This is a genomic window from Ectothiorhodospira shaposhnikovii (genome assembly GCF_047222355.1).
GTDB lineage: Bacteria > Pseudomonadota > Gammaproteobacteria > Ectothiorhodospirales > Ectothiorhodospiraceae > Ectothiorhodospira.
The window spans coordinates 2415164-2472834 of the sequence record NZ_CP178333.1; the positions used below are offsets into that span (position 1 = coordinate 2415164).

A 57671-nucleotide genomic window follows, 5' to 3' on the forward strand; every position below is an offset into this window, starting at 1 on the left:
CGCCCGCTGGATCAGACCGGTCTCGATGACGGCCCATTCCTTGCTCTCCAGCACCATGGGCACCGGGTCCAGGGGCCAGGGCCGCTCCGCCCCCCGGGGATCGGAATAAACGTTGTAAGTGACCCCGCTCTCTCGCAGCAGACGCCCGATATCCGCAGCCCGTTCCGCCAGCCCCTCCGGCCCCAACTGCACCAGCGCCCCCATGATCGGCTCCCATTGCGGACGCAGGACACCCTCGGGGGTGAGCAGTTCGTCAAAACGGTTCCCGGACAGGGCATATTCCGGGGCCAGCAGCGACAGGGGCGTGGGGGTGGACATGAGACGGGCCGGGCGAAGGCCCGGTCAGGCAGCCCTGTCCAGGCTGAACCAGGTGTCGGCGATCATGTCGTGCAATTCGTTCATCTCCTGCTGCAGCTGGTCGATGAAGCGGTGCAGCTCATCCGCCTCCAGGAGCTTGTCCACATTGGCTTCCATCACATGACGCCGGACCTGAATCGCCAGTCGCAACGGTGTCTCGTTGCGAGGCAGGTTGGTCAGGCTGATTTCCACCTCGCCCAGGGCATGGGCCACGGCACGGGGAAACTCACGGTCCTGGAAGATGTATTTAAGCACATCCTCGCCGTTCACACGTCGCCGCACATGCTGGCGATACATCTGGAAGGCGCTGAGGGACTTGAGGATGTTCACCCACAACAGGCTCTCGAACTGGGCCATGGCGGCCTCGTCCTGGGGATCATTGCTCAAAAGCCCCATGGCGCCCACATCCAGCAGGCGGGTGGTCATGTCCGCCCGCTCCAGATTGCGGCCGGCGCGGATGAAGTCATAGGCGGCGTCATGGCTCATGGTGCCCGCCAGCATGCCGGTCAGCTGCTGGCAGTGGCTGATCACCTTGACCAGATATTGATAGCGCCCCCGTTTGCTCATCCCCGTGTCCAGGGCGGAGTCGGCGTGATGATACAGCTCGTTCACCGTCTCCCAGACCTCGCTGGGGACCAGATCCCGGGTGGTGCGCACGTTTTCCCGGGCCGCCCGCAGGGCATTGAGAATGGACCCCGGGTTATCGTCGTCCGCCAGCAGGAACTTCACCACGTTGCGCTCGTCGTACTTGCGGTAATTCTTCTCGTAGATCGATTCATTGCCGGTGATGGACACCATGCCCCGCCAGGACAGGCGCACGCTGCGCGGCATGTCCAGGGCCAGATGATTGAAGGCCGTGACCATGCGCGCGGTATTCTCCGCCCGCTCGATGTAACGGGCCATCCAGTAAAGACGTTCGGCAACACGTGAAAGCATGGTGTCAGGCCTGCAGGTTGGTAAAAAGCGGGTTCAATCCGTGTCCGTATCCACGATCCAGGTGTCCTTGCTCCCCCCGCCCTGGGAGGAGTTGACCACCAGGGAGCCCTTGCGCAGGGCCACCCGGGTCAGACCGCCGGCGGTCACATCGGTGCGCACCCCCTGCAGGATAAAGGGACGCAGGTCCAGATGCCGGGGTTCGAGGCGGCCATCGCACAGGGTGGGCGAGGTGGACAACTTCAGGGTGGGTTGGGCAATGTAGTTGCGCGGATCCTTGCGGATCAGCTCGGCGAACTCCTGGCGCTGCTTGCGGGTGGCATGGGGACCGACGATCATGCCGTAGCCACCGGACTCGTTGGCGGGCTTGACCACCAAATGCTCCAGGTTGGCCAGCACGTACTCCCGCTCCTTGGGGTCCATGCACAGATGGGTGGGCACGTTGGGAATGATCGGGTCCTGATCCAGATAGTAGCGGATCATCTTGGGCACGAAGGCATAGACCACCTTGTCGTCCGCCACGCCGGCACCGGGGGCGTTCACCAGGGCCACGTTGCCCTTGCGCCAGGCCCGCATCAGCCCCCTCACCCCCAGCATGGAATCGGGATTGAAGGCCTCCGGGTCCAGAAACAGGTCATCGATCCGACGATAGATCACGTCCACCCGCTCCAGGCCCGCCACCGTGCGCATGTAGACACAGTCATCATCCCCCACCATCAGGTCGGATCCCTCCACCAGTTCCGCCCCCATGCGCTGGGCCAGATAGGCATGCTCGAAATAGGCGGAGTTGTAGATGCCCGGCGTCAGCACCACCACCTCCGGATAATCCAGCGGGCGCGGTGAGAGGGCCGCCAGCATGTCGAAGAGCTGGGAGGGGTACTCATCCACCGGGCGGATGCTGTAGTTGTCGAACAACTCGGGAAAGACCCGCTTGGTGACCTGACGGTTTTCCAGCATGTAGGACACCCCCGACGGTACCCGCAGGTTGTCCTCCAGCACGTAGAAGGTGCCGTCGGCATCCCGCACCAGGTCGGAACCGCAAATATGGGCCCAGACACCATGGGTGGGCTGGATGCCGATGCACTGCTCGCGAAAGTTTTTGGACTTGGCCAGGATCGACTTGGGGAAGACCTTGTCCTTGATGATGCGCTGCTCGTTGTAGAGATCGTTGATGAACAGGTTCAGGGCGGTGAGGCGTTGAGCCAGTCCCGCTTCCACCCGGGCCCATTCGTGGCGGGAGATGATGCGGGGAATGATGTCGAAGGGCCAAGCCCGGTCGATATTGCCGCCTTCGGTGTAGACCGTGAAGGTAATCCCCATTTCCACAATGGCGTGCTCGGCCGCCGCCTTGCGTTCGTGCAGCTCTTCATCGCTCAGGGAGCGCAGATAATTGGTCAGGGTGAGCGCGGCCTCGCGGGCCTGACCCGGGGCGGCGATGAGTTCATCATAGAATCCGGCCGGGTCGTAGGACTTCCAGTCGATGGTCATGGGGTGTTCCGTGGTTCCAGAATGGGACCCGCTGGTGACGGGCGTGCTTCAGCCGGGTTGGTCGGCGGCGGCCTTGACCGCGACCGTCTCCCCGCCCTGCAACGGCACCGGCGCATCGCTGCTGCGGTAATGGACCAGCTTCCAGTAACCGAACAGGTTGGTCTTGTGTACCGCCACGCGATGTAGATCCGGCCACTCCGGCAGGCTGTCCAGTTCCATGTCGGGACGAAAACCCATGAGGCGGGACAGCGGACGCAACATCTGCTCCAGCCGCCGCAGGAAGGGATGGCGGGAGGCAAAATGGTTGATCACCACCACATCCCCGCCGGGCACGCAGACCCGCCGCATCTCCGCCATCAGTTTGTCAGGATTGGGCACCACCGAGGCCACGTACATGGCCACCACCCCGTCAAAGCTGTTGTCCGGAAACGCCAGCGCCTCCGCGTCCATCTCCAACAAGGCCTCCACCTGGGGCAGCGCCCCGTCCCGGGCCCGTTCCCGGGCCAGCTGCAGCATGTCGGGGCTGATGTCGATGCCGACCACACGGGCATCCTGGCGATATTCCGGCAACGACAGACCGGTGCCGACGCCCACTTCCAGAATGCGTTGACCGGGGCCATTGTTGACCAGATGCACGGCCATGCGGCGGCCCCCGGCGAAGATCGGCCCGAACACCCGGTCGTAGTAGCGAGCATAGCGGCGGTAGGCACTGCGGATCGAGGAGAGGTCCATGGGGTCTGATCACAATTGGAGTGTTAGGCTGTTTTAACGAGTCGAGACGACAGATTCAAGTCGGGATACCATCTACCTCTCCTCATCGGGATGGGGACATCCGGATATGAGAGGGAACGAAGCAAAGCAGTAACATGACGCTGTTGAACCACGATGACACACGCCAAGGATTCCGGACCGATGCTGATCGACGGTGACTTTCGCCCCGCCTGGTGGTTGCCGGGTGCCCACCTGCAGACCCTGGCCCCCACCCTGATGCGGCGGCGGCCGCCGATCCCCCTGCGACGGCAACGGCTGGAGCTGCCCGATGGTGACTTCATCGATCTTGACTGGGCCCCGGAACAGCCCGGCCCCCGGGTGATCCTGTTCCACGGACTGGAGGGCTCAAGTCGCTCCCCCTACGCCGGGGGACTCATGCGACGGCTGCACGACCAGGGATTTCAGGCCCTGACCATGCACTTCAGGGGCTGCAGCGGCGAACCCAATCGTCTGCCCCGCAGCTATTTTGCCGGTGATACCGGAGACATGGCCTGGCTGGTGGATCATCTGCTGCGGCAGGAACCGACACGGCCGGTGGCCGCCATCGGCGTCTCCCTGGGCGGCAATGCCCTGCTCAAATGGCTGGGGGAAACCGGCCCGGACAACCCGCTGGCCGCCGCCGTCGCCATCTCCGTTCCCTTCGATCTTGACCGCTCGGCGCGACGCATGGAGCAGGGCCTGTCCCGATTTTATCAATGGTATCTGGTGGGGCGACTGAAGCGCTCGGCCCTGAGAAAGTGCCGGCTCATGCCCATGCCCCTGGACTGCGCCGCCCTGCCCCGACTGAGGACTTTCCGGGAGTTCGACGATGCCGTCACCGCCCCCCTGCACGGCTTCGCCGACGTGGATGATTACTACACCCGCTGCAGTTCCCGACCCTATCTGCGCGGCATCCGGTGCCCGACCCTGATCCTGCATGCCCGTGATGATCCGTTCATGACACCGGAGACGGTTCCCACCCCCGATGAACTGTCCCCGAGCATCCGCCTGGAACTGAGCCGGGCCGGCGGGCATGTGGGTTTCGTCGAAGGCGTGGGACGTTACTGGCCGGAGCGGCGGATTGGAGACTGGCTTGGAGACATCTTTTCGAGCACGCAGGATCAGAACGGCGTTACAACATTAACACCCCGAGGCCCCACAAGGAGAACAATTGATGCTTCAAACCTTGATCGACTTTAACAATTGGCTCAATGGGATCGTCTGGGGCCCTCCCTTCATGATTCTGCTGGTGGGCACCGGTCTCTATCTCACCTTCCGCCTGGGTTTTTTCCAGTTCACCCATCTGCGTTTTGCCTGGCAACGCACCTTTGCCACCCTGTTCCGTAGAAAATCCGACCAGGACAAGGGCGCCATCACCCCGTTCCAGGCCGTGTCCTCGGCCATGGCGGCCACCATCGGCGTCGGCAACATCGCCGGCGTGGCCACCGCCATCGCCCTCGGGGGGCCGGGGGCCGTCTTCTGGATGTGGATGGTGGCCCTGGTGGGCATGGCCACCAAGCTGGCCGAGGCCACGCTGGGCCTGAAATATCGACGCGTGGACGATGACGGCCGGGTCTCCGGCGGCGTCTTCTATTACATCGAGAACGGCCTGGGCAAACGCTGGAAATGGCTGGCCATGGTCTACGCCATCCTGGCGGGACTGGCCGCCTTCGGCATCGGCAACATGGTACAGGCCAACACCATGGCCCATGCCATGGAAACCGGACTGGGCATCCCCAACTGGGTCACCGGCATCGGCGTCATGCTTCTGGTGGGCGCCGTCACCCTGGGGGGTATCAAGCGCATCGCGGTGACCGCGGAGCGCATCGTGCCCACGATGGCCCTGATCTATGTGATCGGCGCCGTCGGCATCCTGATCAGCTATTACGACCAGATCCCCGGTGCCTTCGCACAGATCATCAGCGGCGCCTTCACCCCAGCCTCGGCCATCGGTGGTTTTGCCGGCGCCACGGTGGCCGGCGCCATCCGCTACGGCATTGCCCGCGGCATCTTTTCCAACGAGGCCGGTCTGGGCTCCGCTTCCATCGTCCACGCCCAGGCCCGCAACAAGCCCTTTGCCCAGGGCCTGTGGGGCATGTGGGAAGTATTCATCGACACCCTGGTGATCTGCACCATGACCGCCCTGGTGATCCTGGTGACCGGGGTGATACAGACCGGCCAGACCGGGGCCGAACTCACCACCAGCGCGTTCTCCCTCGGCCTGCCCGGCCTGGGTGGCTGGGTGGTGCTGTGCGCCATCGTGCTGTTTTCCTACACCACCATGCTGACCTGGAACTTCTACGGGGAAAAGAGCTGGGAATATGCCTTCGGCAAACGGGTCATCCTGCCTTACCGCATCATTTTCATAGGGGTGCTGTATCTAGGTGCCATCGGGGGCCTGACCACGGTCTGGGATATCTCGGACACCCTCAACGGCCTGATGGCGGCGCCCAACCTGATCGCCCTCCTCCTGCTGGCGGGAGTGCTTGCCAAGGAGAAGGTGCAATACCTCAAGGAGCAGAAGGAGGTAATGCGCAAGGAGAAAGAGAACGGGCAGGATGACAAGGAAGGCCCCGGCTGAAGCCGCAAGCCCCCTGCCCTTCACCCCTCTCCCCCTTGGGGAGAGGGGTTTTTATCCTTACTGACGCTCGATGGGGGCGTCCTCGCTGCGGCCGTAGGCAAAGATGCCCAAGCCCACGATCATGACCCCTAGGTAGGGAGACAGCTGCCACAGCACCCCGAACATGCCCAGTTCCGGGGGTACCCTGGGCAGGGCGTAGAAGATGCCGGCCAGGCCGGCGAGAAAGACCAGGATTCCAATACCGATACGCACGACATAGACCCTCTTGTTCCGATGGCGCCCGTCACCCTAACAGATTCGGCCCCGGCCATCCTTGCGCTGCCGCATGGCTTTGGCAGGCAAATCGGTGCATGCTGGAGATGAAGCCTCCCTCCCTCAAAGAAAAAGGCCTGCCATGAGACTCCCGCACCCACGTCTTCCCCTCACGCTGCCGCCGATGCTCTGTCTGCTGGCGGCCATGGCCTTCACACCGGCCACGGCGAATGAAACCGAAGCCACGCTCCCCGTCTTCACCCTCGAACAGGTGGCGGAGCACCACAGTCCGGATGACTGCTGGATGGCCATTCACGGCAAGGTCTATGACCTCACCCCCTACGTGCCGAATCATCCCGGACCGGCAGGCATGATGCTGGTCTGGTGCGGGCAGGAGAGCACCGAGGCCTGGGAAACCAAGAGCTACGGCGAACCTCACAGCAGTCTCGCGGCACGTCTGCTCCAGCGCTATCTCATCGGCACCCTGGAAGAAACCGACTAGAGAACTTGGGCTTTGCGCCGGGGTCTGAAAGCTCACACCCATCCGGAGCCCCGCCATGCGTCGATTTTTTCTGACCGCCCTGCTGATCACCCTGCCCTGGGGTCCCGGCCTCCTTGCCCGGGAGGCGCCTGGCTATGGCGATCTGTTTGACCATGAACTGCGGCGCCTGCACTCCAGCGAGGTGGTCAACCTGCGGGAGCGGTTCGCCGGGCACCCCCTGCTGATCGTGAACACCGCCAGTCATTGCGGTTTCACCGGACAGTTTTCCGCTCTGGAGGCCATGCATCGCAAGTATGCGGACCAGGGGCTGAAGGTGGTGGGATTTCCGTCCAACGACTTTCGTCAGGAAGCGGATGATGAAGCGGACACGGCCCGGGTCTGCTTTCAGAACTTCGGCGTGAGTTTCGACATGTTCGCCCCCATCAGCGTGCGGGGTGACACGGCCCACCCCATCTTCCAGGAACTGGCACGGCAAAGCCGGGCGCCGAGATGGAATTTCTACAAGTACCTGGTGGACCGGGAGGGACAGGTGGTGGCCACCTTCTCCAGCATGGTGTCGCCGGATTCCCGGCGTTTTGAGGCGGCGGTGGAAAGACTGCTGCGGGAATAAAAGACAAAAAAAAGCCCCTCTCCCCTTGATCAGGGAGAGGGGCTTTGGGGACTTATCAGGAAGCCTCGTTGACCGCCTTCATGCTCAGGCGGATGCGGCCCTGCTTGTCCACTTCCAGGACCTTGACCTTGACGGTCTCGCCTTCCTTGACACGCTCGGAAACGCTTTCCACGCGCTCTTCGGAAATCTGGGAGATATGCACCAGACCGTCACGACCGGGGAGGATGGTGACGAAGGCGCCGAAGTCCATGATCTTGGCCACGCGACCTTCGTAGATCCGGCCCACTTCCACGTCGGCGGTGATCTCTTCGATCCGACGACGGGCTTCTTCACCGGCTTCCTTGTCCACGGAGGCAATCTTGACCACACCGCTGTCATCAATGTCGATGGTGGCGCCGGTCTCTTCGGTCAGGGCACGGATGGTGGCGCCACCCTTGCCGATCACGTCGCGGATCTTCTCCGGATTGATGCGCAGGGTGATGAAGCGCGGTGCATAGGCGGACATCTCAACCCGCGGCGTGCTGATGACCTTGTTCATCTCGCCCAGGATGTGCAGGCGACCTTCGCGGGCCTGGGCCAGGGCGGTCTCCATGATGTCACGGGTGATGCCGTCGATCTTGATGTCCATCTGCAGGGCGGTGACGCCCTCTTCCGTGCCGGCCACCTTGAAGTCCATGTCACCCAGGTGATCTTCATCACCCAGGATGTCGGTCAGCACCGCAAAGCGGTCACCGTCCTTGATCAGGCCCATGGCCACACCGGCCACCGGCGCCTTCAGGGGCACGCCGGCATCCATCAGGGCCAGGCTGGTACCGCAGACGGAAGCCATGGAGCTGGAACCGTTGGATTCGGTGATCTCGGACACCACGCGCAGCACATAGGGGAAGTCACCTTCCGCCGGCATCACGCCCTGCACGCCCCGCTTGGCCAGACGGCCATGGCCGATCTCACGGCGCTTGGGCGAGCCCACCATGCCGGTTTCACCGGTGCAGTAGGGCGGGAAGTTGTAGTGCAGCATGAAACGTTCGCGACGCTCACCCTCGATGGCATCGATGATCTGGGAATCCCGATCCGTGCCCAGGGTGGCGGTGACGATGGCCTGGGTCTCGCCACGGGTGAACAGGGCGGAACCGTGGGTACGGGGCAGCACGCCGACGCGCACGTCGATGGGACGCACGGTGCGGGTGTCGCGGCCGTCGATACGGGGCTGGCCGTCCAGGATGCGATCGCGCACGATGCGCTTTTCCAGACCGTGGAAGATCTCCTTGACCTCTTCGGCCAAGGGGGAACCTTCCTCGCCATCGGCAAGGCGGGCCACCACGGCTTCGCGGACCTCGGCGATACGCTGGGTGCGTTCCTGCTTTTCGGCCACCTGGTAGGCGGCGGTCAGGTCGGCATGACAGGCTTCGGCCACGCGGGTACGCAGATCGGTGTTGTCCTGCGCGGGCTGCCAGTCCCAGGCCGGCTTGCCGGCTTCGGCGGCCAGTTCCTGGATGGCCTGGATCGCCACCTGCATCTGCTCGTGACCGTAGATCACGGCACCCAGCATGACCTCCTCGGAGAGCATGGCGGCTTCGGATTCCACCATGATCACGGCGTTGGCCGTACCGGCCACCACCAAATCCAGGGCAGATTCCTTGAGCTGGGACAGGTCGGGGTTGAGGACATACTGACCCTCCACATAACCCACCCGGGCGGCGCCGATGGGACCGGCGAACGGCAGGCCGGACAGGGCCACCGCGGCGGAGGCGCCCAGCAGGGCCGGGATGTCCGGATCCACTTCCGGATTCAGGGACATCACCGTGGCCACCACCTGGACTTCATTGGTGAAGCCCTTGGGGAACAGCGGGCGCAGGGGGCGATCGATCAGGCGGGAGGTCAGGGTCTCCTTTTCGGAGGGACGACCTTCACGCTTGAAGAACCCACCCGGGATGCGGCCGGCGGCATAGGTCCGTTCCTGATAGTTCACGGTCAGGGGGAAGAAATCCCGGCCCGGCACTGCCTCCTTGCGACCGACGGCCGTGACCAGCACCACAGTGCCGGCCACATTGACCATGACGGCACCGGAGGCCTGACGGGCGATTTCGCCGGTTTCGAGGGTAACGGTATGCTGACCGTACTGGAACGACTTGCTTATTGACGGCACGTTGAATCCCGGTTTTGACTGGTTCTTGTTCGAAGGCTCCGGCCGAGACTCAGCGGCGCAGGCCGAGGCTGCTCACCAGCTCCTGGTAGCGTTCCTGATCCTTGCCCTTGAGGTAGTCCAGCAGCTTGCGGCGCTGGTTGACCATCTTCAGGAGACCGCGGCGGGAGTGGTGATCCTTCTTGTGCTTGGCAAAGTGGTCCATCAGGTGCTGGATGCGTGCGGACAGCAGGGCCACCTGGACTTCCGGGGAACCGGTGTCGGAAGAACCGCGCTGGTACTTTTCCACGATACCGGACTTGATTTCACTGCTAAGGGACATGCTCTAAGACTCCTGGGATTGATCCCGGCACCCTCTTGGCCGGAATCGTTACATTCGTTGAAGGCCCGCGATTCTATCACGCGCCCCCTGTTTGGAACAGGGCTTTACCCTGAATTGGAAGGGATCATCAGCCGCTTGGGCGCCACCTTGCCGTCGTCCTGAAGCTCACCAATGCCCATGAAGCGATCACCGGGACCATAGACCCGCAACCAGCCGGTACGGGCAAGGCCCGGCACGAACACCGCCTGACCCTGGGCGAGATAGAAGGCGCTGTCCGCATCCAGGCGAACTTCGGGCCAGTGCCTCAGGGCCTCGTCGGCCGGATGCAATACCGCATCCAGGGCCTCGGGACCCTGCTCGGCCAGGGCTTCAATCTGCTCCAGCGTCACCATCTTGGGGGCCTCGAAGGGCGTCAGCCCCACCCGCCGCAGTTCGATCACGTGAGCCCCGCACCCCAGCGCCCGACCAATATCTTCCACCAGCGTGCGGATATAGGTCCCCTTGGAACAGGATACGTCCAGGGTCAGGGTATCCGCGGTCCGGGCCAGGCAATGCAATTGATGGATGGTCACCGGGCGCGGCGCCCGTTCCACTTCCCGCCCCTTGCGAGCCAGATCATAAAGCCTCTGGCCCTGATGCTTGAGCGCGGAATACATGGGGGGAACCTGCTCGATGGGACCCCGGAACCGGTCAAGGACGGCCTCGATGCGAGCATCGTCCAGTTCAGGTACCGGAAGGGTCTCGATCACCTCCCCTTCCGCGTCCGCCGTGGTGGTGGTCACCCCCAGGCGGCAGACGGTGCGGTACTGCTTGTCCGCGTCCAGCAGGAAGGCGGACACCTTGGTCGCCTCGCCGAAGCACAGGGGCAGAAGACCGGTGGCCAGCGGGTCCAGGCTGCCGGTATGCCCGGCCTTTTTTGCCTTGAACAGATACTTGACCCGCTGCAAGGCCTGGTTGGAGGTGTATCCCACCGGCTTGTCCAGCAGGATCAGGCCGTGCACGTCACGGCGCTGGATTCTTGGCTTGCTCATGAAGGGTCGTCGGTATCATCCCGATGGCGGGCCTTGTCTTCGGCCACGGCCCGATCGATCAGCGCGGAGATGCGGGCACCTTCGCGCTGGGTGTCGTCATAGTGGAAATGCAGCTCGGGCACGGAGCGGATGCGCATGCGCCGCCCCAGTTCCCGGCGCAGAAAGCCGGCCGCCTTGCGCAGACCCTCGGAGGTCACCTTGATGGCCTCGTCATCCCCGAGCACGGTGAAGAAGACCTTGGCATGGGCCAGGTCCCGGCTCACCTCCACTCCGGCGATGGTGAGCATCCCCACCCGGGGGTCCTTGAGCTCCTCGCGCACCAGCTCGGCCAGCTCCCGCTGGATCTGATCTCCCACGCGCTGGGCGCGGGAATATTCTCTAGGCATTTCGCAACCTCTCCGGGCCGTGGTGTATCAGGGACGGACGATCACAGCGTCCGCGCCACTTCCACCCGCTGATAGACCTCGATCTGGTCGCCGGGCTTCACATCATTGTAGTTCTTCACCGCGATGCCGCACTCGGTGCCGGTCCGGACCTCATTGACGTCGTCCTTGAAGCGACGCAGGGACTCCAGCTCACCCTCGTAGATGACCACGTTGTCACGCAGCACACGGATGGGGTTGCCGCGACGCACCGCACCCTCGATGACCAGACAGCCCGCCACCGCACCGAACTGGGACGACTTGAACACATCTCGCACCTGGGCCAGACCCACGATTTCCTCCCGCAGCTCGGGAGAGAGCAGACCGGTCAGGGCTTGCTTGACGTCGTCGATGGCCTCGTAGATCACGCTGTAGTAGCGCAGATCCACTTCCTGCTCCGCCACCGCCTTGCGGGCACCGGAATCGGCACGCACGTTGAAGCCGATGATGATGGCATTGGAGGCCTTGGCCAGGTTGACGTCGGACTCGGTGATCCCGCCCACGCCGGCGGCCACGATCTTCACCTTGACCTCGTCGGTGGACAGCTTCTCCAGGGAGTCGCGCAGCGCCTCGGCGGAACCCTGCACATCGGCCTTGAGCAGGATGTTGACCACCGAAGCGGCGCCCTCCTGCATCTGGCTGAACAGATTCTCCAGCTTGGCGGCCTGCTGGGTGGCCAGCTTGGACTCGCGGAACTTGCCCTGACGGAACAGGGCCACTTCGCGGGCCTTGCGCTCGTCGGCCACCACCAGCATGTCGTCACCGGCATTGGGCACACCGGACAGACCCAGCACTTCCACCGGGATGGAGGGACCGGCCGTCTTTTCGGGCTTGCCGTTCTCGTCGAACATGGCACGCACGCGGCCGAACTCCTGACCGGCCAGGATCACGTCACCCTTGTTCAGGGTACCGGCCTGCACCAGCACGGTGGCCACGGGGCCACGACCCTTGTCCAGACGGGATTCGATGACCACGCCCCGGGCCGGACCTTCCTTCGGCGCCTTGAGTTCCATCAACTCGGCCTGCAGATGGATGGCTTCCAGCAGACGCTCCATGCCGTCACCGGTCTTGGCGGAGACATGAACGAACTGGGTTTCACCACCCCATTCCTCGGAAATCACGTTGTGCTGGGACAGCTCGTTCTTCACCCGGTCCGGATCCGCCTCGGGCTTGTCGATCTTGTTGACCGCCACCACCATGGGCACTTCACCGGCCTGGGCATGCTGAATCGCCTCCAGGGTCTGGGGCATGACGCCGTCGTCGGCGGCCACCACCAGCACCACCACGTCGGTGACCTTGGCACCGCGGGCACGCATGGCGGTAAAGGCCGCGTGGCCGGGCGTATCCAGGAAGGTCACCCCGGTACTCTTCTTGAAGGGGACGTGGTAGGCACCGATGTGCTGGGTAATGCCGCCCGCCTCGCCCGAGGCCACCTTGGTGCGACGGATGTAGTCCAGCAGCGAGGTCTTGCCGTGGTCCACGTGACCCATGACGGTGACCACGGGAGGACGCGGCAGGGCTTCGCCCATCTCCTCGGTCTCCAGGGCCAGTTCCTCGCCCACTTCGGCCTCCTGCATGGGCTTGGCGACGTGTCCCATCTCCTCCACCACCAGGGTGGCGGTATCCTGGTCGATGGACTGGTTGATGGTGGCCATCACACCCATGCCCATCAGGGTCTTGATCAGTTCGGGCGCCTTGATGGCCATCTTCTGGGCCAGTTCGCCCACCGTCAGCATCTCGGGGATGCTGACCTCGCGCACCACCGGCGCGGTGGGGCGCTCGAAACCATGCTTGCCGGTCGGAGCCGCGGCGGAGCCGGCGCGTCCTGCCTTGCCCTTGCCACGACGACCACGCTTGTCGCTGGCCACGTGCAGTTCTTCCCGCTTGGACTTGCCGACCTCTTCGCGCTCCTTGCCACGGCGACGACGACGGGGATTGTCCGATGCCGGTGCCGCGGGGGTTGCCGCAGGAGACGCGGGGCCGGGGGCTGCCGCAGCGGCCGCCGCGGCAGCGGCGGCGCGCTCCAGGGCCTCCTTGCGAGCGGCCTCCTCGACGGCCTGGCGTGTCTGTAGCTCCGCTTCACGGCGGGCCATGGCCTCGGCTTCCCTGATCATTTCCAGCTCACGGGCCTTGAGGGCTTCCGCCGCCTTGCGCTCGGCCTCTTCGGCGGCGCGACGTTCCTCCTCGGCGCGGCGCAGCTCCGCTTCGGCGGCAGCCCGCTCGGCTTCCCTGGCCTGGATTTCCAGCTCTTCGGGGGTCGGCTGGGGCTGCGGCGGTGCCGGCGGCACCTCTTCCGCCACGGCCGGCGCAGCGACAGGCGACGCCGCATCATCAACGAGGGGCTTGACCACGGGAGACGGCGGTTGCGGTGCCTCGGCAATGTTCTCCATCGCCGGAGACTCGGAGGCTTCCTCAACCACCGCGGCCTCGGTCTCACCCTGCTTCACATAGGTGCGGCGCTTGCGCACTTCCACGCTCACGGTCTTGGCACGCCCCTGGGCGCTGGTCACCTTGAGTTCCGTGGTGCTCTTGCGCCGCAGCGTAATGCGCCGGGACTGGCCGGCTTCTGACGTCTTGCCGTGAACCTTGCGCAGATGCTCCAGGAGCTGCAACTTCTGCTCCTCGGTGACGGTCTGATCGGGATCCGCAACGGGCACTCCCGCCTCGGACAACTGCTCCAGCAGTCGTTCCACGGGCGTCCCCACTACTTCGGACAATTGTTTCACCGTAACGTCGGTCATGTGCCGTTACCTCCGATCTGAATGCTTCCGCGAACCCTGGCCGCGACCCGGGGTCGCGGGGCGTGCGCACGGCTGGCGCACGCCGGTCCAACTGTCTTATGCGTCTTTTGGCTGGTCCGCAAACCAGGGGGCACGGGCAGCCATGATCAGGCCGGCGGCCTGATCGGCATCGATCTGTGCCAATTCCACCAGGTCATCCACCGACTGTTCCGCCAGGTCTTCCATGGTGCAGACACCACGGGATGCCAGCCGGTAGGCCAGTTCACGATCCATGCCGTCCATTTCCAGAAGATCCTGCGCCGGCTCGCCCGTGGTCACCTTTTCTTCGGTGGCAATGGCCCGGGTCAGCAGGGCATCACGGGCCCGGCGTCTGAGTTCCTCGACCATGTCCTCGTCGAACTCCTCGATCTGCATGATCTCCGCCGTGGGCACGTAGGCCACTTCATCGATGCTGGAAAAGCCTTCCTGCACCAGAATGGCGGCCACTTCCTCGTCCACGTCCAGACTGGCCATGAACATCTGCTGCAGTTCGGCGGATTCGCTCTCGCTCTTTTCCACGGCCTGCTTTTCGCTCATGACATTGAGTTCCCAGCCGGTCAGCTGGGAGGCCAGGCGGACATTCTGCCCGCCGCGGCCGATGGCCTGGGAAAGCTTTTCTTCCGCCACGGCGATATCCATGACCCGGTTGTCCTCGTCCACCACGATGGACAGGACCTCGGCCGGAGACATGGCGTTGATAACGAACTGCGCGGGGTTGTCATCCCAGAGAATGATATCAATACGTTCGCCGGCCAGCTCATTGGACACGGACTGCACCCGCGAACCACGCATGCCCACGCAGGCGCCCACCGGGTCAAGCCGGGGATCCAGGGAGCGTACCGCGATCTTGGCGCGCATCCCCGGATCACGGGCCGCGCCCATGATCTCGATGAGACCCTGCCCCACTTCCGGCACCTCCAGCTTGAACAACTCCACCAGAAACTCGGGGGCGGTCCGGCTGACGAACAACTGGGGACCACGGGCCTCGGTGCGGACATCCTTGAGATAGCCGCGCAGGCGGTCGTTGGGGCGCACGGACTCACGGGCGATCATCTCATCCCGGGGGATGAAGGCCTCGGCATTGCCCCCCAGGTCCAGGAACACACCGTTGCGCTCGGAGCGCTTGACCACGCCCATCACCAGCTCGCCGACACGGCTCTGGAACTCGTCCACCACCTTGGCGCGCTCGGCCTCGCGCACCTTCTGCACGATCACCTGCTTGGCGGTCTGGGCGGCAATGCGGCCGAACTCCACCGACTCGATGGGCATCTCGACGTAGTCACCCACCTGGACATCGGGGTTCTTCTGAATGGCGTAGGAGTACAGGATCTGCCGATCCGGGGATTCGAACTCGGGGTCTTCGTCATCCACCACCAGCCAGCGGCGAAAGCTCTCGTAATCCCCGGTGTCCCGGTGGATGCTGACGCGCACGTCAATGTCGCCGCCGTGTTTCTTGCGCGTGGCGGAAGCCAGCGCAGCCTCGATCGCCTCGAAGATCACGGCCTTCTCGACGCCTTTCTCGTTGGAGACGGCGTCCACCACCAGCAAGATTTCTTTGTTCATCAGTACGTCTCCAAAGGACTGTCCCGCTGGGCCGGGATACAGCCCCCGCCGGACAGGACACGGATTGTCTAGAATTTGGGCACCAGGCGGGCCCGGGAGATGGCTTCCAGGGGCAGTCGCACGGGATTGCCCTCCACCTCCAGGATCACCGCGGCCTCCTCGACACCGGCGATCCGGCCACGGTAGTTGCGCTGTCCCTCGACCGGCCAGTTCAGACGCGCCCGAACGTCCTCGCCCTGGTAGCGGCGGAACTGTTCCGGGGTAAACAGCGGCCTGTCCATCCCCGGGGATGACACCTCAAGCCGGTAGGGCACGGGGATGGGATCTTCCACGTCCAGAACACCGCTGACCTGGTCACTGACCGCGGCGCAGTCATCCAGGTTGATGCCGTCGGGACCATCGATGAAGATACGCAGCAACGCACTGTTGCGCTGCACGCGGTATTCCAGCCCCCAGAGCTCGAAACCGAGTCCGGCAACGACGGGAGCAATCAACTGCTTCAGTTCCTGGGCGTCGTGACTCACGCACTCTCCACAAACAAAAAATGGGCCTGCGGCCCATTCAAGAATACTTGCCGGCCCGGCACCGCACCGGATGCCACCCTGCCATCCCGCCCTGTCGGACGATCGACGACATTACTGGCCAGCTAACAAAAAAACCCCCTCGGGGGCCTTGAACAAACAGTCACTCAAGACTCAATCCGGACCAAGCACCGGAACCATGACAGGGATCAACCTACCGGATTCATCGTGCTTGGCGCCGCCAACGGCCCGGACCCTTGATCTAAAGGCGACGCGATCAGGGATACGTATCCTAACGCACTTACACGCACCACGTAAAGGGCTATCGGCTGCGCCACAACGCCCAGGCCGCCAGACAGAATACCAGCAGATAGCCCGCCAACGCGGCATTGGCAAAGGAAATTCCCAGCCACTGCGGACCCATCTCATCACACAGGCCCGTGGCCAGGAACAGGGTGGGCACCTGCTGCCCCAACCCTTCCACCAGACGCTCGATCAGACCCATCTCGGGCCCCACGCAGGAAAATCCGAGATCCGGCGGCTGGCGTTCAAGCCAGCTCTGGTAGCCCGCCACCCCCATGCCCATGCTGGCCACGACCAGCACCAGCAGACCGGGAATCACCCCGGCCAGGGATGCCCCGAACACCACGCCGGCCAGTGCCAACACCGCCAGCACCATGAACAGCAGGCGCTGGAAGATGCACAGGTGACAGGGATGCAGACTGAACCACTCGGTCAGACCGATGCTCAGCGCCGCGGACGTCGCCGAAAACAGGGCAATCAGCAACCAGATGGGACGAACCGCAGGTGCGTACATGCATGTCTCCCGTAGACGGGCCATGACCCTTGCTTGAACTTGCGGCACATGATGACCGAATCGGCGGACGGGGAAAAGGGGCGTGCCGGACACGGCACACCCCATGGAACCAAGAAGTCGCCATGGCACCAAAGACTCATGTGAGCACTGACCGTCGCACTGATCATCCACCAACCCCCATGGGATGCCTGATGACCATGCCCACCCGGCAACTGCCAATGCTCTGTCTGCTGCTGTGGCTCCTCCCGGGCCTGGCCATGGCCCAGACCGACACCGGTCCCGTGCATCGCGACCACATCGAGGTGGAACTGATCGCGGCCACCACCAGCGTGCAACCGGGAAGCACCCTGCATGCAGGGCTGCGACTGCTCCCCGACCCCGGCTGGCATACCTACTGGAAGAACCCCGGTGATTCGGGGCTACCCACTCGCATCCACTGGACCCTGCCGGAAGGCATCCAGGCCTCCGGCATAGACTGGCCCTACCCCGAAGCCATTCCGTTCGCCCACCTGATCAACTACGGTTATGAGGGCGAACACCTGTTGCCGGTGACGTTGCAGATACCGGACACCCTTGAAGCCGGTGACCGTGTTGTCCTGCAGGCCAAGGCCGAATGGTTGGTCTGCGAGGAAATCTGCATCCCGGGAGACGCCCGTCTTCAGCTCAGCCTGCCGGTGGAGATGTCACCCCCGGCCAGAAATGAACACACCGCGCCGTTGTTCGAGTGGGCGGAGCAACGCCGTCCAGGACCGGTCGACTGGCCGGCCCGCTTCACCACCGAAGGCGGCCGGCTCAATGTCCTGATCGGACCGGATCAGTTCCTGCTTCAGGAACCGCGGCGCTGGGCGGTGTTCGTCGCCGAAGACAACCTGGTGGACCATTCCCGGCCGGCTGACATCCACATCAATAACGACCAAATCAGGGTGACCCAGCCACTGTCCCCCTTTGCCGCCGAAGTTCCGGACGCCCTGCGTCTGGTGCTGGTGGATATCGACAATGCCAGGGCCTACGCACTGAGCGCCGCGGGAGAGACATTCACCACTGATGCCAACGAGGCCCCCCATCCCCTCCCCGACCACCAAACCGGCTGGCTGGTCGCCCTGCTGCTGGCCCTGGTCGGCGGGATGCTGCTGAACCTCATGCCCTGCGTCTTTCCCGTACTGTCCATCAAGGCCATGAGCCTGGTGGCCGGGACCGGACATGACCAGCGCCTCCATGGCCTGGCCTATACCGCCGGCGTGGTACTGAGCTTTGCCGTGCTGGCCGCCCTGCTGCTGGGCCTGAGGGCGAGCGGTGAGGCCATCGGCTGGGGTTTCCAGCTGCAATCCCCCCTCTTCGTGGGTGTCCTTGTCTACCTGCTGTTTGCCCTGGGCCTTTCCCTGTCCGGGGTATTTGATTTCGGCACCCGCATCATGGGCCTGGGCCAGGGGCTGACCCGGCATTCCGGCCTGAGCGGATCCTTTTACACAGGGATACTGGCCTGCGTGGTCGCCAGTCCCTGCACCGCACCCTTCATGGGCACCGCACTGGGCGTGGCGGTACTGATGCCCTGGCCCATGGCCATGGGGATCTTCCTGGCCCTGGGCGTGGGACTGGCCCTGCCGATGCTGGCGTTGAGCTTCAGCCCCCGCCTGGCCAGGGCCATGCCGCGACCGGGCCCCTGGATGGAAACCTTCAAGCAGGCCATGGCCTTTCCCCTCTATCTGGCCGTGGTCTGGCTGCTCTGGGTACTGGCCCGCCAGACCGACGCCAACGCCCTGGCCGTGATCCTGACCGGCATGGTGCTGCTGGCCTTCGCCCTGTGGCTCGTCGGCAGGCCCGCCGGGGGCACCGGCACACGCCTGCTGCGGCATGCCCTGGTGGGCCTGGGCCTGGGTCTGGCCGCCATGGCCCTCATCACCGTCGCGCAAATCGAGGCTGAACCGAGGGTTCAGGCCGAAGCCCACTGGGAGCCCTGGAGTGCCGACCGGCTGGAGGCCCTGCGTGCCGATCCGCAACGGGCCGTTCTGGTCAACATGACCGCCGACTGGTGCGTCACCTGCCTGGTGAACGAGCGGGTGGCCCTGAACACGGAGACCGTCCGTGAGGCCCTGAATACGCATCAGGTCAGCTATCTCAAGGGGGACTGGACACGGCGTGACCCGGCCATCACCGCCTATCTGGCGGAGCATGGACGAAACGGCGTCCCCCTCTATGTGCTCTACCCCCGGGAAGGCGGCGACCCACAATTGCTGCCCCAGGTCCTGACGCCCGCGCTGGTGGTCCAGGCCCTGGAATCACTGTGAGGATCGGAACCGGCCCGAAACCGGCTCCATCCCGTTTCTGCCAACATGATGAGGAGATAAACCATGAAACATCCGAGCTTCCGTCTGCTGCTGGCCATAGCCCTGCTGCTGGGGCTGACCATCCCGGCCTTCGCCGCGCCCCGGGTGGGGGAACCGGCACCGGATTTCAGCGTGGTGGATACCGCCGGCAATACCCACAGCCTGGCCGACTACCGAGGCCAGATGGTGGTGCTGGAATGGACCAATCACGAATGCCCCTTCGTCATCAAGCACTACCAGCCGGGCAACATGCAGAACCAGCAGCGGCTGGCCCGGGAGACGCATGACGCAGTCTGGCTAACCGTCATTTCCTCGAAACCCGGCTCCCAGGGGCATGTGTCGGCGGCCCGGGCCGATGAGCTGACCCAAAGCCGGGAGGCGTATCCCTCGGCGGTACTCCTGGATGAATCCGGCGACATGGGCCGGGCCTATGACGCCCGCGTCACCCCGCACATGTACATCATCGACGCGGAAGGCATCCTGCGTTACATGGGCGGCATCGACTCCAACCCCAGCAGCAACCCGGAAGACATTCCGGAGGCCACCCAGTACGTGGTGGCGGCACTGGAAGATCTGGCGGCCGGTCGCGACGTGGCACAGCCTGTCACCCGCCCCTACGGCTGCACCATCAAGTACTGAAACCACCCCCGGACCCTTCCAGGCCGCCCGCTCACGCGGGGGCCTGGAACTTGACGCATGGGCCAGCATCCGGATACTGAAAAACAAGCCCATGCGCCGATTTTCGACATGGTTGAACATCTCCCCATCAGAACCCGGGCCCTGCTGCTCGGGGCAGGCCTGCTGTTTGCCGCCGGTGCCATGCTGGGCCTGGTGCTGCCCATCCGCGCCGAACTGGAGGGCTTCCCCACCGCCCTGATCGGCCTCATCGGCAGTGCCTTTGCCGCCGGCTACGTGGCCGGCTGTCTGTACGTGCCGCGCCTGGTGGCCAAAGTCGGTCATATCCGGGTATTCGGGGTGATGGCGGCGCTGGTGGCGATGACCGCCCTGATCAATGTCCTCTACGTTTCGCCCCTGGCGTGGATTCTGGTCCGCGCCATGACCGGTTTCGCCTTTGCCGGCGCCACCATGATCATCGAAAGCTGGCTCAGCGAGAGCGCCAGCAGCGAGACCCGAGGACGGGTCTTTGCCCGCTACATGGTGGTCAACCTGGCCAGCTCGGTGCTCGGCCAGCTGGCGGTGATGCTCTATCAGCCGGGCGGCTTCGAACCCTTCGTGATCGTGGCGATCCTGGCCTGCCTGGCCCTGATCCCCACCGCCCTGAGCTCCAGCCGGGCACCGGCACCGCTGCACGAGGTCAAGCTGGACTTCAAGCGGCTCATCCGGGTGTCTCCCATTGCCGTGGTGGCCTGTTTCGGCGTCGGCCTGGCCAACGGGGCCTTCGGCACCCTGGCGCCGGTCTATGCCAACAGCATCGGCCTGCCGGTCTGGGCCGTCGCCCTGCTGGTGGCCGGCGCCATCGTCGGCGGGGCTCTCATGCAGGTGCCGATCGGCCGCCTTTCCGACCGACTGGACCGGCGCTGGGTGGTGGTGGGCATCGCCCTGGCCGGGGCAGGCATGTCCTTCCTGCTCTACAGCCTGGAGCTTCGTGAACCGGCCCATGTGATCCTGATGGTGGCCTTGCTGGGGGGCGCCATGCACACCATCTATCCGGTGGCCGTGGCCCATGCCAACGACCGGGCGGCGGAAGGCAATTTCGTCGCGGTATCCAGCGGGCTGCTGCTGATCTTCGGCGCCGGCGCCACCCTGGGTCCGGCGGTGGCGGCGCCCTTGATGCAATGGGGCGAACCGGGCTGGCTGTTCCTGTTCCTGGTCTTCATTTATTCCGGCATGGCCGTACATGCCGTATGGCGAACCCGTGTCCAGCCGCCGGTGGAGGAAGTACGCCATACCTTCGTCGGCCTGGAGGCCATCCAGGGCGCCACCCAGGAAACCATGCATCTGGATCCCCGGGCCGAGGAACCGGGCGAGGAGGCAACGCGGTCGTCGTGAGATGGGTGCGGGCGGCTATCCCACGGCGCCCTCCCGCCTCATCCAGCCCAGTATGAAATCCCGGATACCCGTCACGTCATTGAGGGGCAGCACGGGCAAATCGGTCTGCAGCGACGCCGGCTCGTCCGTGGCCACGGCGATGATGTCCGGATCCCGGGGGTAGCGGGCGGGTTTGCCCAGGGAGGGACGAAACAGTTCCAGCTTGGGGAAGGCTTCCGCCTTGAACCCCTCCACCAGAATCAGATCGGTGCGGGACGCATCCAGGCGCCCGATCAGTGCCCACAGATCCGGCTCCCGAGGCTCGGACTGCTCCACCATCAGGGCAAACCGTTGAGTGGAGGCAATGAGCATCTGCTCGGCACCGGCCTTGCGTAGTGCGTGGCTGTCCTTGCCCGGTTGATCCACATCGAAACTGTGATGGGCATGCTTGATGACCGCAATCCGGATGCCCCGCTCCCGCAGCAGGGGAATCAACTGCACCAGCAGGGTCGTCTTTCCGGTACCGCTCCAGGCGGCAAAACCCAGGATGGGTGGGGTATCCGTCATGCGCTGCTCTCCTTTTCCGATCGCTCACCGCCCTGAAGGACGGTGCTTCCCATTTAAGGGATAGCGGGTTTGACCAGTTGCCTGCCCGGGGCAGGCTGCGGCTTATTCGGAATCTCCCACGCAGATGCGGTTACGCCCCCCGGATTTGGCCTGATAGAGCCGCTTGTCGGCGGCAATCAGCAGTTCCTGCAGGTTCGTATCCGGCCTGTGCTGACAGATGCCGATACTGACCGTGACCGGCCGGGGAACCGGGAATCGATGGGCGGCGATGGCGGCCCGGATCTTCTCGGCAATGACCATTGCCGCGGCCTGATCCGTTTCCGGAAACAGGATGAGAAACTCCTCGCCCCCCCACCGCGCTACACTGTCGGTGGCGCGAACCATGCCGCGCACCAGGGCCGCCAGTTCCTGAATCACGAGATCGCCCACATGATGGCCATGGGTGTCGTTGATCTGCTTGAAATGGTCGATATCGAAGAGCATCAGTACGAAGGTGCCCTGATAGCGACAGACCCGCGAATATTCCTGCTCCAGCTGTTCGTTCATCTTGCGACGATTCATCAGACCGGTCATGGAGTCGGTCTGGGACAGCCGCTCCAGCAGCGCATTATTGCGCTGAAGTTCCTGATTCTTGTGATACAGGGCATGTTCCGTCACCGCCTCGATGGCCTGCGAAATGGTGCCGATCTCGTTTTTCAACTCTGCCAGCGGCACTGACTTTCGCGTCTGGCCCAAGGCCTTGCCATCGACCACATCCCGAACCCGCTGCTCCAGCAGACGCAACGGCCCCACGATATGGGCACTCAGGTTTCGCGCCATGAAGGCAGACAGCAACAACGCGATACACAGCACCACGGCCACGCTTTGCAGGATGCGCCACATGATGGGCAACAGGACTTCCCGCTTCTCCACCATGGTGACCACGGTCCAGTTCAGGGGCTCTTCATGAATGAACTGCACCATCCAGGTCCTTTGATCCACTTCCAGGAAGCGCTGACCGCTTCCCTCCCCCACCATCGGAGCCAGGCTGTCCCAACCGGCAAACCGGGTACCAATCAAGCCATCCTGCGCATGAAACAGTATCCTGCCCTCATGATCCAGCACCAGGTTGCGGGCAGTGGTGAAGGAGGGATCGCGGGCGCCGATGACCTCCATCACCGCATCCACCAAAGCATCAATTGCCACCACGCCGCGTAGCCCGCCATCCTCGTCCAGCAATACCTGACTGAACGACACCAGCCACTCGTCCGACTTGATTTCACGGTAAGGGATGCCGCCCGACAATGCCGGGCCCGCTCGCACCCCCGCCTCATACCAGGGGCGGACACGGGGATCGAATCCGGGAGGCGGCACATAATCATTGATGACCAAACGGCCGTCCTCGTAGGCGGCGAAGATGAAGTGTATGGTCGGATTGGCATCCTGCAGCACACGGAACAGTTCCAGGAGCCGCGACTCATCACGGTAGTCCGTATCCATGGCCTCACGGACGAAATCCTTGGCGGCCAGATACTGCACGACGGACCGCAACGGTTGCACATAGCCGCGAATATGGTGAGCGGCAGCCAGGTTCTTGTTGCGAATCACCGCCTGGGCCGAGTCGAGGCCACTGTGATAGAGCACGACCGAGACCAGGGAGCCCAGCAGGATCACCATGGCCAACGTCAGCAAGAGCAGTTTTCCGAACAGCGTCTTCTGGAGGCTCATGCCGCCGGTATCTCTGCTTTGGCTGGTTGCCCCCGGATTGTGGGGGAACGTGGAAGGAAGGTATGCCGCGGGCGCCATGCCGGCGACCGGATCCCGCTCATCTTACCAAACCGCGCCGGCCCGACGCCGCCACTCATCCCCGCCAGCCCCGCCGTTACTCCTCCTCACCAGCTCCGCCGTCACTCATCTTGGCCAGCCCCCGTCGTCACTCCCGCGAAAGCGGGAGCCCAGGGAGCCACCGCCACTGGATTCCCGCTTTCGCGGGAATGACGGGCTGGATAGCTCCTGCATCACACTTCCGGAATACCGCTTTTGCGGGGATGCCACACCCGGAACCTCCCTGGGCCTTCAGATGAGACCGCTGATCAATGAGGGCAGGTCTACGACTGCCTGACCACCAGGGTGGAGGCAATCATGTCATGGAGACCTTGCTTGCGCCGGGTAAAGGCGATCATCAGATAGCCGATGAACAGCAAAAGCGCCGAAAGGATCTTGGACCAGTAGCGTCCATTGGCACGGCCAAAGCCGATCCGGTTGCCGTCCATGTCCGTCACCCGCAAACCCAGCATCCGCTTGCCGGGGGTGGATTGCCATTTCGAGGACTCGAACACCGTGTAGTAAAACCAACCGAGCAATAAGGAAAGCAGATTGCCCATGCCTTCCGCAACCAGGTTGATTTCCTGCCCCGTGGCACCGCTTGCGGCCATGGATGCCCCCAGGGCAAAGCCCAGCGGAACCGCCACCACGACGGTGATCAGGGTCAGGATGATCATGTCGATCACGAACGCCAGCAGGCGATACCAGAATCCGGCATCCCTGAGCGATGCCGAGACAGACGTGACAGCGGCGCCCGTTCCCGCCGCCATGCCGGCCGCCATCGGCTGCGTGCCGAGGGACACCCCGCAACCGGAGCAGAAACGTGCTGAATCATCGTTATTGTGGCCACATTGCGCGCAGTACATGGTGACGCTCCCTGTATCGTCGAAGCCGGCTAGAACAAGGATTGTACCTCGCTCAATCTCTGCCTGCCGGGTTGATCAGCGAATCAACGACAGCCACCCGGCCAGGGCCAGCAGCGTGACCAACAGTACCGGCGGCGTGATCAGGATGCCGATCCTGAAATACTGCCCCCAGGTGATCTTGATGCCGCGCCGTGCCAGCACATGCAGCCACAACAGGGTGGCCAGACTGCCGATGGGGGTGATCTTCGGCCCCAGGTCGGAACCGATGATGTTGGCATAGATCATTGCCTCCTTGACCACGCCGGACACATTGGCCTCGTCGATGGACAGGGCCACCACCATCACCCCGGGCATGTTGTTCATGATGGAGGAAAAGAAGGCGGCGATGAAGCCGGTCCCCACCGCCGCCGCCGTCACGCCATACTGGCCGATCCAGTCCAGGGCGATAGCGATGTCCGCCGTCAACCCGGCATTGCGCAGGCCGTAGACCACCAGGTACATGCCCACGGAGAAGATCACGATCTGCCAGGGGGCGCTGACGAAGACCCGGCGGGTGGAAATCACATGTCCCCGGGCGGCCACCGCCAGCAGGATGGCGGCACCCAGACCCACCATGGCGGAAATGGGCACGCCCATGGGCTCGATCACCAGAAAGCAGAACAGCAGCAAGGCCAGCACGCCCCAGCCCGCCTTGAACACGGCCGGGTCCTTGATGGCCTGTTCAGGCCTGCGCAAGCCATCCAGGCTGTAGGTGCGGGGGATCTGTTTGCGGAAGAACAGATACAGGATACCCAACGAGGCGGTCACCGAGACGGCGTTGACCGCCATCATCACGGCGGCGTACTCGCGGAAGTTGATGCCGAAGAAATCCGCCGAGACGATGTTCACCAGGTTGGAGGTGACCAGGGGCAGACTGGCGGTGTCGGCGATGAAGCCCGCGGCAATGACGAAGGCGAAGGCCGCCCCGGCGGTGAAGCCCAGGGCCAGGAGCATCTCCAGCACGATGGGGGTGAGCATGAGGGCGGCGCCGTCGTTGGCGAACATGGCGGCCACCACCGCGCCCAGCAGGATGATGAAACCGTACAAGCGCAGGCCGCTCCCCTTGCCCCAGCGGGCCACGTGCAGGGCCGCCCATTCAAAGAAACCGGCCTCGTCCAGGATCAGGGAGATGATGATGATGAACACGAAGGTGAGCGTGGCGTTCCAGACGATATCCACCACAATGGGTACGTCGGAAAACTGCACCACCCCCGTGGCCAGGGCCAGGGCCGCGCCGCCCAGGGCACTCCAGCCGATGCCCAGCCCCTTGGGCTGCCAGATGACAAGGGTGATGGTGACGATGAAGATCGTCAGGGCGGTCAACAACATGGAGGCGTCCTGTGGTCGGGTTCGGTGGTTGCGGGTTCAGGTATCGGCACGAAACGGATTGCAGCAGCCGGGGTCATCCGCCAGGCACTTGAGCAGATCAAAGCGGGACACGATGCCCACCAGTCGTCCCTCCACCACCACCGGCAGCGCCTGGATACCGTGGTTGATGAACAACCGGGCGGCCACGCTCATGTCATCTTCCGGTTGCAGAGTGAGTAGCTGTCGGGTCATCACCTCGCCCGCGGTCCGACCGCCGATGCGGTTGGGGTCGTCGCTGGAGGCATCCCCCAGGGGAGAACGGTACAGGGACTCCTTCCACCAGGCCGTCCGCGGTTCCACCCGCTCATCCGCCATGCGGTGAGTCAGGTCGCCGGTGGTGATGATGCCCACCAGCACATCGCCCTCATCCACCACGGGCAGGCCGTTGATGCGGTGCTTCACCAGCAGGCGGGCCACCCGCTGAATGGGGGTATCCGGTCTGACGCTGAGCGGGTCCGGCGTCATCAGATCCTGTATATGCATGGTTGTCTCCTCGGTCCGGAAGGCGGGCCATTCAATGATATTGAACATGATTTCCCGCCCGCCCGACTCACAAGCCCGTCACGGACCACACAATATACCCCCACCCATATATTCACAAGAGCGCATATTCATTCACTCACCGGAACATGCCCGGCCACCCGAGGGGATGACCACCAGGCCCATGCAGACACGGCGGGAGATCCGGGCCGGCTGGAAGCCTTATCGCGCGGTGATGAAATCGTGAGAGGCTGAAATGCAAGAAGCCCGCATCGGGATGACCGATACGGGCTTCTTGTCTTAATGTGGTAGCGGGGGCAGGATTCGAACCTGCGACCTTCGGGTTATGAGCCCGACGAGCTGCCAGACTGCTCCACCCCGCAACTGAGGCTGTGTATACTAATGACCTTTCCCGGATAATGCAAGGGTTTCATCTCACTTTTTTGCAACTCATGCACCACGGTGGATCAGGTGCCGGCGCAGATCATGTCGATAGATGAATCCGGGCATGGCGAACACGGCAAACATGGACAGGGTGATGGCATAGAACTGCCAGCCCTGGACATGGATCGTGCCGGTGACCAGGCGCTCCAGCCCGAGGCCGATGGCCACCACTAAAGCGTAGAGTATACCCCACTCCAGGAAACGAATGAAGGCCGGCTTGTCGCCCCCACGGGGCGTCATGACGAACAGGACCCGCTCATTGAGCCACGGGAGGTTGGCCGCCACCAGGGCGATCAGAAGATAGAGCCAAACAGAAACCTGCAAAAGATCCATATTCTCCTCCCCTATCGGACTGCCGCGGTAAGAGACATCAGGATACCGGGAAAGATCCCCAGTCCCAGCATCAGCAGGCCATTGACCGACAGCACCACATTGACATCCATGCCCCGGGACAACTCGGTCCGGTCTTCCGGCTTATCGAAGTACATGAACTTGATGATGCGCAGGTAGTAGAAGGCGCCGATCACCGACATCAACACGGCGAACACGGCCACCCAGATGAAGCCCACCTGCACCACGGCCTGAAGCACCGCCAGCTTGGCATAGAAGCCCAGGGTGGGCGGCAGACCCGCCATGGCGGCCATGAGCAGCAGCATGATGAAAGCAAACCAGGGGCTACGCTCATTCAGGCCACGGAAATCCTGAATGTTATCCGCCTCGAAGCCCTGGCGGGACAGATACAGCACCATGCCGAAGCCGCCGGCCGCCATCAGGGCATAGGCGATCACGTAGAACAAGGCCGCCGCGTTCCCCTCCGTTGTCCCGGCCATGATGGCCAACAGCACGAAGCCGACATGGGAAATGGTGGAGTAGGCAAACATGCGCTTGATGTTGGTCTGGGCGATGGCCACCACGTTGCCCACCGCCAGGGAAAGCACCGCCAGGATCAGCAGCATGCCCTGCCAATCCGCATGCAGCGGCCCCATGCCGTCCACCAGCAGGCGCATGATGATGGCCAGACCGGCGATCTTGGGTGCCGTGCTGATGAACAAGGTCACCGGGGTGGGGGCGCCGTGGTACACATCCGGCAACCACATGTGGAAGGGCACCGCCCCCAGCTTGAAGGCCAGGGCCACCACGACGAAGGCCAGGGCGAATACCAGGGCCATGTTGAATTCACCGGAGGCCGTGAGGATGCCCGCCGTCACGCCGGCGATATCCAGGGTGCCCGTGATGCCGTAGAGCATGGACATGCCGTAGAGCAGCACGCCCGATGCAATGGAGCCCAGCACGAAATACTTCATGGCGGACTCGGCCGCCTGGGTGGAATCCCGATTGAAGGCCACCAGGGCATAGAGGCACAAAGACAGCAACTCAAGACCCAGGTAGAGGGTAAGCAGGCTGTTGGCCGAGATCATCACCATCATGCCCAGTACGCCGAACAGCCCCAGGACATAGAACTCACCCCGGTAAAGATCCCGGGTCATCAGATAAGGCCGGGCGTACAGGAAGACCACCGCCGAGATCAGCAACACCACCGATTTGAGCAGGTCCGACATGGGATCGGCCACGAAGGTACCGGACATGGTGATACGCACCTCCGGGGCGGCCAGCCACACGGTCAACACCAGGGCGCCCAGCACGGAGAACTGGGTCAGTCCGTAGGTGATGTCCCGACGGGCCTGGGGGATGAAAAGATCCGCCACCAGGATGAAGCAGGCCATGCCCAGCAGGAAAAGCTCGGGAATGACGGGGATGAAATCCGGAATCTCAAAGGTCATATCGGCATCCAGGAGAGCTTAGAGCTTGGAAACGGCGATATGCCGCACCAGGTTGTCCACGGTGGCGTCCAGCACATCCAGCAAGGGCGCCGGCCAGACCCCCAGAAGGAGCACGGCAAAGGCCAGCACGCCCAGCACCCAGAACTCACGCCGGTTCACATCCGTCAGTTTGGCCACGTTGTCATTGGCCACCTCGCCGTAGACCACCCGCTTCACCAGCCACAGGGTATAGGCCGCGGCCAGGATCAGGGTGGTGGCGGCCAGCAGGGCAATCCAGAAGTCGGCGCGGAAGGCGGCCAGGATCACCATGAACTCGCCCACGAACCCCGAGGTACCCGGCAGTCCCGTGTTGGCCATGGCAAACAGGACGAAGAAGGCGGCGAACCAGGGCATGGTGTTGGCCACGCCGCCGTAATCGGCGATCCGGCGGCTGTGCATGCGGTCATAGAGCACCCCCACGCAGAGGAACATGGCCGCGGAGATCAGACCGTGGGAGATCATCTGCACCATGCCGCCGCTGATCCCCAGGGCAGCCCCCTGCCAGGAACCGGTGTTGTTGTAGATCATGAAGACGATGAAGAAGCCCAGGGTCACGAAACCCATATGGGCGATGGACGAGTAGGCGATCAGCTTCTTCATGTCCTGCTGCATCAGGGCCACCAAGCCGATGTAGACCACGGCGATCAGGGACAGGGTGACCATCAGCCAGTCCAGGGCCATGGCCGCGTCCGGGGCAATCGGCAGGGAGAAGCGCAGGAAGCCGTAGCCGCCGATCTTGAGCATGATCGCCGCCAGGATCACCGACCCCCCGGTGGGTGCCTCCACGTGGGCATCCGGCAACCAGGTATGGACCGGGAACATGGGAATCTTCACCCCGAAGGCCAGCAGCATGCCCAGGAAGATCAGCATCTGGGCGGTCATGCCCAGGGGCAGATGGTGGAAGTCCAGGATGGCGAAGCTGCCGGACTGGGTGTACAGATAGATCAGGCCGATGAGCAGGAACACCGAGCCCAGGAAAGTGTAGAGGAAGAACTTGAGGGTGGCGTAGATCCGGTTGGGGCCGCCCCAGATGCCGATCACCAGGAACATGGGGATCAGCATGGCCTCGAAGAAGACGTAGAACAGCACCGCGTCCAGGGCCGAGAAGACCCCGTTCATCAGGCCCTCCATGATCAGGAAGGCAGCCAGGTACTGGGACACCCGATGCTGTATCACTTCCCAGGCGGCAATGACCACCAGCACCGTGATGAAGGTGGTGAGCAGGATCAGCGGCATGGAGATCCCGTCCACGCCCAGGTGGTAATGGATGTTGAAGGTGCTGATCCAGGGGATCATCTCCACGAATTGCATCTCGTGGGTGCCGCGGTCGAACTGGGTGAACAGCGGGATGCTCACCAGGAAGGTCAGCACCGCGAAGGCCAGGCCCACGCGCCGGGATGCCTCGGGCATCCGGTCACCCATGGTCAGGACGATCAGGCCGCCGAGAATCGGCGTCCATATCACAAGAGAGAGCAGTGGCCAGTCAGCGAACATTATTTCTTCCCAGTGGAATCCTGCGTTGATCCTGTCGTTGCACCCAGCACGACCGCGCTAGAAGGCAAACGCCATGATGAGCACCAGCAGACCGATGATCATGGCGAAGGCGTAGTGATACACATAGCCCGTCTGCACATGACGCACCTGCCGGGACAACCAGCCCACCGTCCTGGCACTGCCGTTGACGATGGCCGTATCGATCACCAGCGTGTCACCAAAGCGCCACAACCACTGCCCCAGGCGCTGGGTCCCCTTGGCGAACACCGCCTCATTGAACTGGTCGAAGCCATAGCTCCGGTTGAGCAGATCGTAGGCCCAGGGCGCACGACGGCGGGCGCTGTCGGCAATGTCCGGGCGCTTCATGTAGACGTACCAGGCCGTGGCCAGACCCGCCATCGCCAGCCAGAAGGGCGGCATCGCCAGGCCGTGGGCGATGAAGCCCGTGACGCCGGTGTAGCCCTCGCCCAGACGGGCCAGTACATCCCGGGTCTCGTCCACATGGATCACGCCGGCAAAGAAATCGCCGAACAGCATGGGACCGACGAAGTAACCCGCCAGCACCGAGGGAATCGCCAGCAGGATCAGGGGCACGGTGACCACCCAGGGTGACTCCTTCGGATCTCCCTTCAGGCCGTGACCGTGGCCCTCATGGTCGTGTCCGTGATCGTGGTCGGTGCCGGGTGCCGCATGGCGGAAACGCTCCTCGCCGTGGAACACCAGGAAGAACATGCGGAAGGTGTACAGGGCGGTAACGAACACCCCCAGCAATATCAGCACGTAGGCAATACCCGCTCCCGGAATCTCCGACAGTGACACGGCCTCGATGATGCCGTCCTTGGAGAAGAAGCCGGCGAATCCGGGGAAGCCGATCAGGGCCAGGGAGCCGATCAGGGCGGTGGCATAGGTGATGGGCATGTACTTGCGCAGCCCGCCCATGCGACGGATGTCCTGCTCATGATGCATGGCCATGATCACCGAACCGGCGGCCAGGAACAGAAGGGCCTTGAAGAAGGCATGGGTCATGAGGTGGAAGATGCCCGCCGCATAGGCGGAGGCGCCCAGGGCCACCGTCATGTAACCGAGCTGGGACAGGGTGGAATAGGCCACCACCCGCTTGATGTCGTTCTGCACCAGCCCCACCAGCCCCATGAAGAAGGCGGTGACGGCACCGATGATAAGCACGAAGCTCAGGGCGGTCACGGAGAATTCGTACAGGGGCGACATGCGCGCCACCATGAAGATCCCCGCCGTCACCATGGTGGCGGCGTGGATCAGGGCCGAGATGGGGGTGGGGCCTTCCATGGAGTCGGGCAGCCACACATGCAGGGGCACCTGGGCCGACTTGGCCATGGCACCGATGAACAGCAGGATGCAGGCCACGGTCAGCAGGGACCATTCGGTGCCCGGCAGGACACTGATGCCGGCCTGGGACATGCCTTCGGCCTGACCGAAGACGGTGGCGTAGTCCAGGCTGCCGGTGTAGAAGACGATGGCGGCAATCCCGAGCACGAAGGCAAAGTCCCCCACCCGGTTGACGATGAAGGCCTTGAGGTTGGCATGGATGGCGGTGGGCCGCTTGAACCAGAAGCCGATGAGCAGGTAGGACACCAGGCCCACGGCCTCCCAGCCGAAGAACAGCTGCATGAAGTTGTTGGCCATCACCAGCATCAGCATGGAGAAGGTGAACAGGGAAATCAGGGCAAAGAAGCGCTGATAGCCCGGGTCCTCATGCATGTAGCCGATGGTGTAGATGTGCACCATCAGGGAGACGAAGGTCACCACCAGCATCATCAGGGCGGTGAGGTTGTCGATCAGGAACCCCACCTCGAAGCGGATGCCGTCACTGACCAGCCAGGTGTAGACGGTCTCGTTGTAGACCTCGGCCCCGCCGATCACGTGGTGCCAGAACACCACCAGCGAGAGCAGGAAGGAGACGGCCACCCCGGCGATGGTGGCGGTATGCGCCCCGGTCCGCCCGAGCTGCTGGCCGAACAGACCGGCGGCGATGGCCCCGAACAGGGGGGCGAGTACGATGAGCAGATAGATAGTATCCATGCCCTACCCCTTCATCTCGTCCAGATCCTGGACGTTGATGGTCTGTCGATTACGGAACACCAGCACCAGAATGGCCAGGCCGATGGCCGCCTCCGCCGCTGCCACGGTGAGGATGAAGAACACGAAGATCTGCCCCGCCAGATCCCCCAGGTAATGGGAGAAGGCAATGAAGTTCATGTTCACCGCCAGCAACATGAGCTCGATGCACATGAGCAGGAGGATCAGGTTTTTCCTGTTCAGGAAGATCCCGGTGACGCTCAGCGCGAACAGGATCGCCCCAAGGATGAGGTAATGCGACAGAGGAATCATGCTTGGTCCCGTTTTTGGCCCAGCGCAGGTCTCGCCACGGCGCCCGCTTGGGTGTTTTCGTTCAGCCCTGTAGATTCAGTCCTGAAATCCGCCCGCCATGCCGATCCGGCCATGACAACAGGATCCAGGGTCCATCGGCCCATGTGACGCTACTTCTTTTCCGCTTCCATCTTGATCAGGCGCACGCGGTCCTTGCGCTGCACCTTGATCTGTTCCGCCGGATCCATGTAGAGGCTATCGGGCCGGCGCCGCAACGTCAGCACGATGGCCGCGATGATGGCCACCAGCAGGATCACGGCAGCGATCTCGAAGGGATACACGTACTCGGTATAGAGCAACTGGCCGATGGCCTCGGTATTGCTGTAGTCCGCATCGGCGCGGCCCGGAGATTCCACCTGGAACACCCTGGCCCCCACCACCATGGCCATCACCACCATCATGCCCACCGCCACCACCAGTCCCACCGGCAGCAACCTGACAAACCCCTCCCTGACCCGGGCCACGTTGATGTCCAGCATCATGACCACGAACAGGAACAACACCATCACCGCCCCCACATAGACCAGTACCAGCAGGATGCCGAGGAACTCCGCCTCCAGCATGATCCAGTGGGCGGCGCTGGTGAAAAAGGCCAGCACCAGGAACAGGGCCGCATGCACCGGGTTGCGCACCGTGATCATGGCCACGGCCGAACCCACCAGGATGGCGGAGAAGAAGTAGAACAGAAACTGTTCGAAACTCATGAAAGGCAGTCCCCCTGATCAGCGGTAGGGCGCATCGACGGCACGGGCGGCGGCAATCTGCGCCTCGTACTTGTCACCGATGGCCAGCAGCTTGTCCTTGGTCATGATCTGCTCGCCACGGTTTTCGAAGTGGTAGTGCATGATGTGGGTCTCGACGATGGAATCCACCGGGCAGGCCTCCTCGCAGAAGCCGCAGAAGATGCACTTGAACAGATCGATGTCGTAACGGCTGGTCCGGCGGGTGCCGTCATCCCGCTCTTCCGACTCGATGGTGATGGCCAGCGCCGGACACACCGCCTCGCACAGCTTGCAGGCGATGCAGCGCTCTTCCCCGTTGGGATAGCGGCGCAGGGCATGCAGGCCGCGAAAACGGGGCGAGATCGGCGTGGTCTCGTCCGGATACTGGACGGTGATCTTGCGGGCAAAGAAGTGCCGACCGGTGAGCTTCATGCCCAACAGCAGCTCCCACAGCAGGAAGGTCTTGAAGAACTGGCGAATCGCCGTGCTCATGATGAAAGCCTCCCTTATGCGAACCAGGGACCGATGCCTAGGGCAAAGGCCACGCCCAGGACAAACAGCCACACGATGGTCACGGGAATCAGCACCTTCCAGCCCAGCCGCATGATGTGGTCATAGCGGTAGCGCGGGAAGGTGGCGCGGAACCAGAGGAAACAGAACAGGAAGAAGGCCGTCTTGATCAGCAGCCAGTGAATACCGCTGTCCAGCAGCCAGCCGATCACCGGCAGGGCAAAGGCGCTCTCGGGCAGGATGCCCTCAAAGGGCGACAGCCAGCCCCCCAGGAACAGCAGGGCAGTCAGCGCCGAGATCAGGATCATGTTGGCGTATTCGGCCAGGAAGAAGATGGCAAAGGCCATGCCGGAGTATTCCACATGGAAACCGGCCACGATCTCCGACTCCCCTTCCGCCACGTCGAAGGGCGCGCGGTTGGTCTCCGCCACCCCGGAGATCAGGTAGACCAGGAACAGGGGGAACAGGGGCAGCAGGAACCAGTGATAGACACTGCCCTGCTGCGACATGACGATCTCACCCAGATTCAGGCTGCCGGCGGCCATCACCACGCCCACCAGGGCAAACCCCATGGCGATCTCGTAGGACACGATCTGGGCGGCGGATCGCATCCCCCCCAGCAGGGCGTAGCGGGAGTTGGAGGCCCAGCCGGCGATGATGATGCCGTAGACACCCACCGAACTCAGGGCCAGCAGATACAGCAGGCCGGCGTTGATGTCGGCCAGCACCATGCCGTCATCGAAGGGGATCACCGCCCAGACCGCCAGGGCCGGGGCAATGGCCAGTACCGGGGCGATCAGGAACAGATACTTGTCCGAGTTGCTGGGAATGATGACTTCCTTGAGCAGCAGCTTGAGGGAGTCGGCGATGGGCTGCAGCCACCCTCGCGGCCCCACCCGGTTGGGTCCCACCCGCACCTGCATGTAGCCGATCACCTTGCGCTCGGCGAAGGTGGTGTAGGCCACCACCAGCAACAGGGGGCCGACGATCATCATGATCTTGGTCATGATCTGCATGATCACGGGCAACCCGTCCCAGAATTCCATCATGGCTTGCTGCATGCTCGGACCCCGACCTTAAACCTTGTGCAGTTCCACCGGCCCGTATGCGGGGCCGAGGGTGCTTGTTTCCGTGATGCCACCCGGCAGCCAGACACAGCCGGCGGGTACCGTATCGTCGATCATCAGCCTCATGCGGGCAGTCAGCTTGCCCTGGCGCACCACCACTTCCTCGGCCCCCAGCAGATCCAGGCCGCGGGCCTGTGTCTCGCTGATGCGGGCCGCGCGATCAAGGGCCTCCGGCGTCTGCTGCAGAGGCAAGGACCGGCGCACCAGGCTGTCCACCCCGTACATGGCGGTGGCGGAAACCCGTTGCAGCCCGGCAGGCCTGGGCGGCAGGGCCAGGTGACGGCCCTCCAGGGAAACCCGGTTGTCGAAACCGGAGATGCCCGCCTCGGCCAGGCGGGCCTTGAGTTCATCCCTCACCTCTTCCGAGGACAGGTATTCAAACCCGGCCAGATCGCTCATGTTGCCCAGTACCCGCAATACCTTCCAGGCGGGACGGGTGTCCCCCGGCGGGGTGGCGGCGCCGGGCACGCTCTGCCAGCGGCCTTCCCCATTGACCCAGGTGCCGGAGGTCTCGGCAAAGGTGGCGATGGGCAGCAGCACATGGGCATGGCGACGCAGGGTCTCGGTGACGAACGGTGTCATGGCCACCACGAACTCCGCTCCCTGCAGAGCCTGCAGGGCCTGGGCGGGATTGTCGCAATCCAGTTCCGGTTCCACGTTCAGCAGGACACAGGCCTTCATGCCGTCGGCCAGCAGGCTTTGCACATGACGTCCCTCCGTCTGCAGGGCCGCCCCGGCAGCGCCCCGGTGAGGCACCGCACCCGCCAGCCAGGCACCGGCGGCATTGCCGCCTTCGGGCAGGTATCCCAGGCGGGCACCGGTGACCTCGCACAGGGCACCCGCCAGCGCGCGCAGCAAGGTAAACCGGGGATGGTGCATGGCCTGGGTACCCAGCAGCACCTGTCCCCGCGCCCCGGCCTGGGCCAGCACCTCGGCCATGGCGGTATCGACGGCATCGGGCTTGACGGCCTTGAGCACGTCGACCAGGGCGGCCGGCGCCGATTGTCCCGCGCCGGCCAGTGCCGCCCGCAGTACCCCGGCCAGGGCCGTGAGCATGCCGTGAGGGTCGGTGACCCGCTGGTGCGCGAGGGGGAAGTGGAAGCCGAAATCCCGCGGATTGATGGCCATCACCGGCCGCCCCTTGAGGGCCGCCTTGCGCAGGCGGTGGGCCAACATGGGCTGTTCCTTGCGGACGTCGCCGCCCACCAGCAGCAGACCGCCGGTCTCCTCCAGATCCTCCAGGCTGCTGCCCAGATAGGGGAACAGGGGCGCCTGGTCCTGATCCGAGAAGTCAGTCTGCCGCAGGCGATGGTCCAGGGACTGGATCCCCATGCCCCGCAGCCACTGCTGGGCCAGATAGAGTTCTTCCAGGCTGGACTGGGGGGACAGCAGGACACCGCACTCGGCAGCCGGCTGTGCCCGCAGCCCCTCGATGACGCGGGTCATGGCCGTTTCCCAATCGGTGCTCACCCACTCTCCCCGGTCGCGGATCATGGGCGTGGTGAGGCGATCTTCCGACTGCAGGCCGGCATAGCTGAACCGGTCGCGGTCCGCGATCCAGGTTTCGTTCACGCCGTCATTGCGACGGGGCACCACTCGCTTGGCCTGACCGTTGTCGGTGTGCAGGAACAGGTTGGAGCCCACGCAGTCATGGGGAGACACGGTGGGGTGCTGGATCAGTTCCCAGGCCCGGTAGGTGAAACGGGACGGCTTGGCGGTCAACGCCCCCACCGGACACAGGTCGATGACATTGCCCGAAAGCTCGGACACCACGGTACGCTGGACAAAGGTCCCGATCTCCAGCCGTTCGCCACGACCGGTGGCGCCCAGTTCCCGCATGCCGGCGATCTCCTCGCCGAAACGCACGCAGCGGGTGCAGTGAATGCAGCGGGTCATCTCGGTGGCGATCAGGGGGCCGATGTCCTTGTCCCTGACCACGCGTTTGGCCTCGCTGTAGCGGGACAGGTCCTCGCCATAGCCCATGGAGACATCCTGCAGTTCGCACTCCCCGCCCTGGTCACAGACCGGGCAGTCCAGGGGGTGATTGATGAGCAGGAATTCCATGACCGCCTTCTGGGCGGCCAGGGCCTTGGGCGACCGGGTGTAGACCTTCATGCCCTCGGCCACCGGAGTGGCGCAGGCCGGCATGGGCTTGGGTGCCCGCTCCACCTCCACCAGGCACATGCGGCAGTTGGCCGCCACCGACAGCTTCTCGTGGTAGCAGAAGCGCGGGATACGGATACCGGCGGCATCCGTCGCGGCGATCAACATGCTCCCCTTCCTGGCTTGCAGGGGGATGCCGTTGACCTCGAAGTTGACCAGATCGTCACTCATGCTTCACTTCCCGTTGCCCCGTTCCGCACCCGTCAGGCCGCGTCCGCCACCAGGCTGCGACCGTGCTGAATGTAGTGTTCGAACTCGTGTCTGAAGTGCTTCACAAAACTGCGCACCGGCATGGCGGCGGCATCGCCCAGGGCGCAAATGGTGCGTCCCTCGATCTTGGCCGCGACCTCGTCCAGCCGCGCCAGGTCTTCCATGCGGCCCTGGCCTTCCACGATGCGCGTGACCATGCGATAGAGCCATCCCGTGCCCTCGCGGCAGGGCGTGCACTGGCCGCAGGACTCGGCGAAATAGAAGCGGGAGATACGCTGCAGCACCTTGACCATGTCGGTGGTCTCGTCCATGACGATGACGGCACCGGAACCCAGCATGGAACCCACCTTGGTCACGCCGTCATAGTCCATGGTGGCGGTCATCATGAGATCCCCCGGCACCACCGGCACGGAGGAACCCCCGGGGATCACCGCCTTGAGCTTACGCCCCTTCCAGACCCCGCCGGCCATGGCCAGCAGGTCGGCAAACGGCGTACCCATCGGCACCTCGTAGTTCCCGGGGCGTTCCACGTGCCCGGACACCGAAAACAACTTCTCGCCGCCGGAGCGTTCCACCCCCAGGGCGGCAAACCACTCGCCGCCCTCACGGATAATGGCGGGCACCGAGGACAGGGTCTCGGTGTTGTTGATGGTGGTGGGCCGACCATAGAGACCGAAGTTGGCCGGAAACGGCGGCTTGAACCGGGGCATGCCCTTCTTGCCCTCCAGGGATTCCAGCAGGGCGGTTTCCTCGCCGCAGATGTAGGCGCCGGCGCCCAGGGTGGGATACAGATCGAAATCAATACCGCTGCCCTTGATGTTCCGCCCCAGCCAGCCGTGGTCATAGGCCTCCTTCACCGCCTGGCTGAAGCGCTGATAGGGTTCGTCCATGAACTCGCCGCGCATGTAGTTGTAGCCGACGGTGGCGCCGATGGAATAACCGGCGATGATCATGCCTTCCACCAGGGCGTGGGGATTGAAGCGCAGGATGTCCCGGTCCTTGCAGGTGCCCGGCTCGGATTCATCCGAGTTGCACACCACGTACTTCTGGCCCGGCGCCGTGCGCGGCATGAAGCTCCACTTGAGACCCGCGGGGAACCCGGCCCCGCCGCGGCCCCGCAGATTGGAGGCTTTCACCTCTTCGATGACCTGGTCCGGGGTCATCTTCTCGGCGATGATCTTTTCCAGGGCCTTGTACCCGCCCACCTTGAGGTAGTTGTCATAGGTCCAGGGTTCATCGAACTGGCGGGTGATGAAGCAGATGCGGTTGGTCATGGGCGTCTACTCCAGCTTGTCCAGGATCTCATCCACCTTCTCGGGGGTGAGATGCTCATGATAGACGTGGTTCACCTGCATCATGGGGGCGCCGCAGCAACCCGCCAGGCACTCCTCTTCCTTCTTGAGGAAGAAGCGGCCGTCCGGCGTGGACTCCCCCAGCTTGATGCCCAGCTTGTTTTCCACGTGGTCGAGGATCTTGTCGGCGCCGCGCAGCATGCAGGAGACATTGGTGCAGACGGAGATGCTGTGACGCCCCACCGGCTCCAGCTCGAACATGGAGTAGAAACTGGCCACCTCGTAGACGGCGATCTCGGGCATGCCGATGTACTCGGCCACCGCATCCATCATCTCGGTACTCAGATGCCCCTGCTCATGCTGGACGGCCCGCAAGGCCCCCAGCACCGCGGAGCGGCGCCGGTCTTCCGGATAGCGGGCCAACCACTGATCGATCTCCTCGCGCAGATGCGCATTGAGCAGGCTGGCCTTCCCCTTGGTCTGGTTGGCTGACATCAGCGGTCAATCTCCCCGAACACGATATCCAGGCTGCCGATCAGGGTGACCACGTCGGCGAGCATGTGACCCCGGGACATCTCGTCCAGGGCTGACAGATGGACGAATCCCGGCGGCCGGACCTTGACCCGGTAGGGCTTATTGGCCCCATCGGAGATCAGATACACCGCGAACTCCCCCTTGGGATGCTCCACCGCGGAATACACCTCGCCCTCGGGCACACAGTAACCTTCGGTGAAGAGCTTGAAGTGATGAATCAGGGACTCCATGTCTGCCTTCATTTCCTCCCGCGGCGGCGGTGCGACCTTGTGATCGTCGATCATCACCGGACCCGGGTTGGCCTTGAGCCATTCCACGCACTGACGAATGATGCGGTTGGACTGACGCATCTCCTCGATCCGGACCAGATAGCGGTCGTAGCTGTCGCCGTTGACCCCCACCGGAATATCGAAATCCATGCGGTCATAGACGGCGTAGGGCTGTTTCTTGCGCAGATCCCAGGCCACTCCGGAGCCGCGCAACATGGGACCGGTCAGACCCATCTGCAGGGCGCGCTCCGGGCTGACCACACCGATCCCCACGGTACGCTGCTTCCAGATGCGGTTATCCGTGAGCAGGGTTTCATACTCGTCCACGCAGGTCGGGAAGCGGTGGGTGAAATCCTCGATGAAATCCAGCAGGGAGCCGGAGCGGCTCTGGTTGAGGCGCTTCACATCCGCCGCGCTCTTCCAGCGGGAAGGCTCATATTGGGCCATGGTGCCGGGCAAATCCCGATAGACGCCGCCGGGACGGTAGTAAGTGGCGTGCATGCGGGAACCGCTGACCGCCTCGTAGCAGTCGATCAGGTCCTCGCGTTCGCGGAAGCAGTACAGGAACATGGTCATGGCGCCCACGTCCAGGGCGTGGGTGCCCAGCCACAGCAGATGGTTCAGGATCCGCGTGATCTCGTCGAACATGACCCGGATGTACTGGGCACGCAGCGGCGGCTCAATCCCCATCAGGCGCTCGATGGCCTTCACGTAGCCGTGCTCGTTGGCCATCATGGACATGTAGTCCAGGCGATCCATGTAGCCGATGCTCTGGTTGTACGGCTTGCTCTCGGCCAGTTTTTCCGTGCCCCGGTGCAGCAGACCGATATGGGGATCGGCACGCTGCACCACCTCGCCGTCCATCTCCAGCACCAGTCGCAGCACCCCGTGGGCGGCCGGGTGCTGAGGGCCGAAGTTAAGCGTGTAATTGCGAATCTCAGGCATCGGCGGACTTCTCCTCGGCGGCATCGTCCAGATAGCGATGGTCCTTGCGGATCACCCTGGGCACCAGGACCCGGGGGGTGATGGTCACGGGCTGGTAGATCACCCGGCGCTGTTCCGGGTCGTAGCGCATCTCCACATGGCCCACCAGGGGGAAGTCCTTGCGGAAGGGATGGCCGACAAAGCCATAGTCGGTGAGGATGCGACGCAGGTCCGGATGACCATTGAAGACGATGCCGAACAGGTCGAAGGCCTCGCGCTCGAACCAGTTGGCGCTGTTCCAGACCTCCACCAGGGACGGCATGGTGGGAAACTCGTCATCCTCGCAGTACACCCGGATCCGCAGGCGGTGATTGTGGGCCACCGAAAGCAGGTGGTAGACCACGGCGAAACGGGAGCCGGAGCGGCCGGAGGCAGGCGGGGCTTCATCAAAGGTGAAACGGCCGAAGGTGGCCTTCTCCACCCCGCGGCTAAAGCCCTCGGCAGTGGAGGACTCGGTGGTCCATTCCGTCACCCCGTAGGCGGAATAGTCCACCCCGCAGACATCCACCAGCATGTCGAACCCCAGTTCCGGGTCCCTGCGCAATATCCCGGCAACACCCGGCAGGTCCCCGGCGGAGACTTCGAGGGTCAGTTCGTCACAGGCCTGGTGCAGGCTCCTGATCCGGCCCTTGATCTTTTCTTCCAGGCACGCGGCCAGTCTGTCGAGTTTCTCGCTCATCGTGAAGTCCAGGCTGGAGACCGCCGGCTAGCGGGCAATGGTCTGAGTGCGACGGATCTTGTTCTGCAATTGCAGAATGCCGTACAACAGGGCCTCCGCGGTGGGAGGACATCCGGGGACATAGACATCCACGGGCACGATGCGGTCACAGCCGCGCACCACCGAGTAGGAGTAGTGATAGTACCCTCCTCCGTTGGCGCAGGATCCCATGGAAATGACCCAGCGGGGCTCGGCCATCTGGTCATAGACCTTGCGCAGGGCGGGTGCCATCTTGTTGCACAGGGTACCGGCCACCACCATGACATCGGACTGGCGCGGACTGGGACGGAAAATCACCCCCATCCGGTCCATGTCGTAGCGGGCGGCACCGGCATGCATCATCTCGATGGCGCAGCAAGCCAGGCCGAAGGTCATCGGCCAGAGCGATCCGGTCCGGGCCCAGTTGATGAGCTTGTCCGCAGAGGTGGTGACAAAGCCCTTTTCCAGGACGCCCTCTATTCCCATTCCAAGGCCCCCTTCTTCCACTCGTAGATGAAGCCGATCACCAGGATGCCGAGGAACATGGCCATGGCGAGCAGGCCGAACATGCCGATCTCATCCAGGGCCACGGCCCAGGGGAAGAGAAACGCGATTTCCAGATCGAAGATGATGAAGAGAATGGCCACCAGGTAGAACCTGATGTCGAATTTCATGCGGGAGTCTTCAAAAGCCTCGAAGCCGCACTCATAGGGCGAGTCCTTGGCACTATCGGGCTTGCGTGGCCCCACGGCCATGCCGATCGCCAGGGGAATGACGCCGACAAGCAGCCCGATGCCAATGAACACCAGTATTGGCAGGTAGTTTTCCAGCATTTCCCTCTCCTCCTGACCCAGCGCTGAATGACCTGGGGCAGGACTTGGTGATTTTTCGTGTGCCCGTGATTCAAGTCCAGGCACATCTTTTTATTAGTTATTTGAGCCGGCGTAAAGTGCCAATGCTTCAGAGGCCCGGGCGAGTCTAGGACACCCATAAAAAAAGTGTCAAGCTCCCAATAAAACTAATGCATTGATAAGTCAGTAAATTATTTTGACAAGTCGCAATATTTCGCCCTCCCGAGGGAGGCCGAGCGGTCGTCACGAAAATCCTGCCAGGCGGGCAAGACCCCGCGCGGGGAAGACGCGCCCCGCACAGAAAAGAGGTGCGGGAAAATTGGCGCTGGATGCAGGATCAGGACTGACAAGGACAAAAAAGATGGTGCAGATGGTCGGACTCGAACCGACACGGCTTTCGCCACCGCCCCCTCAAGACGGCGTGTCTACCAATTCCACCACATCTGCAATATCGAGCAACGAGGTTCCGGCGGTTGGCCGAGCCATGTCAGCTTGCCCGCCGGACCGGCATTCTATCAGAAACCGCGCCGGGGTGAACCCCAAATTTCGCTTTATTTTCCAATCAATTCGGCACGTCGGCCGGGACGTCGCGCATGCGATCGGCAGGCACCTGTTCCACCGGCTGCTCGATGACGCGAGGGGCGGTATCGATCAGATCGATGACACTGGGCGCCTCGGGCCGATTGGCCACCAGATAGGCCAGCGCCAGACTATTGACGAAAAAGGCCGTGGCCGTGAAGGCGGTGGCGCGACTGAGGGCGTTGGCGGAGCCACGAGCCCCGAACACGGTGGCCGAAGCCCCGCTGCCGAATGCCGCGCCGGCGTCCGCCCCCTTGCCATGCTGCAGCAGGATCAGGGCGATCAGTCCAATGGCCAGGATGACCTGGATAACGAGCAAAATGCCATACAGCATGACGATTTCAACCTGCTTGTTCTGCGGCCTTGCAGATTGCCAGGAAATCCGAGGCCTTGAGTGAGGCGCCGCCGATCAGGCCGCCATCGATATCGGGTTGTGCAAACAGCTCGGCGGCGTTATCGGCTTTGACGCTGCCGCCATACAGGATACGCACCTTCCGCGCCACGTCCGGATCCCGGTCCGCCAGACGGGCACGAATGAAGGCATGCACCGCCTGCGCCTGTTCGGGCGTGGCGGTCCTGCCGGTACCGATGGCCCACACGGGCTCATAGGCAATCACGGCATCGGACAGGGCTTCAATCCCCTCCACCGCCAACACCGCATCCAGCTGGCGCGCCACGACGGATTCGGTGACGCCGGCTTCACGCTCTTCCAGCAGCTCACCCACACACAGGATGGGGGTCAGACCATGGCGACGGGCAGCGGCGAACTTGCGCGCGGTAAAGGCATCATCCTCGCCGTACAAGGTACGGCGCTCGGAATGGCCCACGATCACACAGGTGCAGCCCATCTCCCGCAGCATGTCTCCGGACACCTCGCCGGTGAAGGCACCATTGTCCTGATCCGACACGTCCTGGGCACCCAGTGCGATGCCGCCGTCCCGGCACAGCCCCGCCACCTGTTCCAGGTAGACAAAGGGGGGACAGACCGCCACGTCCACCTTGCCCAGTCCGCTCACGGGACCCACCAGCGCCTGCATCAGGGTCTGGTTGGCACTGCGTGAACCATTCAACTTCCAGTTACCGGCTACCAGGGGCCTGCGCATGAATCTGCTCCTGAGTTCGCACTGCGTGTTGTATGGAGCCGGGAATCCTACCTTCGCGGCGCGGATAAATCAATTTCATCCTGCCTCGGCGGCCCGGCGCACCACATCGGCCAGATCCTGGGCAATCCGCCCCACCAGGCGCAGATCGGAACCTTCCACCATCACGCGGACCAGGGGCTCGGTGCCCGACGGGCGCAGCAGGACACGTCCGCGACCGGCCAGGGTGTCCTCGGCCGATTGCAACGCCGTGGTGATCTCCTGGTGGTCCAGCAGGGACGCACGGGATGTGGCGGCGTTGATGGGGACATTCACCAGGGTCTGCGGATACTTCTCCATCACCGCCTTCAACGCCGACAGGGGTCTGCCGGAGGCGCGCATGACCTCCAGAATCTGCAGGGCCGCCACGATCCCATCTCCGGTACTGGTGCGGTCCAGGCAGATCAGATGTCCGGAGGATTCCCCACCCAGCACCCAGCCTTCCGACTGCAGGGCCTCCATCACATAACGATCCCCCACGGCGGCACGGCGAAACGGGATCCCCTTGGCCGACAGGGCTTGCTCCAGCCCCAGATTGCTCATGAGGGTGCCTACCACCCCGCCCTGCAGGATGCCGTCCGCATGCCGGGCCAGGGCAATGATGCACAGGGCCTGGTCACCATCCACCACTTCACCCTTTTCGTCCACCAGGATCAGGCGATCGCCGTCCCCGTCCAGGGCGATGCCCAGATCCGCCTGATGGGTCAGCACCGCGGTCTGGAGCTGCCGAGGATGGAGGGAACCGCAACCCTCGTTGATGTTGAAGCCATCCGGCTCCACGCCGACGGGAATCACCTCGGCGCCCAATTCCTCGAACACGTGGGGCGCCACCGCATAAGTGGCGCCATGGGCACAGTCGACCACAATCTTCAATCCGCGCAGGGTCGTGCCGGTGGGGATCGTACCCTTGCAGAACTCGATATAGCGACCGGCGGCGTCCACCATTCGCTCCACCTTGCCCAGCTTGGCGGAATCCACCGTCTCCATGGGTTTTTCCAGCTCCGCCTCGATGGCCTGCTCCACCGCATCCGGGAGCTTGTTGCCGCTGCTGGAAAAGAACTTGAAGCCGTTGTCGTAATAGGGATTGTGCGAGGCACTGATGACGATGCCGGCCGAGGCGCGGAAGGTACGGGTCAGGTAGGCCACGGCGGGCGTGGGCATGGGCCCGAGGAGACGGATATCCACGCCGGCGGCGGACAGGCCGGCCTCCATGGCGGACTCGAACATGTAACCCGAAACCCGGGTGTCCTTGCCGATCAGGACCAGGCCCTTGCCGTCCTGCGCCAGCACCCGTCCAACCGCCCAGCCCAGGCGCAGGGCAAAATCCGGGGTCATGGGATGCTGTCCGACGCGGCCGCGGATGCCGTCGGTACCGAAATATTGTCTTTCCATGGTCGTACCTGAGTCAGTGAATGAGCCTGGCGGGGCAGTGCTGTCGTCGTTGGCTATGCCAGGGCAGCCAGCACGCGCAGTGCATCCCGGGTGGCGCCCACGTCGTGGACACGCAGAATCCGGGCCCCGCGCTGGGCTGCCAGCAAGGCCGCCGCCACACTCCCCGTGATGCGCTCCCGGGGCGGGCGGTCATCGCCGAGCATTTTACCGATCATGCTCTTGCGGGACACCCCCACCAGCAAGGGCAACCCATCCACGACCAGCGCCGGCAACTGCCGGAAAAGGGCGAGATTGTGTTCATGAGTCTTGCCGAAACCAAACCCCGGATCCAGCACCAGGTGATCCCTCGGAATTCCCGCCTCAAGACAGGCGGCCACGCGGGCGGCGAGAAAATTCCGCACCTCCGCCACCACATCGTCATAACGGGGATCGACCTGCATGCCGCGGGGCTCTCCCTGCATGTGCATCAGACAGACCCGCGCCTTCGTCCCGGCCGCCACGGCCAGGGCGCCGGGGGCCTGCAGGGCGAAGACATCATTGATCATGCCGGCACCGGCGGCGCAGGCCTCGCGCATCACTTCCGGCTTGCTGGTATCCACCGAGATCAACGCATCCACCCGTGCGGCAATGGCCTCAACCACCGGGATGACCCGATCCAGTTCTTCCTGGAGGGACACCCCGGCCGCCCCGGGACGGGTGGACTCCCCCCCCACGTCGATGATGTCCGCACCCTCCTCCACCATGGCGAGCGCTCGCTCGATGGCCTGCCGCGGCGCCAGGAAACGGCCACCGTCGGAAAATGAATCGGGGGTGACATTGAGAATCCCCATGATCTGGGGCAACGCGGCGTGATGGCTCATGTCATGCATCCGGGGTACGGGATCGATCGATGAAGGGGGCAGGTTTGAAACAAAGAAGCCGCCCTCGAAAAGGCGGCTTCTCCAACGGGCCGTTCATCAACGGCCCGTTTCACACAGTGATGACGGCATCAGGTCTGGCTGGCGGGGCCGCCGATGACACCCTTGCTGTCACCCTTTTCCTGATCACGACCGGCCGCGCCACCGGGACCGGATTCACTGCCGCCGGTCCAGCCACCGGGCTCACGGGGCTCGCGCCCTTCCATGATGTCGTTGATCTGATCCACGTCGATGGTCTCGAACTTGATCAGGGCGTCGGCCATGGTATGGAGCCTCTCCATGTTGGCTTCAAGGATCTCCTTGGCACGCTCGTAGCTGGTGTCGATGACGCGACGGATCTCCTCGTCGATGGCGTGCGCCGTCTCGTCGGACATCTGCTTGCGCTGGGTCACCTGGCGGCCGAGGAACACCTCGCCCTCCTCCTCGCCGTAGGACAGCGGACCGAGGCGATCGGACAGGCCCCACTTGGTCACCATGTTGCGGGCAATGGCCGTGGCCCGTTCGATGTCGTTGGAGGCGCCCGTGGTCACCTTGTCGGCGCCGAAGATGATCTCCTCGGCGATGCGGCCGCCGAACAGGGAGCAGATCTGGCTCTCGAGTCGGGTCTTGCTGTGGCTGTAGCGGTCCTCGTCGGGCAGGAACATGGTCACACCCAGGGCACGCCCGCGGGGGATGATGCTCACCTTGTAGACCGGATCATGCTCGGGCACCAGGCGGCCGACGATGGCGTGACCGGCCTCATGATAGGCGGTCAACTTCTTCTCGTCGTCGCTCATCACCATGGACTTGCGCTCGGCGCCCATCATGATCTTGTCCTTGGCGCGCTCGAAGTCGATCATCTCCACCAGTCGCTTGTTGGAGCGCGCCGCAAACAGGGCGGCCTCGTTGACCAGATTGGCCAGGTCGGCACCGGAAAAGCCGGGCGTACCACGGGCGATCAGGTCGGCGCGCACGTTCTCGGACAGGGGTACCTTGCGCATGTGGACCTTGAGGATCTGCTCGCGACCGCGCACATCCGGCAGGGGCACCACCACCTGACGGTCGAAGCGACCGGGACGCAGCAGTGCCGGGTCCAGCACGTCGGGACGGTTGGTGGCGGCAATGACGATGATGCCTTCGCTGCCCTCGAAACCATCCATTTCCACCAGCAACTGGTTCAGGGTCTGCTCGCGCTCGTCATGCCCTCCCCCCAGACCGGCGCCACGATGGCGGCCCACGGCATCGATTTCGTCGATGAAGATGATGCAGGGGGCATGCTTCTTGGCCTGATCGAACATGTCGCGGACCCGGGAGGCACCCACGCCCACGAACATCTCCACGAAATCGGAACCGGAGATGCTGAAGAAGGGCACCTTGGCTTCGCCGGCAATGGCCTTGGCCAGCAGGGTCTTGCCGGTACCGGGGGAGCCCACCATCAGGACGCCGCGGGGAATCTTGCCGCCCAGCTTCTGGAACTTGCTGGGGTCGCGCAGGAAGTCCACCAGCTCGGCCACGTCTTCCTTGGCCTCGTCACAGCCGGCCACATCGCCGAAGGTGACCTTGATCTGGTCCTCGCTCATCATGCGGGCCTTGCTCTTGCCGAAGGACATCGCCCCCCGACCGCCGGCACCACCCTGCATCTGGCGCATGAAGTAGATCCAGACCGCGATCAGCAGCAGCATGGGGAACCAGCTGATGAGGATGTCCGTCAGCAGGGAACGCTGGGCGGGTTCCTCGACGCGGATCTCCACATTGCTGGCCAGCAGGTCGCCGATCAGACCCGGATCATTGGGGGCGTAGGTATTGAAGCGCTCGCCGCCGATGGTACGGCCGTGGATGGTCTTGTCCTCGATGAAGACGCTGTCGATGCGTCCGGCCTTCACCTCGTTGAGGAATTCCGAATAGGACCAGGCCTGGGGCTGAGGTTGCGTCGGGCTGAAGTTGTTGAACACCGACATCAGCACGATGGCGATAACCGCCCAGATAATCAGGTTTTTTACCAGCTCGTTCAAGGGTCTACCTCGACTTTGTCTGTCGTGTGCTCGTGGTTTAGCTGACCTTACACCAGTTTGGCGCCCCTGGCCAACGCATAAACCTCCCGCGATCGGGACCGTGACGCCTCGGGCTTGCGGATCTGCACCTTGTCGAACTGTCCGCGCAGGGTCTTCACATAGTCGTCAAAGCCTGTCCCATGGAACAGTTTGACCAGGAAATCACCACCGGGTTTCAGCACCCGGCCCGCCGTATCCAGGGCCAGCTCCGCCAGATACATGGCCCGGGGCTGATCCACGGCCTCCACACCACTGGTATTGGGGGCCATGTCGCAAATTACAAGGTCTGCCGGCTCATCGCCGAGGGCGGCGAGGATGGCTTCAAGCACCGCTTCCTCGCGAAAATCCCCCTGGATGAAGGCCACCCCCTCGATGGGATCCATGGGCAGGATGTCGGAGGCGATCACCCGCCCCTTGCGCCCCACCTCGCCGACGGCGAACTGGGTCCAGCCACCGGGAGCAGCCCCCAGGTCCAGTACCCGCATGCCGGGTCGGATGATCCGGTCACGGGCCTGGATCTCCTGCAGCTTATAAACGGCGCGGGAGCGCCAACCTTCCTGTTGCGCCTTCTGGACGAAGGGATCGCTGAAGTGTTCCTTGAGCCAGCGGCTGCTGGTCTTGCTACGTGCCATGGGTCAGGATTTCCGGGGTTGCTTCCCTGTGTGAAGTCGGTGCCGCGGGGGAATATTGCCCGGGGTCGGACTCCTACAGCGGGTATGCGCATGCTAGACTCGGCGACTTGAGGAACGGCCCGCATGCCCCGGCCGTCCTGTCACCTCGCGGGATGCTCCCGCGTCCTGGTTATTCTTGCGGATTTTTCCCTGACATGCCCATTGAAAGACACATCAAGCACCTGCGTGCCCTGGCGCACTCCCGTAAACCCGTGGTCAGCATCGGCCGCAACGGCCTCACCGAGCCGGTCATGGAGGAAATCCGCAAGGCGCTGGACCACCATGAACTCGTCAAGATCAAGGTCGCCATCGGCGACCGGGAACAGCGGGACGCGGCGATCCATGAGATCTGCGGGCAGACCGGGGCGGAACTGGTACAGCGGGTGGGATTCATCGCCACCCTGTTCCGGCGCAACCCGGACAAGCCGGTGATCGAACTCCCCTGAGCGTCCCGGCCCTTCCCCCGCCCGGGGGAAGGGCCGGCCGTGGCCGTCAGCGGTAGTGTACCGCCACGATCTCAAAGTGCTTTTCCCCGCCCGGGGCACTGAAGTGGATCTCGTCCCCTTCATGCTTGCCGATCAGGGCTCGGGCGATGGGTGAATTCACCGAAATCAGGCCCATCTTGATATCGGCCTCGTCGTCACCCACGATCTGATACGTCACCTCCGCATCCGAGTCCAGGTCCACCAGTTCCACGGTGGCGCCGAAGACCACCTTGCCGCCGGCGTTGAGGGTGGTCACATCAATGATCTGGGCATTGGAGAGCTTGGCCTCCAGTTCCTTGATGCGCCCCTCGATGAAGCCCTGCTGCTCACGCGCGGCATGGTACTCGGCATTTTCCTTCAGATCGCCGTGGGCACGGGCCTCGGCGATGGCGGCGATCACCCGTGGACGATCCTCGCTCTTGAGGCGCTGCAGCTCCGTCTTGAGCAATTCGGCCCCGCGTACCGTCAGAGGCGTCTTGTTCATGAGCGGGTCTCCTTGTGCATGTCCTGCAGGCAGTACACCAGGTCGCTGTCCAGATACTCCAGGGCCTGGACCGTGGCATAGGCACCGGCCAGGGTGGTGGTATAGGTCACCTTGTGCTGCAGGGCTTCACGACGGATGGTGAAGGAGTCGGCAATCGCCTGCTTGCCCTCGGTGGTGTTGATGATCAGGCTGATCTCGTCGTTCTTGATCATGTCGACGATATGGGGCCGACCCTCGGTCACCTTGTTGATGCGCTCGCAGGTCACGCCGGCGGCCTCCAGGGCCTGGGCGGTACCGTGGGTGGCGATCAGCTCGAAGCCCCGGGCCGCCAGCTCCTTGGCCACCTGGATGATGCCGGGCTTGTCCACCTCGCGCACGCTGATGAAGGCCTTGCCGGTCTCGGGCAGCTTGACGCCGGCACCCAGCTGGCTCTTGGCAAAGGCCTCGGGGAAATTGCGGCCCATGCCCATGACCTCGCCGGTGGACTTCATCTCGGGGCCGAGGATGGGGTCCACGCCGGGGAACTTGATGAAGGGGAAGACCGCTTCCTTCACCGAGTAATAGTCAGGCACCACGGTTTCGGTGGCCCCCTGCTCCACCAGGGAGCGGCCGGCCATGCAGCGAGCGGCGATCTTGGCCAGGGGCATGCCGATGGCCTTGGAAACGAAGGGCACGGTACGGGAGGCACGGGGGTTCACCTCCAGCACGAAGATGCGATCCCGCTGGATGGCGAACTGGGTGTTCATCAACCCCACCACGCCCAGGGCCAGCGCCATCTTGCGCACCTGTTCGACGATCTGATTCTGCAGCGCCATGCTCAGGCTGTAGGGCGGCAGGGAACAGGCGGAGTCACCGGAGTGCACGCCGGCCTGCTCGATGTGCTGCATGATGCCGCCGATGAGCACGTCCTTGCCGTCGCAGATGGCATCCACGTCCACCTCCACGGCATCGTCCAGGAAGCGATCCAGCAGCACCGGGGCATCATTGGACACCTTCACCGCGTCGCGCATGTAGCGGCGCAGGTCGGTTTCGTTATAGACGATCTCCATGGCACGACCACCCAGCACGTAGGAAGGACGTACCACCACCGGATAGCCGATGGCCTCCGCGTGGCGTACCGCCTCGTCCACGCTGCGGGCGGTGCGGTTGGGGGGCTGAACCAGCTCCAGCTTCTCGATCAGCTGCTGGAAGCGCTCCCGGTCCTCCGCCAGGTCGATGCAGTCCGGGGTGGTGCCGATCACCGGCGCGCCGGCGGCCTCCAGGTCCCGGGCCAGCTTCAGCGGGGTCTGACCGCCGAACTGGATGATGATGCCCTTGGGTTTTTCCAGGTGCACGATCTCCAGCACGTCCTCCAGGGTCAGCGGCTCGAAGAACAGCCGGTCGGAGGTGTCGTAATCGGTGGAAACGGTCTCCGGATTACAGTTGACCATGATGGTTTCGTAACCATCCTCGCGCATGGCCAGAGCGGCATGCACGCAGCAGTAGTCGAACTCGATCCCCTGCCCGATCCGGTTGGGGCCGCCGCCCAGGACCATGATCTTTTCGCGGCTGGAGGGATTGGCCTCGCACTCCTCCTCATAGGTGGAGTACATGTAGTCGGTGGTGGAGGCGAACTCGGCGGCACAGGTATCCACCCGCTTGTAGACCGGGTGGATGCCCAGTTCATGACGGTAGGCACGCACGGTCCGCTCGGTCTCGTCGAGCAGCTTGGCCAGGCGGCGGTCGGAGAAACCGTACTGCTTGAGGGTGAACAGGGTCCGGCGATCCAGATCCTTCAGGGAGCGGCTCTTGAGGTCCTGCTCGATGTCCACCAATTCCTGGATCTGGGCCAGGAACCAGGGATCGATGCGGCTGAGTTCATGCACCTGCTCCAGCGTCAGGCCGAAGCGGAAGGCATCGGCCACGTACCAGATGCGCTCGGGACCGGCATCGGCCAGCTCGCTGCGGATGATGGATTCGGCATCTTCCGCGTTCAGATCCACCATCTCGTTGAGGCCGTCACTGCCGGTTTCCAGGCTGCGCAGGGCCTTCTGGAAGGATTCCTGGAAGGTGCGGCCGATGGCCATGGCCTCGCCCACGGACTTCATCTGGGTGGTCAGCTTGGCCTTGGCGGTGGGGAACTTCTCGAAGGTGAACCGGGGGATCTTGGTCACCACGTAGTCGATGGACGGCTCGAAGGAAGCCGGGGTCACGCCGCCGGTGATCTCGTTGCGCAGTTCATCCAGGGTGAAGCCCACGGCCAGCTTGGCCGCCACCTTGGCAATGGGGAAGCCGGTGGCCTTGGAAGCCAGGGCCGAGGAACGGGATACCCGGGGGTTCATCTCGATGACCACCAGACGGCCATCCTCCGGGTTCACGGCGAACTGCACGTTGGAGCCGCCGGTGTCCACGCCGATCTTGCGCAGCACCGCCAGGGAGGCGTTGCGCATGATCTGGTATTCCTTGTCCGTCAAGGTCTGGGCCGGGGCCACAGTGATGGAGTCACCGGTATGCACACCCATGGGGTCCAGGTTCTCGATGGAGCAGATGATGATGCAGTTGTCCGCGCGGTCGCGAACCACCTCCATCTCGTACTCCTTCCAGCCCAGCACGGATTCCTCCACCTGCACCTCGTTGACCGGAGACAGGTCCAGGCCGCGCTTGACGATCTCTTCGTATTCTTCCCGGTTGTAGGCAATGCCGCCACCGCTACCGCCCATGGTGAAGGAGGGGCGGATGATGATGGGATAGCCGATCTCCGGCTGCACCCGTTGAGCCTCTTCCCAGTTGTTGACCATAAAGGCCTTGGGCGAGGCCAGGCCGATCTCGTCCATGGCCTGACGGAAGCGCTCCCGGTCCTCGGCCATGTCGATGGCGTCTTCGGTGGCGCCGATCAGCTCGACGCCGAACTTTTCCAGCACGCCGTTGCGGGCCAGATCCAGGGCACAGTTGAGGGCGGTCTGTCCGCCCATGGTGGGCAGCACCGCATCCGGGCGCTCCCGCTCGATGATGCGGGCGACGGTCTTCCACTCCACCGGCTCGATGTAGACGGCATCGGCCATCTCCGGGTCGGTCATGATGGTGGCGGGGTTGGAGTTGACCAGGATGACCCGGTAACCCTCTTCGCGCAGGGCCTTGCAGGCCTGGGCGCCGGAGTAGTCGAACTCACAGGCCTGGCCGATGACGATGGGGCCGGCGCCTATGATGAGGATGCTCTGGATGTCGGTTCTCTTTGGCATGCGTGTCCTACCGTGAACAGCCCGGCGCCGTTGAAGGCGCCGGCGGGCAAAATGGGGGGCGGTCTTTAATGCGGAACCAGGACTAGGCGCCGGAACCCCGACGGGCTCTCATCATCTCGATGAACCGATTGAACTGCGGGGCCACGTCCTCGGGGCCGGGACTGGCCTCGGGATGGCCCTGGAAACTCACGGCGGGCCGGTCGGTCAGTTCGATGCCCTGCAGGGTACCGTCGAACAGGGAACGATGACTGGTCCGGGCATTGGCCGGCAACGTCTTCTCGTCGATGGCAAAGCCGTGGTTCTGACTGGAAATCATCACCTTGCCGGTGGCCAGATCCTGAACCGGATGGTTCGCGCCATGATGGCCGAACTTCATCTTCATGGACTTCGCACCCACGGACAGCCCCAGCAGCTGATGCCCCAGACAGATCCCGTACAGGGGGATGTTTCTTTCCAGCAGCCCCTGAATGCCGCGGATGGCGTAATCACAGGGCGCCGGATCACCGGGACCATTGGAAAGCAGGACACCGTCCGGATTCAGGGCCAGGATCTCCTCGGCGGTACTGGTGGCGGGCACCACGGTGACACGGCAACCCCGATCCACCAGCAGACGCAGCATGTTGCGCTTGACGCCGAAGTCGTAGCAGACCACGTGGAAAGGGCGCTCGACGGGTTCTTGCCGATAGCCTTCACCCAGGCTCCAGCCACCCTCGGTCCACTCAAAGGTGGTATCGGTGGTGACGGTCCGGGCCAGATCCATGCCGTTGATGCCGGGGAAGGCGCGGGCAGCTTCCAGGGCCTTGGCCTCGTCCACCTCGCCGGCCATGATGCAGCCGTTCTGGGCACCCTTTTCCCGCAGCAGACGGGTCAGGCGACGGGTATCCACGCCGGTGATGGCGACGATGCCGTGGCGCTTGAGGTAATCGGGCAGGGTTTCGGTGGCACGCCAGTTGGACATGCGCTCGGGCACATGGCGGACGATCAGTCCGGCGGCCTGGGGGCCTTCGGCTTCCTCGTCCTCGGGATTGATACCGGTGTTGCCGATGTGGGGATAGGTGAGCGTCACCATCTGACGCGAATAGGAAGGATCCGTGAGGATTTCCTGATAACCGGTCATGGATGTATTGAACACGACTTCACCCACGGTGGTTCCTTCCGCACCCAGGGCGTAACCGTGAAACAGACTGCCATCTTCCAAAGCCAGCAAGGCGGGTGTGGTTCTCAAAGAGTCCTCCGGCACACATAGAAACAGGGCGGGTTGGGAGACCCAACCAGCCCTGTCAGGGATTTCAAGACCTGTTGAATGGCGTAAATTCTAGCGGATCAGGGCCATTTCGTCCAATGAAGCCCCTGCCTGGGGAGACGCCCTATCCGGCCAGTCCCAGCACGTCCTGCATGTCGTACAACCCCGCCGGACGGCCGTTGAGCCAGGCGGCGGCGCGCATGGCGCCCTTGGCGAAGGTCATGCGGCTGGAAGCCTTGTGAGTGATTTCCACCCGCTCCCCCAGACCGGCAAACATCACCGTGTGCTCGCCGACGATGTCACCGGCCCGAATGGTTTCGAAACCGATGGTCTGCCGATCCCGTTCGCCCGTCACCCCTTCCCGGCCATAGACGGCGCAGGTCTTGAGGTCACGCCCCAGGGCATCCGCCACCACCTCGCCCATGCGCAGGGCGGTACCGGAAGGGGCATCCACCTTGTGCCGGTGATGGGCCTCGACGATCTCGATATCCACCTCGTCACCCAGCACCCGGGCCGCCAGATCCAGCAGCTTGAGACACAGGTTGACCCCTACGCTCATGTTGGGTGCAAAGACCACGGGAATCTCTTCGGCGGCCTTGCGGATCACGGCCTTCTGTGTGTCGGTGAATCCGGTGGTCCCGATCACCATCGCCTTGCCCGCCCGACGACAGATTTCCAGATGCGCCAGACTGCCCTCCGGACGCGTGAAGTCCACCAACACATCGAACCGGTCGACGGCGGCCGCCGGGTCCGCCTCCAGGGTCACCCCCAGGCGCCCCAGGCCCGCCAGTTCACCGGCATCCGCCCCCAGCAGACTGCTGGACGGCATCTCGGTGGCCACGGTGGGCTCAAGCCCCGGGGCCAGGACCGCCGCCTCGATCAGGGTGCGCCCCATGCGCCCACCGGCGCCGACAATGGCTACGCGTACCGCGCTCATGACTTTCTCCAGAACTTGAGATCTTCAAAGAAACCCTTCACCCCGTCCAGCCAGCCCTCATGCTGGGGGCTGTGCTTCTGGCCGCCCGCCTTCATGGCGGCATCGAACTGCTCCAGCAACTCCTTCTGCTCCTTGGTGAGATTCACCGGCGTCTCCACCTTGACGCTGCAGATCAGGTCGCCCTCGGCACCCCCATGCACGGACTTGACGCCCTTGCCCCGGAGGCGGAACAGGCGGCCGGACTGGGTCTCGGCGGGGATCTTCAGGGCCACCCGACCCTTGAGGGTGGGGATCTCCAATTCGCCCCCCAGGGTGGCGACGGCGAAGCTGATGGGCACTTCGCAGAACAGGTCGCTGCCCTTACGAGTGAACAGCTTGTGGGGCTTGACATGGACCTGCACGTACAGATCCCCGGACGGTCCGCCGTTGACACCGGCTTCCCCTTCTCCGGACAGCCGGATACGGTCGCCGCTGTCCACACCGGCGGGAATGGCCACGCTCAGGGTGCGACGCTCCTCCACCCGGCCCTGCCCCCGGCAACTCCCGCAGGGCTTGGCGATGATCTTGCCGGTACCGCGACAGCGGGGGCAGGTCTGCTGTACCGAGAAGAAACCCTGCTGCATGCGCACCCGCCCCACCCCGTTACAGGTGGGACAGGTTTCGGGGCTGGTACCCGGCTCGGCACCGGAACCGTGACAGGCCTTACAGGTCACCAGGGTGGGCACACGGATCTTCACCTCGGTGCCGAAGACGGCCTCTTCCAGGGTCATCTCCAGGTTGTACTGCAGATCCGCGCCGCGGAAGGCATTGCTGCCGCCGCGACCACCGGCACCACCAAAGATGTCGCCGAACAGATCCTCGAAGATATCGCTGAAACTGGCGCCTCCCGGTCCCCCACGGCCGGCACCGGCGGCCCCTTCCACGCCGGCGTGACCGAACTGGTCATAGGCGGCCCGCTTGCGGGCATCGGACAGCACTTCGTAGGCCTCCTTGGCCTCCTTGAAATGCTCTTCCGCCTGTTTGTCGCCGGGGTTCCGGTCGGGATGATATTTCATGGCCAACCGGCGGAAGGCCTTCTTGAGTGCGTCCTCGCTGGCGTTCTTCGCCACCCCCAGGACTTCGTAATAGTCGCGTTTTGCCATGATTACCGTGGGTCTTGCAGAAACGTGAAAGCCCGTGGACCGGCACATGCCCCGGTTGCGGGCACCTGCCGGTCAACGGACCCGGATGCAGTGGGAAAGGCCCGTCCTGGGACGGGCCTTGGCCGTTACTTCTTCTTATCGTCCACTTCTTCGAACTCGGCGTCCACCACATCGTCCTGGGCACCCTTGGTACCGGCCTGACCCTGGGCATCACCGGCGCCTTCGGCGGCGGCACCCTCGGCCTGCTGGGCATACATGCGCTCCGCCAACTTGCCGGAGGCCTCGGCCAGCTTCTGGGTGCGGTCCTCGATGGTCGCCTTGTCGTCACCCTTCATGGCATCCCGCAGGGCACTGATGGCGGATTCGATGGCGCTCTTCTCGCCGGCCTCCACCTTGTCGCCCATGTCCTTGAGGGTCTTCTCCACCGAGTGGATCAGGTTGTCCGCCTGATTGCGCACGCCCACCAGTTCGTGGAAACGCTTGTCTTCCTCGGCATGGGCCTCGGCATCCTTGACCATGCGTTCGATCTCGGCATCGTTCAGACCGGAAGAGGCCTTGATGACGATGGACTGCTGCTTGCCGGTGGCCTTGTCCTTGGCGGACACATTGAGGATGCCGTTGGCATCGATGTCGAACACCACCTCGATCTGAGGCACGCCACGGGGAGCCGGCGGGATATCCGCCAGATCGAAGCGACCCAGGGACTTGTTGGCATGGGCCACTTCGCGCTCACCCTGCAGCACGTGCACCGTCACCGCGGTCTGGTTGTCCTCGGCGGTGGAAAACACCTGGGAGGCCTTGGTGGGGATGGTGGTGTTCTTTTCGATCAGCTTGGTCATCACACCGCCCAGGGTCTCGATACCCAGGGACAGGGGCGTGACGTCCAGCAGCAGCACGTCCTTGACGTCGCCGCCCAGCACGCCACCCTGGATCGCGGCGCCCACCGCCACCGCCTCGTCGGGGTTGACGTCGCGACGGGGTTCCTTGCCGAAGAAGTCCTTCACCGCCTCCTGCACCTTGGGCATGCGGGTCTGGCCGCCCACCAGGATCACGTCGTCGATCTGGGACACGGACAGGCCGGCATCCTTCAGGGCCACCTTGCAGGGCTCGATGGTGCGCTTGACCAGCTCTTCCACCAGGGCTTCCAGCTTGGCGCGGGACACCTTGATGTTCAGATGCTTGGGTCCGGTGTTGTCGGCGGTGATGTACGGCAGGTTGACGTCGGTCTGCTGGCTGGAGGAAAGCTCGATCTTGGCCTTCTCGGCGGCCTCCTTCAGACGCTGCATGGCCAGCGGGTCGCCGGTCAGGTCGATGCCCTGCTCCTTCTTGAACTCGGCCGCCAGGTATTCGATCAGGCGGGAGTCGAAGTCCTCGCCGCCCAGGAAGGTGTCGCCGTTGGTGGC

At 63.7% G+C, this 57671-nt stretch carries 53 protein-coding genes and 2 tRNA genes (2 of these 55 running past the window's edge); 8 read left to right on the plus strand and 47 right to left on the minus strand.

Translation table 11 applies throughout. From position 1 onward, the window contains the following. The 4 genes in view from ACLF6L_RS10960 to ACLF6L_RS10975 are tightly spaced (at most 48 nt apart) and all read right to left on the minus strand, a layout consistent with a single transcriptional unit that may run on beyond the window. Nucleotides 1-318: the start of a circularly permuted type 2 ATP-grasp protein gene (locus ACLF6L_RS10960; protein WP_412851676.1), read on the minus strand. 2241 nt of this gene lie to the left of the window's left edge; 318 of the gene's 2559 nt are visible here — the first part of the coding sequence; its start codon is at nt 316-318; its stop codon lies beyond the left edge, outside the window. 24 nt (nt 319-342) lie between these two features. Beyond that, a complete protein-coding gene (locus ACLF6L_RS10965; RefSeq protein WP_040405789.1) occupies nt 343-1293 on the minus strand; it encodes an alpha-E domain-containing protein in 951 nt (316 codons plus the stop codon). A 33-nt stretch (nt 1294-1326) separates the two neighbouring features. After that, nucleotides 1327-2778, minus strand: a complete 1452-nt coding sequence (locus ACLF6L_RS10970) for a circularly permuted type 2 ATP-grasp protein (protein ID WP_238615935.1) — start codon at nt 2776-2778, stop codon at nt 1327-1329. A gap of 48 nt (nt 2779-2826) precedes the next feature. Beyond that, nucleotides 2827-3510: a class I SAM-dependent methyltransferase gene (locus tag ACLF6L_RS10975; RefSeq protein WP_008932683.1), complete on the minus strand. Its 684-nt coding sequence runs from the start codon at nt 3508-3510 to the stop codon at nt 2827-2829. Nucleotides 3511-3690: 180 nt separating this feature from the next. Here ACLF6L_RS10975 and ACLF6L_RS10980 point away from each other — a divergent pair, with 180 nt between their 5' ends. After that, entirely contained in the window at nt 3691-4728 is a 1038-nt protein-coding gene (locus tag ACLF6L_RS10980) for a hydrolase (protein ID WP_238615934.1), read from the plus strand. Next, a complete protein-coding gene (locus tag ACLF6L_RS10985) occupies nt 4703-6109 on the plus strand; it encodes an alanine/glycine:cation symporter family protein (protein ID WP_412851677.1) in 1407 nt (468 codons plus the stop codon). The genes ACLF6L_RS10980 and ACLF6L_RS10985 overlap by 26 nt, the downstream gene beginning before the upstream one ends. 57 nt (nt 6110-6166) lie before the next feature. On the opposite strand, the gene ACLF6L_RS10990 is transcribed toward ACLF6L_RS10985, so the two are convergent. After that, a complete protein-coding gene (locus ACLF6L_RS10990; RefSeq protein ID WP_008932680.1) occupies nt 6167-6361 on the minus strand; it encodes a hypothetical protein in 195 nt (64 codons plus the stop codon). Between the two features lie 142 nt (nt 6362-6503). On the opposite strand from ACLF6L_RS10990, the gene ACLF6L_RS10995 reads away from it, so the two are divergent. Together ACLF6L_RS10995 and ACLF6L_RS11000 are read left to right on the plus strand one after the other, a co-directional pair. Then, the gene (locus ACLF6L_RS10995; RefSeq protein WP_412851678.1) at nt 6504-6863 is read left to right on the plus strand and encodes a cytochrome b5 domain-containing protein; all 360 of its coding nucleotides are present in this window, start codon (nt 6504-6506) and stop codon (nt 6861-6863) included. Nucleotides 6864-6918: 55 nt separating this feature from the next. After that, entirely contained in the window at nt 6919-7473 is a 555-nt protein-coding gene (locus ACLF6L_RS11000; RefSeq protein ID WP_238615931.1) for a glutathione peroxidase, read from the plus strand. A 55-nt stretch (nt 7474-7528) separates the two neighbouring features. On the opposite strand, the gene pnp is transcribed toward ACLF6L_RS11000, so the two are convergent. The 8 genes from pnp to ACLF6L_RS11040 all read right to left on the minus strand — a co-directional run bounded on the left by pnp (nt 7529) and on the right by ACLF6L_RS11040 (nt 17072). Beyond that, the gene (gene pnp / locus ACLF6L_RS11005) at nt 7529-9619 is read right to left on the minus strand and encodes a polyribonucleotide nucleotidyltransferase (RefSeq protein ID WP_412851679.1); all 2091 of its coding nucleotides are present in this window, start codon (nt 9617-9619) and stop codon (nt 7529-7531) included. A gap of 49 nt (nt 9620-9668) precedes the next feature. After that, nucleotides 9669-9938 (minus strand): 30S ribosomal protein S15, encoded by a 270-nt coding sequence (gene rpsO, locus ACLF6L_RS11010; RefSeq protein WP_008932039.1) that lies wholly within the window; start codon nt 9936-9938, stop codon nt 9669-9671. 104 nt (nt 9939-10042) lie between these two features. Next, nucleotides 10043-10969, minus strand: coding sequence for a tRNA pseudouridine(55) synthase TruB (gene truB / locus ACLF6L_RS11015; protein ID WP_412851680.1), 927 nt, complete (start codon nt 10967-10969; stop codon nt 10043-10045). Continuing rightward, on the minus strand, nt 10966-11355 hold the full coding sequence (gene rbfA, locus ACLF6L_RS11020; RefSeq protein WP_412851681.1) for a 30S ribosome-binding factor RbfA: 390 nt from the start codon (nt 11353-11355) through the stop codon (nt 10966-10968). The genes truB and rbfA overlap by 4 nt, the downstream gene beginning before the upstream one ends. Nucleotides 11356-11396: 41 nt before the next feature. Next, nucleotides 11397-14132, minus strand: a complete 2736-nt coding sequence (infB, locus tag ACLF6L_RS11025) for a translation initiation factor IF-2 (RefSeq protein ID WP_412851682.1) — start codon at nt 14130-14132, stop codon at nt 11397-11399. A 96-nt stretch (nt 14133-14228) separates the two neighbouring features. After that, nucleotides 14229-15734, minus strand: a complete 1506-nt coding sequence (gene nusA / locus ACLF6L_RS11030; protein ID WP_238615926.1) for a transcription termination factor NusA — start codon at nt 15732-15734, stop codon at nt 14229-14231. Between the two features lie 68 nt (nt 15735-15802). Beyond that, nucleotides 15803-16258 carry a ribosome maturation factor RimP gene (gene rimP / locus ACLF6L_RS11035; RefSeq protein WP_008932034.1) on the minus strand — a complete coding sequence of 152 codons (456 nt, stop codon included), beginning with the start codon at nt 16256-16258 and terminating at the stop codon, nt 15803-15805. A 319-nt stretch (nt 16259-16577) separates the two neighbouring features. After that, nucleotides 16578-17072, minus strand: a complete 495-nt coding sequence (locus tag ACLF6L_RS11040) for a disulfide bond formation protein B (RefSeq protein ID WP_412851683.1) — start codon at nt 17070-17072, stop codon at nt 16578-16580. A 191-nt stretch (nt 17073-17263) separates the two neighbouring features. On the opposite strand from ACLF6L_RS11040, the gene ACLF6L_RS11045 reads away from it, so the two are divergent. The 3 genes from ACLF6L_RS11045 (at nt 17264) to ACLF6L_RS11055 (ending at nt 21406) form a co-directional block, all read left to right on the plus strand. Then, entirely contained in the window at nt 17264-19357 is a 2094-nt protein-coding gene (locus tag ACLF6L_RS11045; protein ID WP_412851684.1) for a protein-disulfide reductase DsbD family protein, read from the plus strand. Nucleotides 19358-19420: 63 nt separating this feature from the next. Beyond that, a complete protein-coding gene (locus ACLF6L_RS11050) occupies nt 19421-20035 on the plus strand; it encodes a thioredoxin family protein (protein WP_238615923.1) in 615 nt (204 codons plus the stop codon). Between the two features lie 108 nt (nt 20036-20143). Beyond that, on the plus strand, nt 20144-21406 hold the full coding sequence (locus ACLF6L_RS11055; protein ID WP_238615922.1) for an MFS transporter: 1263 nt from the start codon (nt 20144-20146) through the stop codon (nt 21404-21406). Between the two features lie 15 nt (nt 21407-21421). Here ACLF6L_RS11055 and mobB read toward each other — a convergent pair whose 3' ends face one another. The 28 genes from mobB to rlmE form a co-directional block, all read right to left on the minus strand. After that, nucleotides 21422-21952, minus strand: a complete 531-nt coding sequence (gene mobB, locus ACLF6L_RS11060) for a molybdopterin-guanine dinucleotide biosynthesis protein MobB (protein WP_412851685.1) — start codon at nt 21950-21952, stop codon at nt 21422-21424. A 102-nt stretch (nt 21953-22054) separates the two neighbouring features. Then, a complete protein-coding gene (locus tag ACLF6L_RS11065) occupies nt 22055-23659 on the minus strand; it encodes a diguanylate cyclase (RefSeq protein WP_412851686.1) in 1605 nt (534 codons plus the stop codon). Between the two features lie 380 nt (nt 23660-24039). Continuing rightward, nucleotides 24040-24621 (minus strand): RDD family protein, encoded by a 582-nt coding sequence (locus ACLF6L_RS11070; protein WP_412851687.1) that lies wholly within the window; start codon nt 24619-24621, stop codon nt 24040-24042. Nucleotides 24622-24696: 75 nt separating this feature from the next. Continuing rightward, on the minus strand, nt 24697-25986 hold the full coding sequence (locus ACLF6L_RS11075; RefSeq protein ID WP_412852784.1) for an arsenic transporter: 1290 nt from the start codon (nt 25984-25986) through the stop codon (nt 24697-24699). A gap of 39 nt (nt 25987-26025) precedes the next feature. Further along, on the minus strand, nt 26026-26511 hold the full coding sequence (locus ACLF6L_RS11080) for a CBS domain-containing protein (protein WP_412851688.1): 486 nt from the start codon (nt 26509-26511) through the stop codon (nt 26026-26028). A 303-nt stretch (nt 26512-26814) separates the two neighbouring features. After that, nucleotides 26815-26891 (minus strand) — tRNA-Met (locus ACLF6L_RS11085). 67 nt (nt 26892-26958) lie between these two features. After that, nucleotides 26959-27285 carry a DUF2818 family protein gene (locus tag ACLF6L_RS11090; protein WP_238615917.1) on the minus strand — a complete coding sequence of 109 codons (327 nt, stop codon included), beginning with the start codon at nt 27283-27285 and terminating at the stop codon, nt 26959-26961. A gap of 11 nt (nt 27286-27296) precedes the next feature. Next, on the minus strand, nt 27297-28733 hold the full coding sequence (nuoN, locus tag ACLF6L_RS11095) for an NADH-quinone oxidoreductase subunit NuoN (RefSeq protein ID WP_238615916.1): 1437 nt from the start codon (nt 28731-28733) through the stop codon (nt 27297-27299). Nucleotides 28734-28751: 18 nt separating this feature from the next. After that, nucleotides 28752-30266, minus strand: a complete 1515-nt coding sequence (locus ACLF6L_RS11100; RefSeq protein WP_238615915.1) for an NADH-quinone oxidoreductase subunit M — start codon at nt 30264-30266, stop codon at nt 28752-28754. A gap of 57 nt (nt 30267-30323) precedes the next feature. After that, nucleotides 30324-32324 carry an NADH-quinone oxidoreductase subunit L gene (gene nuoL / locus ACLF6L_RS11105; protein ID WP_238615914.1) on the minus strand — a complete coding sequence of 667 codons (2001 nt, stop codon included), beginning with the start codon at nt 32322-32324 and terminating at the stop codon, nt 30324-30326. Nucleotides 32325-32327: 3 nt separating this feature from the next. Then, on the minus strand, nt 32328-32633 hold the full coding sequence (nuoK, locus tag ACLF6L_RS11110) for an NADH-quinone oxidoreductase subunit NuoK (protein WP_090204636.1): 306 nt from the start codon (nt 32631-32633) through the stop codon (nt 32328-32330). 149 nt (nt 32634-32782) lie between these two features. Beyond that, on the minus strand, nt 32783-33376 hold the full coding sequence (locus tag ACLF6L_RS11115; protein WP_238615913.1) for an NADH-quinone oxidoreductase subunit J: 594 nt from the start codon (nt 33374-33376) through the stop codon (nt 32783-32785). 18 nt (nt 33377-33394) lie between these two features. Further along, complete coding sequence (gene nuoI, locus ACLF6L_RS11120) at nt 33395-33886, minus strand: NADH-quinone oxidoreductase subunit NuoI (protein WP_238615912.1); 492 nt, start codon at nt 33884-33886, stop codon at nt 33395-33397. 14 nt (nt 33887-33900) lie between these two features. Next, on the minus strand, nt 33901-34953 hold the full coding sequence (gene nuoH / locus ACLF6L_RS11125; protein ID WP_412852785.1) for an NADH-quinone oxidoreductase subunit NuoH: 1053 nt from the start codon (nt 34951-34953) through the stop codon (nt 33901-33903). Between the two features lie 27 nt (nt 34954-34980). Beyond that, nucleotides 34981-37365: an NADH-quinone oxidoreductase subunit NuoG gene (nuoG, locus tag ACLF6L_RS11130; RefSeq protein ID WP_412851689.1), complete on the minus strand. Its 2385-nt coding sequence runs from the start codon at nt 37363-37365 to the stop codon at nt 34981-34983. 32 nt (nt 37366-37397) lie between these two features. After that, nucleotides 37398-38678: an NADH-quinone oxidoreductase subunit NuoF gene (nuoF, locus tag ACLF6L_RS11135; RefSeq protein ID WP_008932000.1), complete on the minus strand. Its 1281-nt coding sequence runs from the start codon at nt 38676-38678 to the stop codon at nt 37398-37400. Nucleotides 38679-38684: 6 nt separating this feature from the next. After that, nucleotides 38685-39191: an NADH-quinone oxidoreductase subunit NuoE gene (gene nuoE / locus ACLF6L_RS11140; protein WP_008931999.1), complete on the minus strand. Its 507-nt coding sequence runs from the start codon at nt 39189-39191 to the stop codon at nt 38685-38687. Continuing rightward, entirely contained in the window at nt 39191-40444 is a 1254-nt protein-coding gene (locus ACLF6L_RS11145; protein WP_238615909.1) for an NADH-quinone oxidoreductase subunit D, read from the minus strand. Before ACLF6L_RS11145 ends, nuoE begins: the two co-directional genes overlap by 1 nt. Next, complete coding sequence (locus ACLF6L_RS11150; protein ID WP_238615908.1) at nt 40437-41162, minus strand: NADH-quinone oxidoreductase subunit C; 726 nt, start codon at nt 41160-41162, stop codon at nt 40437-40439. Before ACLF6L_RS11150 ends, ACLF6L_RS11145 begins: the two co-directional genes overlap by 8 nt. A gap of 27 nt (nt 41163-41189) precedes the next feature. After that, complete coding sequence (locus ACLF6L_RS11155; RefSeq protein WP_008931996.1) at nt 41190-41666, minus strand: NuoB/complex I 20 kDa subunit family protein; 477 nt, start codon at nt 41664-41666, stop codon at nt 41190-41192. Further along, nucleotides 41657-42013: an NADH-quinone oxidoreductase subunit A gene (locus ACLF6L_RS11160; RefSeq protein ID WP_008931995.1), complete on the minus strand. Its 357-nt coding sequence runs from the start codon at nt 42011-42013 to the stop codon at nt 41657-41659. Before ACLF6L_RS11160 ends, ACLF6L_RS11155 begins: the two co-directional genes overlap by 10 nt. A gap of 380 nt (nt 42014-42393) precedes the next feature. Next, nucleotides 42394-42478: transfer RNA gene (locus tag ACLF6L_RS11165), tRNA-Leu, on the minus strand. A 115-nt stretch (nt 42479-42593) separates the two neighbouring features. Continuing rightward, entirely contained in the window at nt 42594-42944 is a 351-nt protein-coding gene (gene secG, locus ACLF6L_RS11170) for a preprotein translocase subunit SecG (RefSeq protein WP_412851690.1), read from the minus strand. A gap of 7 nt (nt 42945-42951) precedes the next feature. After that, the gene (tpiA, locus tag ACLF6L_RS11175) at nt 42952-43713 is read right to left on the minus strand and encodes a triose-phosphate isomerase (RefSeq protein WP_238615906.1); all 762 of its coding nucleotides are present in this window, start codon (nt 43711-43713) and stop codon (nt 42952-42954) included. A 75-nt stretch (nt 43714-43788) separates the two neighbouring features. Then, nucleotides 43789-45141, minus strand: a complete 1353-nt coding sequence (gene glmM / locus ACLF6L_RS11180) for a phosphoglucosamine mutase (protein WP_238615905.1) — start codon at nt 45139-45141, stop codon at nt 43789-43791. A gap of 53 nt (nt 45142-45194) precedes the next feature. Then, a complete protein-coding gene (folP, locus tag ACLF6L_RS11185) occupies nt 45195-46001 on the minus strand; it encodes a dihydropteroate synthase (RefSeq protein WP_238615904.1) in 807 nt (268 codons plus the stop codon). A 128-nt stretch (nt 46002-46129) separates the two neighbouring features. Then, nucleotides 46130-48049 carry an ATP-dependent zinc metalloprotease FtsH gene (ftsH, locus tag ACLF6L_RS11190; protein WP_276315643.1) on the minus strand — a complete coding sequence of 640 codons (1920 nt, stop codon included), beginning with the start codon at nt 48047-48049 and terminating at the stop codon, nt 46130-46132. Nucleotides 48050-48096: 47 nt separating this feature from the next. Further along, a complete protein-coding gene (gene rlmE / locus ACLF6L_RS11195) occupies nt 48097-48720 on the minus strand; it encodes a 23S rRNA (uridine(2552)-2'-O)-methyltransferase RlmE (protein ID WP_238615903.1) in 624 nt (207 codons plus the stop codon). 194 nt (nt 48721-48914) lie between these two features. On the opposite strand from rlmE, the gene yhbY reads away from it, so the two are divergent. Beyond that, entirely contained in the window at nt 48915-49205 is a 291-nt protein-coding gene (gene yhbY, locus ACLF6L_RS11200; RefSeq protein ID WP_238615902.1) for a ribosome assembly RNA-binding protein YhbY, read from the plus strand. 46 nt (nt 49206-49251) lie between these two features. Here yhbY and greA read toward each other — a convergent pair whose 3' ends face one another. The 6 genes from greA to dnaK form a co-directional block, all read right to left on the minus strand. Continuing rightward, on the minus strand, nt 49252-49728 hold the full coding sequence (greA, locus tag ACLF6L_RS11205; protein ID WP_238615901.1) for a transcription elongation factor GreA: 477 nt from the start codon (nt 49726-49728) through the stop codon (nt 49252-49254). Further along, nucleotides 49725-52946: a carbamoyl-phosphate synthase large subunit gene (carB, locus tag ACLF6L_RS11210; RefSeq protein ID WP_412851691.1), complete on the minus strand. Its 3222-nt coding sequence runs from the start codon at nt 52944-52946 to the stop codon at nt 49725-49727. Before carB ends, greA begins: the two co-directional genes overlap by 4 nt. Nucleotides 52947-53028: 82 nt before the next feature. Beyond that, nucleotides 53029-54171 carry a glutamine-hydrolyzing carbamoyl-phosphate synthase small subunit gene (carA, locus tag ACLF6L_RS11215; protein ID WP_238615899.1) on the minus strand — a complete coding sequence of 381 codons (1143 nt, stop codon included), beginning with the start codon at nt 54169-54171 and terminating at the stop codon, nt 53029-53031. Between the two features lie 142 nt (nt 54172-54313). Then, nucleotides 54314-55126 carry a 4-hydroxy-tetrahydrodipicolinate reductase gene (gene dapB, locus ACLF6L_RS11220; protein ID WP_238615898.1) on the minus strand — a complete coding sequence of 271 codons (813 nt, stop codon included), beginning with the start codon at nt 55124-55126 and terminating at the stop codon, nt 54314-54316. Then, entirely contained in the window at nt 55123-56268 is a 1146-nt protein-coding gene (gene dnaJ, locus ACLF6L_RS11225) for a molecular chaperone DnaJ (protein WP_238615897.1), read from the minus strand. The genes dapB and dnaJ overlap by 4 nt, the downstream gene beginning before the upstream one ends. Nucleotides 56269-56393: 125 nt before the next feature. After that, nucleotides 56394-57671, minus strand: the 3' portion of a protein-coding gene (dnaK, locus tag ACLF6L_RS11230) for a molecular chaperone DnaK (protein ID WP_238615896.1). It continues 657 nt past the right edge of the window; the window shows 1278 of its 1935 coding nt (coding positions 658-1935); the start codon falls outside the window, past its right edge — the gene reads right to left on this strand; the stop codon is at nt 56394-56396.

Excerpts from the sequence above, each read along its gene's own strand:
- ACLF6L_RS10965 (WP_040405789.1), bottom strand. The coding sequence starts at position 1,293 with ATGCTTTCACGTGTTGCCGAACGTCTTTACTGGATGGCCCGTTACATC.
- ACLF6L_RS10970 (WP_238615935.1), bottom strand. The coding sequence starts at position 2,778 with ATGACCATCGACTGGAAGTCCTACGACCCGGCCGGATTCTATGATGAA.
- ACLF6L_RS10975 (WP_008932683.1), bottom strand. The coding sequence starts at position 3,510 with ATGGACCTCTCCTCGATCCGCAGTGCCTACCGCCGCTATGCTCGCTAC.
- ACLF6L_RS10980 (WP_238615934.1), top strand. The coding sequence starts at position 3,691 with ATGCTGATCGACGGTGACTTTCGCCCCGCCTGGTGGTTGCCGGGTGCC.
- ACLF6L_RS10985 (WP_412851677.1), top strand. The coding sequence starts at position 4,703 with ATGCTTCAAACCTTGATCGACTTTAACAATTGGCTCAATGGGATCGTC.
- ACLF6L_RS10995 (WP_412851678.1), top strand. The coding sequence starts at position 6,504 with ATGAGACTCCCGCACCCACGTCTTCCCCTCACGCTGCCGCCGATGCTC.
- ACLF6L_RS11000 (WP_238615931.1), top strand. The coding sequence starts at position 6,919 with ATGCGTCGATTTTTTCTGACCGCCCTGCTGATCACCCTGCCCTGGGGT.
- rpsO (WP_008932039.1), bottom strand. The coding sequence starts at position 9,938 with ATGTCCCTTAGCAGTGAAATCAAGTCCGGTATCGTGGAAAAGTACCAG.
- truB (WP_412851680.1), bottom strand. The coding sequence starts at position 10,969 with ATGAGCAAGCCAAGAATCCAGCGCCGTGACGTGCACGGCCTGATCCTG.
- rbfA (WP_412851681.1), bottom strand. The coding sequence starts at position 11,355 with ATGCCTAGAGAATATTCCCGCGCCCAGCGCGTGGGAGATCAGATCCAG.
- infB (WP_412851682.1), bottom strand. The coding sequence starts at position 14,132 with ATGACCGACGTTACGGTGAAACAATTGTCCGAAGTAGTGGGGACGCCC.
- nusA (WP_238615926.1), bottom strand. The coding sequence starts at position 15,734 with ATGAACAAAGAAATCTTGCTGGTGGTGGACGCCGTCTCCAACGAGAAA.
- ACLF6L_RS11040 (WP_412851683.1), bottom strand. The coding sequence starts at position 17,072 with ATGTACGCACCTGCGGTTCGTCCCATCTGGTTGCTGATTGCCCTGTTT.
- ACLF6L_RS11045 (WP_412851684.1), top strand. The coding sequence starts at position 17,264 with ATGACCATGCCCACCCGGCAACTGCCAATGCTCTGTCTGCTGCTGTGG.
- ACLF6L_RS11050 (WP_238615923.1), top strand. The coding sequence starts at position 19,421 with ATGAAACATCCGAGCTTCCGTCTGCTGCTGGCCATAGCCCTGCTGCTG.
- ACLF6L_RS11055 (WP_238615922.1), top strand. The coding sequence starts at position 20,144 with ATGGTTGAACATCTCCCCATCAGAACCCGGGCCCTGCTGCTCGGGGCA.
- mobB (WP_412851685.1), bottom strand. The coding sequence starts at position 21,952 with ATGACGGATACCCCACCCATCCTGGGTTTTGCCGCCTGGAGCGGTACC.
- ACLF6L_RS11065 (WP_412851686.1), bottom strand. The coding sequence starts at position 23,659 with ATGAGCCTCCAGAAGACGCTGTTCGGAAAACTGCTCTTGCTGACGTTG.
- ACLF6L_RS11070 (WP_412851687.1), bottom strand. The coding sequence starts at position 24,621 with ATGTACTGCGCGCAATGTGGCCACAATAACGATGATTCAGCACGTTTC.
- ACLF6L_RS11080 (WP_412851688.1), bottom strand. The coding sequence starts at position 26,511 with ATGCATATACAGGATCTGATGACGCCGGACCCGCTCAGCGTCAGACCG.
- ACLF6L_RS11090 (WP_238615917.1), bottom strand. The coding sequence starts at position 27,285 with ATGGATCTTTTGCAGGTTTCTGTTTGGCTCTATCTTCTGATCGCCCTG.
- nuoN (WP_238615916.1), bottom strand. The coding sequence starts at position 28,733 with ATGACCTTTGAGATTCCGGATTTCATCCCCGTCATTCCCGAGCTTTTC.
- ACLF6L_RS11100 (WP_238615915.1), bottom strand. The coding sequence starts at position 30,266 with ATGTTCGCTGACTGGCCACTGCTCTCTCTTGTGATATGGACGCCGATT.
- nuoL (WP_238615914.1), bottom strand. The coding sequence starts at position 32,324 with ATGGATACTATCTATCTGCTCATCGTACTCGCCCCCCTGTTCGGGGCC.
- nuoK (WP_090204636.1), bottom strand. The coding sequence starts at position 32,633 with ATGATTCCTCTGTCGCATTACCTCATCCTTGGGGCGATCCTGTTCGCG.
- ACLF6L_RS11115 (WP_238615913.1), bottom strand. The coding sequence starts at position 33,376 with ATGAGTTTCGAACAGTTTCTGTTCTACTTCTTCTCCGCCATCCTGGTG.
- nuoI (WP_238615912.1), bottom strand. The coding sequence starts at position 33,886 with ATGAGCACGGCGATTCGCCAGTTCTTCAAGACCTTCCTGCTGTGGGAG.
- nuoH (WP_412852785.1), bottom strand. The coding sequence starts at position 34,953 with ATGATGGAATTCTGGGACGGGTTGCCCGTGATCATGCAGATCATGACC.
- nuoG (WP_412851689.1), bottom strand. The coding sequence starts at position 37,365 with ATGAGTGACGATCTGGTCAACTTCGAGGTCAACGGCATCCCCCTGCAA.
- nuoF (WP_008932000.1), bottom strand. The coding sequence starts at position 38,678 with ATGACCAACCGCATCTGCTTCATCACCCGCCAGTTCGATGAACCCTGG.
- nuoE (WP_008931999.1), bottom strand. The coding sequence starts at position 39,191 with ATGTCAGCCAACCAGACCAAGGGGAAGGCCAGCCTGCTCAATGCGCAT.
- ACLF6L_RS11145 (WP_238615909.1), bottom strand. The coding sequence starts at position 40,444 with ATGCCTGAGATTCGCAATTACACGCTTAACTTCGGCCCTCAGCACCCG.
- ACLF6L_RS11150 (WP_238615908.1), bottom strand. The coding sequence starts at position 41,162 with ATGAGCGAGAAACTCGACAGACTGGCCGCGTGCCTGGAAGAAAAGATC.
- ACLF6L_RS11155 (WP_008931996.1), bottom strand. The coding sequence starts at position 41,666 with ATGGGAATAGAGGGCGTCCTGGAAAAGGGCTTTGTCACCACCTCTGCG.
- ACLF6L_RS11160 (WP_008931995.1), bottom strand. The coding sequence starts at position 42,013 with ATGCTGGAAAACTACCTGCCAATACTGGTGTTCATTGGCATCGGGCTG.
- secG (WP_412851690.1), bottom strand. The coding sequence starts at position 42,944 with ATGCTGTATGGCATTTTGCTCGTTATCCAGGTCATCCTGGCCATTGGA.
- tpiA (WP_238615906.1), bottom strand. The coding sequence starts at position 43,713 with ATGCGCAGGCCCCTGGTAGCCGGTAACTGGAAGTTGAATGGTTCACGC.
- glmM (WP_238615905.1), bottom strand. The coding sequence starts at position 45,141 with ATGGAAAGACAATATTTCGGTACCGACGGCATCCGCGGCCGCGTCGGA.
- folP (WP_238615904.1), bottom strand. The coding sequence starts at position 46,001 with ATGAGCCATCACGCCGCGTTGCCCCAGATCATGGGGATTCTCAATGTC.
- rlmE (WP_238615903.1), bottom strand. The coding sequence starts at position 48,720 with ATGGCACGTAGCAAGACCAGCAGCCGCTGGCTCAAGGAACACTTCAGC.
- yhbY (WP_238615902.1), top strand. The coding sequence starts at position 48,915 with ATGCCCATTGAAAGACACATCAAGCACCTGCGTGCCCTGGCGCACTCC.
- greA (WP_238615901.1), bottom strand. The coding sequence starts at position 49,728 with ATGAACAAGACGCCTCTGACGGTACGCGGGGCCGAATTGCTCAAGACG.
- carB (WP_412851691.1), bottom strand. The coding sequence starts at position 52,946 with ATGCCAAAGAGAACCGACATCCAGAGCATCCTCATCATAGGCGCCGGC.
- dapB (WP_238615898.1), bottom strand. The coding sequence starts at position 55,126 with ATGAGCGCGGTACGCGTAGCCATTGTCGGCGCCGGTGGGCGCATGGGG.
- dnaJ (WP_238615897.1), bottom strand. The coding sequence starts at position 56,268 with ATGGCAAAACGCGACTATTACGAAGTCCTGGGGGTGGCGAAGAACGCC.